The sequence below is a fragment of the Ochrobactrum sp. CGA5 genome, from assembly GCF_006345815.1.
Taxonomy (GTDB): domain Bacteria; phylum Pseudomonadota; class Alphaproteobacteria; order Rhizobiales; family Rhizobiaceae; genus Brucella.
On record NZ_VCIG01000005.1, the window covers coordinates 115,101 to 172,771 of the forward strand.

Sequence of the window (57,671 nt, forward strand, 5' to 3'; positions counted from 1 at the left end):
AAAAGGCGCTCAAGGAAGCTATCGATTCCGGCAAGGTGAAAGTCATTGGTTCGCAATGGGTTAAGGAATGGAGTCCGACTGAAGCGCTCTCCATCATGGAGAATGCTCTGACGGCGGCACAGAACAAGATCGATGCGGTTGTCGCTTCAAACGACGGTACCGCCGGCGGCGCAATTCAGGCACTCGCCGCACAGGGGCTGGCCGGAAAGACTGCCGTTTCCGGACAGGATAGCGATCTCGCAGCCGTCAAGCGCTTGATCGACGGTACGCAGACCGTAACGGTCTACAAGCCGCTGAAACTCATTGCTTCGGAAGCTGCCAAGCTGACTGTCCAGTTGGTCAAGGGTGAAAAGCCTGAGTTCAATTCCAAGCTCGACAATGGCGGCAAGCAAGTGGACACGCTTCTGCTGACGCCGACTGCGGTGACCAAGGCCAATATCGATATCTACGTTCAGGACGGCTTCTACACCAAGGAGCAAATCTACGGGAAGTAAGCCATTTCCGGGTATCAACGGAGTTGATCCCGGTGGTCTGGCCCAGTGCGGATAGTGAGGCCGGAAGTCTGGACGTCAATATCCAGCTTCTGGCCGCACAAACTCTTCGATGCTGTCTTTGACAGTATTGTCCGGAGCGTTTCCACCTGGTGTGGCTTGAAACCGGACGGTTCACTCTGCTGCGTTACTGCAAGGTCATATGCGATGTCCGAATATCTTCTAGAGATGCGCAATATCGGTAAGGACTTCAACGGCGTGAAAGCGCTTGACGGTATTTACCTGAAAGTGCGCGCGGGCGAGTGTGTCGGCCTTTGTGGAGAGAACGGTGCCGGCAAATCTACGCTGATGAAAGTGCTTTCCGGCGTTTATCCCCATGGCACTTGGAGCGGGGAAATTTTTTGGGAAGGCCAAGAACTGAAGGCGGGGGGCATCCGCGACACGGAAGCAGTGGGTATTGTCATCATCCATCAGGAACTCATGATGGTGCCGCACCTGTCGGTTGCCGAAAACATTTTTCTAGGGTCGGAGCCGACAAGCGGCGGGTTCATAGATTATGACCAGATGAATGCGCGCGCGACGGAACTTCTGGCGCAGCTTAATATCCATGACATCAATGTCGCGCTTCCGGTCTATCATTATCCGGGCGGCAAACAACAGTTGATCGAAATTGCAAAAGCAATCAACAAGAATGCGAAGCTGCTCATTCTGGATGAACCGACCTCGGCGCTGACTGCATCGGAAACGCGCGTTCTTCTCGATCTAATCAAGGACTTCAAGGCGCAGGGCATGGCCTGCGTCTACATCTCCCACAAGCTGGATGAAGTGGCAGAAGTTTCCGACACGGTGACAGTCATTCGCGACGGGACACATATTGCTACCAAACCGATGGCGGAACTCGACACGCCCACCATCATAACCATGATGGTGGGGCGCGAGATGAAAAACCTTTTCCCGCGCGAGCCGCACGACATTGGCGAGGTTATTTTCGAGGCGCAGAACATCAATTGCTGGGATGTGACCAATCCGGATCGTAAGGTGGTCGACAATGTCTCATTTGCACTTCGGCGTGGGGAAATTCTCGGTATTGCCGGGTTGGTGGGAGCAGGGCGGACAGAACTGGTTTCCAGTCTGTTCGGTGTCTGGCCCGGAGCACATGATGGGCAGGTCTTTCTGGAAGGTCGTGAGCTAAAGATCCGTACGCCACGCGATGCGGTTCGACAAGGTATCTGCATGGTGCCGGAGGACCGCAAGAAAGATGGCATTCTGCCCATCATGCCGGTGGGCTTTAATATGACGATCTCAATACTGGACCGATTTTCCTTACGCGGGCTGCTAAACAAGGAAGCGGAACTGGCCACGATCCAGCGTGAAATTCTGCGCCTTAAGGTCAAGACTGCAGATCCAATGCTGGAAATCGCGTCCCTGTCCGGTGGTAACCAGCAAAAGGCAGTGCTGTCGAAGATGATGCTGCCAGACCCCAAGGTGCTCATCCTGGATGAACCGACACGGGGCGTTGATGTTGGCGCGAAATACGAAATCTACAAACTGATCTTCGCGCTCGCGAAACAGGGCGTCGCGGTGCTGATGGTCTCCTCCGAAATGCCGGAAGTTCTCGGTATCAGCGACCGTGTTCTTGTGATCGGCGAGGGTAAGCTGCGTGGCGATTTCCCCAATGAAAATCTCACCCAGGAGAAGGTGCTTGCTGCTGCGATCGGCAAACCGATTGTCAACGCGGCCTGATCCTTGAATGACTTTTTTCTCGCATTTCCTTAGCAAAGCCACTTCACATCCTTGCTGGAAATGCTCAATTTGACCGGTGCATGACATGACATTGACGGGCAAAAGCCTTCGGAAGTTTCTGGCGGATTATAAGATTGTTGCGCTGCTGATTGTGGTTGCGCTCATCTGGACATTGTTTGCGATCCTCACCTACGATCCCGAGATGGGACGCTCGCAGTTCCTGACTGCACGCAACTTCTCCAATTTGCTACGCCAGATGGCTATCACGGGAATGCTTGCATCCGCGATGGTTTTCGTCATTGTTGCCGGTGAAATTGACCTTTCGGTTGGCGCACTGTTGGGGCTTTTGGGCGGAATTGCTGCTGTTCTAGACGTCATTTACGGATGGCCGCTATGGGCAACCATCAGCACAGTGCTGGTTCTTGGTGTGGCGCTTGGCGCCTTTAACGGCTGGCTGACTGCCTATCTCGGTATACCGTCGTTTATCGTCACGCTTGGCGGGCAGCTTGTGTTTCGCGGCATTGTGCTTGGCATTATGGGCGGTGTCACGATCGCGCCGATCTCACCAGAATTCAAGTATATCGGGCAGGGTTATCTGCCGGGCTGGCTAGGCAATCTCTGCGCGATGGCTTTGTTCGGCGTGCTTATTTTGATGGCCCTGCGTACACGGGCCAGCAAGCGCAGGCATAATCTCCAGACGCTTTCTTCCGGTTTGGAGATTGCTAGGCTTCTTGGGATCGGTATCCTGATCCTCAGCTTCATTCTGATACTCAACAGCTATCAGGGTGTGCCGGTGCCGGTCCTGATCCTGCTGGTGATCCTCGGCATTTTCACAGTGATCGCTAAACAGACCGTGTTCGGTCGTCACATCTATGCGGTCGGCTCCAACACAGAAGCAACCCGCTTTTCCGGTGTGAATGTCAATTTCGTCAAGATGGCGGTCTTCGCGCTGATGGGTTTGATGGCTGCAGTGGCTGGACTGACCACAACCTCGCGTCTCGCGGCAGGTACACCATCGGCGGGCATGGGCGGTGAGTTGGATGCCATTGCATCGTGCTTCATCGGTGGCACTTCGATGCGCGGCGGTGTTGGCTCGGTGCTTGGTGCACTGGTCGGCGCGCTCATCATGTCGAGCCTCGACAATGGTATGTCTATGCTCGGTGTTGATACATTCTGGCAGCAGATTATCAAGGGTAGCATTCTTGTTCTGGCTGTCTATCTCGACATCGTATCTTCTGGCGGGCGGCGTGGATAAGAGCAGACTTAGAGCCCTGGTCAATCAGAGTCCACTATGCAGACCAATGCTGACCACAGCGGATGCCAGCCGACCTAATCCACTCAACGGAGAGGCCATTGTTCCCGTTGACTTGAAGAAAAAGGAACGATTTTTCCATTTCGACGCTCGGATACGTATTTGCTTTCCTGTTCGAATCCGGCAAGGGCAGGATACTGTCTCACTTCTGTGAGAAGTGTCTTTAGCTTCAACAGGCTCCCGCTGAAGCTTTCCTATCATCGGCCTGATCGACAGAATGACCCAGAGAAATTCTAAGCAACACCAGTCGCGGGCGTTCCGGCTGTTCAAGCCGGTTCTTGCCGGTGCAACTCTGCGAGAACGTTTGATTGGCTGCATTGGTGCCCTTATCGGTATTGCGCTGACCGGTTTTATATCGAGCATTCTGATGGGAAATGGTCCGCATCTACCGTTGATCGTTGCACCGATTGGTGCTTCTGCCGTTCTGCTTTTCGCAGTTCCAACAAGCCCGTTGGCCCAACCGTGGTCGATCATCGGGGGCAATACTATTTCAGCTTTCGTAGGATTGGCCGTTACCCAGTTGGTCGATGACCCGGCTTTGGCAATTGGCCTCGGCGTGGCGCTCGCCATCGCGGCTATGTCGGTTACCCGCAGCCTCCATCCGCCCGGTGGCGCAGCGGCGCTGACTGCGGTACTGGGTGGTCCGGCGGTTGCCAAGTGGGGTTTGCTGTTTCCGCTCGTGCCGGTTGCATTGAATTCCTGCCTTCTCGTCGGCCTTGGTGTCCTGTTTCACAAACTGTCGCGCCGGAAATATCCGCATGTGGCGGCTGCTGCTCCAGTAAACAGACATAGCACTGAAGACTTGCCGCCTTCGGTCCGAATGGGTATCCGCGAGCAAGATATAGATCGCGCGTTGCTTGCACTGGATGAAAGCTTCGATATTGATCGCAACGATCTCGGACGCCTGCTGCGGCAGGTGGAGCTTGAAGTTTCCATTCGTTCCCACGGCGACTTAACTTGCGCCGACATTATGTCTCGCGATGTTGTGAGCATTGATGAAAATGCAACGGCAAGTCAGGCGCGCGAGCTGATCCTTCGACACAACCTCATGACATTGCCGGTTCGCGGTCTTGATGGGAGCCTCAAGGGCGTGGTGGGTTTACGAGAATTGATGCATCCGGGCGACGATTTCAGAAACTATATTGCAGAGGCTCCAACCGCTTCGCAGGCTGATCCGGTGATGAGCCTCTTGTCCAAGCTGACCGATGGATTGGTGCATGCTGTCGTGGTCGTTGATGAAATGAACCGCATCATCGGGTTGGTGTCGCAAAGCGATCTACTGAGCGCGCTCGCGCGTTCACTCCCCCAAGAAAAGTTGGCGCCTCTGAAAGCAGCATAGACAGTCGGGCTAGAGCTTCTCTATTGAATTGAAATGGTTTTCCGGGCAGGGTTTCCTGACCCGGAAATCTGCGGCAGGTGATTATGTCCGTCCAGCGCGTGAGCTTCTATATTCTACTGGCACTGGTCACCATTGCCTTTGCGTGGCTGCTGCTGCCGTATTATTCGGCGGTTCTCTGGGGCGTCATCCTCGTCGTGGTCTTCTCGCCGGTACAGCAACGGCTTGAGCGTCTGCTCGGCGGCAGGAAGAACATTGCCGCTCTGCTTTCGGTGCTCATGTGTATCTGTCTGGTCATCATTCCCATGCTCGCCATTTTCGGCTCGCTGGTACAGGAGGGAAATTCTCTCTATCAACGCCTGAGCAGTCGCGAGTTTGATTTGAACAGTTATATCTCGCGCATTCTCGGCGCTCTGCCTGACTCGCTGGAGGAGTGGCTGACCCGGTTCGAGCTGGGTGATTTCGCAGAATGGCGTGCACGCATATCGTCTGCGATCATGCAGGGCAGTCAGCTTTTTGCCGGAAAACTGGTCAGTTTCGGCCAGAATACGCTGCAATTCTTCATCGGCTTCGGCATCATGCTTTATCTACTGTTCTTCCTTTTCCGTGATGGTGCTGACCTTGGAAGGAAGATCAGGCAGGCCATTCCGCTCGACGATGATTATACGCGCCAGTTTCTGGAAAAATTCATCGCTGTCATCCGGGCAACCGTGAAGGGCAATATCATCATTGCCGTCATTCAGGGCACGATTGGCGGCGTGACGTTCTGGCTTCTTGGTGTCGAAGCGGCATTGCTCTGGGGCGTGTTGATGACGTTTCTCTCCATGCTTCCCGCAGTCGGCGCTGCGCTTGTCTGGGGGCCGGCAGCGGCTTGGTTCTTCGCAAGCGGCGATTGGATAAATGGCGGAATTCTGGTGTTCGTCGGTGTATTCGTGATTGGGCTGATCGATAACCTGCTGCGCCCGCCTCTGGTCGGGAAAGGCACCCGTATGCCTGATTACGTTGTGCTGATTTCCACGGTTGGAGGCATCTCACTGATCGGGATCAACGGATTTGTCGTCGGTCCACTCATTGCCGCGATGTTTATCGCCGCATGGTCACTTCTGGCAGAGGAACAGAAGGGCAATAGTCCCGCTCAACTGCCACAAGATTAAATCTTCAAGCGACTTTCAGTTCGGCGATGGGAAGACCGGTTTCGGTCATCTTGTTGTCGACGCCATTTTCATCGAGAAACTGCTTCATCTCGGCATAGGTCTCGAACCATGCCCGATTATATTTGTCGAACAGCGATTGGTCCCAATAGTCCTCCAGTTGGAAAGGCCTCTCGCTGAAGACGTCATAGCTCGGTATCTTGTAGGTCTCGGCAAATTCGGCCGTACGACTGTCATAGGTAAAATAGATAGACGGTACGCCATTGGCCAGTGCCATCAAATTACCATGCAAGCGATAGCCGAGAACCAGTTGCTGACTACGCACCAGTTCTTCGTAATCGGCAACGACATCCGAATAGAACATACGATGGCGGTAGAGGTTTTCTATTGTTTCATCGAAATACCAGTCGGCGGTCCACCGGTGGTTCTTGAGGGCAGTAACAGCCTCTTCCTTCTGCTCCGCTGTACCCAAAACCATCTTCTTTTCTTCGATCTCGCCCTGCGCCATCAATGTCACATCGAAGCGTTCGGCCATTGATTTTATGAGGTCGCGGTGGCGGGTCAGATATTGTTCGATATCCTGCGCATAGGCCGGCGAAACTTCGCGGCGAACTGTAACGCCGACGTGGTCAACGTTTTCGAGTGGTGGCAATTTGATACGCAAATGCTGGTTGTTGCGGCGAAATGCGGTCGGGCATCCAACAATGCGCACGTTGCGGATGCCGATGTCGTTGAGCACTTGGGCGGTGTAAGCGCCGCGGACACCGATGGAGGTCGTCGAATCTGCAATGATGCGCAAGACCGCCTTGGTCTCTTCAGAAAGCTGTATTTCTCCTCTGACCGGCGCCTGTGCTCCAACCCCGAATGCAATGACCGGTAGTTTCAGCCGTTGCAATACTGGGATTGTGTCACGCCAGTTCATATCCTTGTTGATATAGTTTGAGCCACGCAGGATCACATAATCATATTCTTCACGGAGTTGATCGATCTTCTCAGGCGAGAAATTCGTGATCGGAAGTTCGGAAGCCTTCTCGTAATTCATAAGCTTCAACGATGACTCGAACACGAAAGCGTCGCCAATATTGTGATAGTGATTAATGCTGCCCTGAACGTCGGTGTGACGATACCAGCGGACATTGTCGTGATCGTACACTTCTCCCGCAGGGATCATAACGAGGGCGCGTGCCATACGGTCTTCCTTCTTTTGAATATACAGGTAAGCCAGGCTCAGCTTGCCTGAGAAATGGCAGATTGCGTAACCGCCAGCTTCTGTCTTCGGGGTTTTGACTCGCGCAGCCGCTTATAGAGATCGAGATGCTCCTTCGCGCAGTCGACATAGTGGACTGGGTTGCGGATGGAATGATGCAATCTGTCCCATATGCTCGGTTCGCTGAGCACTTCTGTAAAGCGGTCGGCCAGATCCTCGGCACTGCGAACACGGAAATGCAGACCGTCTTCGCCATCACGTATCTTCTCGGCCATGCCGCCAATATTTGAGCAGATGACCGGACGGCGATGATGCAATGCCTCCTGAATGACGATAGGAGAGTTTTCCCACCAGATCGACGGCATGACGACCCAGTCGACCGACTGCATGAGGCGGGACATTTCAGCATTCTGATACGCGCCATAGAAACGTACGCGCGGGCCGGCTTCTTCAATCAGTTTCTGCATGCGCTCCTGAAAGGAGGGCGGTTGCTTTTCGAGGTTGCCGCCGAAGATCATCAGGCGGGAATCTTCTCCCCAGACCTGCTCCGGTACGCGGGACACCGCATCGAGCAGAACATCGATGCCCTTGAACGGGTTGATCTGGCCGAAAAAGGCAAAGCGGTTACGACGCGAGTTCGGGCCGGTCAACTCACGTGGAGGTGTAACATCGCGAATGGCGATGCCGTTCTCTATAACTGCCATCTTTTCTGCATTGAGGCCCCATTCGAGATAGCGGCTGGCAAGGAACTCGCTCGGCGACACGAATGCGTCGGCCAGTTCCAGCATGCCGCGCACAAAGCGCTCGCGCTTGAGAAAACGCGCTGGTGGTATTTGCGGAAAACAGGCATGGCAATCAATGGGGGACGCCTCGTTGCAGAGCTTCGACGTGCCGGCTTTGACCATCTGCCCATCATTGTTGCAGATGGACAGGAATTCATGAAACGTCACCAGGATGATGCGGTCTGGCAGTGCCTCGCGAAGGGCATAGAGCGTTTCAAGCCCGAGGCCGAGAACATGATGGAAGTGCACGATGTCCGGGTCGAAGTCGCGGACAAAGCGCAGCAGATCACGGCGGATTTCGTCGGTGTTTTTATTTGACAGATAGAAATGATCGTATTCGTCGGCATGGAACAGGATTTCGTCGCTGGCGCGCCGCATGCTCATGAGCGCCGTTGTGCCATGCCGGGGGATCGGGTGGGCGGCTCGCGCCAGATAGACTGACTGTACATCGGGAATGCTGTTCAAACCCTTATGCAGATTGTAGGAAGCGATTTCACCGCCGCCCAACGAAATCGAAGGGTGAGCGTGCGAGATGACGAGAACACGGAGCTTGTCGCTCATGCGGGTTCCTCCACCTGTACCTTGCGTCTGCCAGCGAGAATCGAGGACCAGCGTGCGTCGAAGACTTGCCGATCGATGCGCTCGATGAGCGCGATAGTCGAGGCCCTGTCGGTTGCAGATGTATCGTCCGCTCCCAACATTTGTGCTGAAGGCAACCAATAGGAGCGCAAACCCGACTGTTTCAGCTTCAACCCGAGATCTAGTCCCTTCTCGTGGGTGCCGAGATAACCGCGCGTGAAACCACCGACCGAAAACAGGGCTTCGCGTGGAAGGATACAGCACTCGAACGTAGCCGTTGCCACTTCCGTCAAGGACATTCCTGAAATGGTGTCGATGGGATAACCTGCATAGCGACTGATAAGGGCGCGACCTGCCGACATGCCGGACTGTGGGCCGGCAACCCAGGTTCCCGCCCAGCGAATAGAGTCATCCTCATAGGTAAGTGTAGGAGAAAGAACACAGTCTTTATGCGCATCATAGGCGCTGAGGAGCTTGTTCAGCCATCCAGAACGGCGCGGCAGCAGCGATCCAGCCAGAAATATGACCTGCTCGGTCGAGACCGTACGGGCACCGACTTCCAGCGCATCGTAGAGGTCTTCCGACCCCGTTGCGGAAACGAGCCGGATGCGCAGGCGGTAGAAATCTGCAAGACGCCGGATCTGGACGCCGACACGGTCAATGATCTCGGTCGCAGCAGCAATCACGATCGGCGCGATGCGGGTTTCGGGATCAAGCGCAAGAAGTGCCAGTAAAGGTTCGATTTCTTCGACGCGCTCGTCGATACCGATGATAATCGCGGGTCCTGCCGCATCTTCGAAAGGCCCAAGATCGACCACACCGAAGACTTCCGGCGCAGGACGATTGACGCCGCGCAGCAGCGGCACGAGTTGTTGATCGATAATATGGCGCAAAGCCCATGCATTCGGATCAGTCGCACGGATTTGCCGGACAATAGCATCACGCGATGTCACGCGGGTCGGCGTCAACGGGAAGAAGGCACGGCGTCCATCGCTGATTGCAAGTTCGAGGTAGAAGGGCGAGGTGCTGTCACCGTTAAGTTCGTGCGCGAAGACCACGAAACCATGGGCGTGACGGTTGGGGTCAAGACCGGCATTGAATGGCGGCTGACTGTCGAATTCGCGCGTGACGTCGGGTCGGTCGATACGGGTCCAGCTCGTATCGAGCTGGATCTCACCGCGATGACGGCGCAGCTTCACACTTTCCACGTGGTTGTCGGGGTCGAGCAGCCAACCTGAAATCAGCATACCGCTGCCTTCAACCCTGAAGATGTTGTCTATCCCCATCCGAACCGGAAAGGGAAGGCTGGATACGGTGTCGGCACCGTCGAAGCGATTTGCGGCAGAGCGCATGCGTAGCAGTATGTCAGTCGAGCTGCGTACCCGTGGGAGGATAGCTCGGATATGACCCGGGGTTTCACGCGAACCGGACAACAGTCTGCGATCATAGACTTCGGTAAAACGCCAGCCCCTTCGCCCACGAAACAAAAGTCGCTCTACATCAGTTGGTTCTACTGGCTCACTGGCAAGCAAAAGGCCTGCAAATCCCGAGGCTTCATCGTTAAGGTCGGGCCGAGCGAAAACGCTGATTGCGCATTCCGCGAGCGAAGGATTTTTGCCGCTGATCAATAACCGGGTAACGGCAGGTGTCAAATCCTGTGCCCAGCCCTGAACGAAAATTTCGCCTTCGTCACTGCCCCCGATGAGTTCGATGCAGCCATCGGAACGGGCTCCTGACTGCAGCAGAACGGTGATGGCCGAAAGTTTCTTCCGGCTGATAGGGCCTGAAATGAGACCTTCTACCAGCTCATCAATAACGCTTGGCAAACTCGGTCCAGCCAGATCACTGACCATGGCGACAAAATCGGCAATAGAAGCGGAGCGCGAAGCAAAATTGTAGCGGGCTACTTTTGTGCGGTGCTGGAACATGATTGTCTTGAGGATGCCACGGCGCAAAGCAGCAGTTGGCACGATAGCTACGAAACCATGCGTTCCGGTGGGTGAAGGCTCCTTGAGCGGCCATGTTATCAGACTTGTTTTCACGCTTACGGCTGGATCGCCATTGAGAAAGGCGGTTATCTGATCACCTGCAGCGCTGCCGATACCAAGTACCAGCACCAGCGTTTCTTCGATCACGCTGCCGACGACCATTTCGCCTTCCCTCATCATGGGAGGGCGATCTGGTGTGCGTAGCTGTCTCACGACTGGCTTTTCCGTGTTGGGGCGTTCGTCTTGCACCATCCCGTTCGTCCTCAGGGCATGACCGCAAGCGTTAGAAGCGCGCCCGCAACGAACCCCGTCAAGACGGCGGCAAGCAAGAACAGGAACTTGAGGTCACCTCCGCTGCGCTTGTGAACGTCGTCCATGCGCTGTTCCAGCCCTGCGACCACACCGTCCATGCGCATGATGTGCACATCGAGTTCGGTCATGCGCTGATGGAGATCGGTACGCAGCCCGTCGACCGAACTGACAATATCCAGCATTTCTGCCGGAGCGGCATTGCCGGAGCCATCAAGGGTAGGCGCAACACGCTGCAACGAACGCTGGTTCACTTGAAGCTGGCGCTGCGCCGCCATCAGCATGTCAAGCTTGTCCAGAATGCGCGTCATCGGAGCAGCGATAAGCGCTTCGGCAGCCTGTTCGTCGGGCTTCGGCACGCGCAACTTATGTTCGGTGCCAGCGGCATTGGCCGCCACGACGACGAGTTCGCCAGCTCGCGCGGCGGCGAATTGGGGCAGCATCACTTCAAAAGCATGCTTGCCATCGCCGATGCCGTTGCGCTTGAGGTCGGGGCGATCCTTGTCAGCGGGGGCTTCGGCGATAGGCTTGTCGTCCAGAAGGACGCGGATCAAAAGCCGTTCTGTTGGAACGGAGGGATCATAGGCCCAACCATAAAGGCGTCCTTCCTCAATGGCGTCAACGCGTCCTTTCATGGCTTCGGTCCTTTGAGGCTCGGCGGCGGCATTGGGTGTCGCTGCCTGCTTGGTTTCCCCCTCGGATGGAACTTTGGTCGCGATGTTCATGATTTACCTCTTATGCTGCCTCGACACGTGTGACACGCAATGTCCCGATCAGATCGAGATAGCGTGCGGCGGTCGTGTCGATGGTGTCCGGATGGCGTGCGTTCTCGCTGAGTGACTGGCGCAAATCCGGGCTTTCCGCCATTCGGCGCATCGCCTGGGCGAGCGCGAGCGGATCATTCGGAGGAACGGTGAGGCCATTGACCTCGTTTTCAATCATTTCGGCCATTCCACCGATGTTGCTGCAAATAACGGGACGGTTCTGTCCCTGTGCTTCTTGAATCACCAGCGGAGCATTTTCCCACCAGATCGACGGCATGATTGCACAGTCGACGGTTTGGATAAGTTGGGCAATGTCCTCCCGGTGATAAGCACCCCGACGTTGGACAAAAGGATATGTCTCTGCAAAGAGCCGCTCAATCTCGCTGACAAAGCTCTCGCTTTGAAACAGTGCTGCACCATGCACGCGCAGCTCGAAATCAAAACCTTCGGAGATAAGCTGCTGTGCTGCTTCGAGCAGGACGGTTGCACCCTTCCACGGATTGAGGTTACCGAAATATCCGAAGACCGGTTTGCTGCGTTCGACCTGCCGCATTTGTACTGAGGTGCGTTCCGGTTGACCATTGGGAATGACGCTGATCAGCTCTTCCGCAAGTCCCCATTCCATGTAACGTTGTTTGAGAAACTCGCTTGGCGAAACAAAAGCATCGACAGCGCTCAGAAGCGATTTGATATGCCTTTCACGCAGCACGAATTTATCAAGCGCAATATCCTTGAAGCAGGCATGGCAGCGGTCCGGGTTAGCCCCGTAACAGAGTTCTTTACCAGCGGTACGTACCATCAATCCGTCATGGTGGCAGATGGGATAATAGTCGTGTAAAGTCAGCACGATACGGCAATCCGGCAGTGTACGGCGCACGATATGGGGAAACTCGGCACCGAGCAAAAGCAAGTGATGCAGATGCACGACATCCGGTCTAAAGTCCTGCAATAGCTCAACAATGTCGGGAACGATCCCGTAAAGGTCGATCTGGCTCATATAGAAGCGGTCGAAATGGCCGGACCAGAGCAGAATCTCATCGCCGCCATTGCCAATGCTCTGGAAGCTCGTACCTGGGCGAGCCTCGCGATGCACTTTGTTGGTGGCACCCATGAACATGGCTTCGCAACCTGTGCGCTGATAGGCCCTAAACAGGTCATGCGCGAAGATTTCCGTCCCGCCAGGATGCAGCGACGGATGGTTGTGGGCCGCTATAAGGACACGCGGGGCCATCAGACAGAATCCCGCGTGGCGATGAAAATGTCCTGATAATGATCCGCCTCAATGCCGCGCCAGTGACCGAGGGACTTGCTTTCGAGCGTCAGTTTTGCCCCGGCAAGCGCGCGATCCAGAAAACCGTTTTCAAATCCTACTGCTGCAAGCGGTGGTAGTTCCGGTACAAACCAGCACGGTCCACTGCCATGACGTTCAAACGCAAGTCGCTTGTCGCGTTTGCCATGACGGTCGCGCGCGGCCACATCATCCACCACAAATGCAGTCATGAACAGTTTACCGCTGCGTGCAAGGACGCGGAAGACTTGATCGAGATAGGTTTTGACTTCATCCGACGGCAGATGCGTGACCACCGATGTCATGATGACGAAATCGAAACTGTTATCGGCAAATGGCAGGGCGAGCGTGAGCCCATTCACCGTACCTTTGGGGTTATAGAGATCGTGGGCGATATCAATGTGTCGGAACTCGAAATTCGGATAGCGCGATGTGATATTCTGGCGGCACCAGTTTACACCGCTTACCACCGGATCGATTCCGCAATAGCGGGCTTTTGCCGGATCGAGATATTGCGTCAATGGCACCGCCATGCGACCGATGCCTGAACCGATATCAAGCACGCGGGCGTCGGGCCGAAGACCGCCCTTACGGACGAAATGACTGAGAAACTCCGCACCAACCGCGCGATAATCACCATCTCCGACGAACACGCTGTTTGGATCGGGTGAAGGCATAAAACGGTTCTTCAAAACAGACTGCATCAGCCAGTCGATCTGCGCATCCGGTATTGCTGGTTTGGCTTCAGGGTCTGGCTGTTTCAGCGCTACCACGTCCGTCAAGCGGCGCTCCTTTCAGATTTGGTCATGATCACATTCGACAGGTCGGCTGTGCGCTCCTGTTCGTGTGGCAGAGCCATCAATTCGGCAATGTCCACATCCCAGCGCTGTGTATGAAGCCAGGAATTGTACTGGCTGGCGAGGCCTCGCATATAATCCGCGCTGCGGCGGATTGAGCGGCGCTCGAAATGGTAAAGCTTTACGGAGGGTTCATAGAATATCTGGAAGCCGAGCTGTCTGATCTTCAGGCATAGATCGCTATCCTCGTAGTCGCCGATGACATAGTCTTCCGTATAGCCGCCGACGAGGTCAAAGATATCCTTGCGCGTTATCAGGCAGGCGCCCGTAACGCCCGGCACTTCGCGTGGCCTGAGTGCTGGCGGATAATTGCCTGGCATGCCCTTGTAATAGTGGTGATTGAGCCAGACGCCCTGACGGTTGCGAGCGAAATAAAGCCCGGCATGCTGGAGCGAGCCATCCTCAAACAGAAGGCGAGGGCCGATTACACCGAGTTTCGGCTGATCGAACAAGGGCTGGATCAGCCGCTGCAACCAGCCATGTTCTGCAGGCACGACGTCGGAGTTCAACATCACGATAGTCGTTCCAGTGGCAATACTGGCGCCCGCATTGCAGGCACGCGCATATCCACCATTGCGGTTCATGATCACAAGTTTGAAAGGCAGATCGTGCAGAATATGCAATCCGCCCAACATGTGCTCTGTGTCGTCTTGAATTTCTGGAGAATCCAGAACGAAGATGAACTCTGCATGTTTCACCAGCCACGGGTCTGTGGACATGGATGAAAATTGAAAACGCAGAAAATCGAGATTGCGATAAAGCGGAATAACGATGGATGCGAGCGGGGATGATGGAGCTGTACCGTAATCTTTCACCTCGGCAATCCGCACTGTTGCAGCGAGCTTTTTCTCAACTTCGGTTAGAGCCGGCCCCAGAATGTGGGAAAAAACGTGAGGCTTTGCCTGCTGTGGCGGTACAGATCGCAAAATGCGATTGCGCTGTGTCGATGGCTCGAAGGGCTGCGGTGCCGGTACCAGAGCAGCGGTAGCGCCAGATGCAAGGCGCAACTGTAACCGCGGTTGCAGGAGAGGTCCAAGATTCTGCAACGAAGGAAGCCACGCGACAAAACCCGTCACATCCTGCTGCGGCGCATCTTCCTGCTTGGCAACTCTGCCCGGGAATTTGTGCAAATTGGGCTTCAGAGACAAAGCGCTTCCGCCCTCCGCAAGATATTCGATGTCTGCGAGCATGGCGGCCGGGTCATGCATCCATCCGCCCACAATCAACCCGCCGTCGAGCGCCAATGCGAGATCGATTTCCGCTGCCGGGTGGGTGGCAGACTGTGCGATCTGCCGAACGGGCAGTGGAGTGCGCGTTTGCAGGTCGATCGCCACTGCGGCACCGGTAGGGCTTAGTTTGCCGATTTCGCGAACAAGAAACTCCCGCAGTGCGCCGTTACCCTGCCATTTGGTCCACCATTTAGCGAAATCCGTTTGTTCGCCGGTCTTTGTCGCAAGTTTGCGGACGGCAACGCCATTCTGACCGGTGATAACCAACAGCAGGGATGACGGCAGCTCTTGCGCTGCTTCCAGCAGAAAATGGCATGCCTGCCAGGCATCGCGAGTTTGCCGCCCCACAACAAACCTAGGTGGAATGATCATGACGCTGCCGGACGTGATGCCATAAATGGCCGAAATCTCGCCCAGCATCGGGTCGACCGCTGTTTCGAGAAGATGATGTCCTTGAACTGGTTCGCCGCAGTGTTGAGCCTCGCGCGGTTCCGGTGTCAGCGCGAAAGTCAGGTCACGCACGAGGGATGCGAAAGTCTGGTTTCGCGAGAGCCGGAACGTGCTGCGCCACGTGGTCAGAATAGTGGTGAGAAGCTTGATATGTCCGGGCAAAGTGAGTTCGCTGACGACGTACTCGACGTCAAAGGGGGCAAGTTCATTCGCAGGGTAAATGATGGCTTTTGCCGTCGGGCCAAGAGATCCTGCGGAAAGCGAAAGCTCAGTGGGGTCATTATTGGTGCGCATGGCCCAGAACATGCGCATGCCACCATTTTCGAGCGGAATGCCAACGCTCAGCAGCGGAACCGGTGGGGTAGGCATTTCAAATGTGCATTTGGTGGTTGCGCGAGCCGAACCCGGAATATCCCAGATAACCACAGCGACATCAGCGCAAAGACGGCAAATGGAGAGGTTCTCGGTTTTGCTTTCAATGTCCGCCGAATGGTCGAGGTTCAATGTGTGGCCCTTTCATTCCTGCAGAAGGTCCAGACATCCAAAGTCGAGACTTTGAGTGTCCGGTGAAGACGAAACGTGCCCGGCGGGAGGACTGCCGGGCACGCTTTCAATTGTTCAATCAGTGAACAGTGAAGTACTGGTCGGGATGAGCCTGCACGTCGTCTGCATTGGTGTTCACGAGAGTAACGGTGTCGCCATTGCCGAGATCGACAACGACATTACCGCCAACCTGAGTGACACGGTCGGCAAGATCGTCAGCGGAAGAGATATCAAGACCATTGATGCCCTTCTGAATCTGCAGAATGTCTTCACCGGGATTGAAGTCGAGAATGACGTCGTTTCCGCCGCCACCGTTGAACAGGAATGTATCGCTGCCATTTCCACCGATGAGAACATCGTTGCCGGCACCGCCATCAAGGATGTCGTTGCCGTTCCCACCGTAGAGGATGTCATTATGTGCGCCGCCATAGAGCAGGTCAGAGCCGTTGCCGCCCTGGAGAATGTCATCTCCATTGCCGCCAAACAGCACGTCGCTGCCGTTGCCGCCGCTCAGGACGTCGTTTCCTTCATTGCCGAAGAGAATGTCGTTCCCGTTATCACCGAACAGGGTGTCATTACCCGTGCCGCCGAAAAGGATGTCGCTCCCGTTGCCGCCGAAGACGGTGTCGTTGCCATCGCCTCCGAATACGAGATCATCACCGCCGTGAGCGCGGATGAAATCGTCAAAGCGGGAGCCGAACAACACGTCGTCGTAGGCGCCGCCTTCTAAAGTGGCCATCTGCTTCTCCTTGTGTTCCTGTATGGGGTTTCCACAAGCCGGAATGCTCCGACCATTATGCTCTTAGTATTCTGCTCTGCATTAACTGGAATTGCAACATTGGCATTTGGTATAATTTTGACGCCAATAAGTAACAAATTATTACGAGTAGTTTATATTACAGTTATGTAAACAGAAATATGTGTTATTTTTATATAGACGATAATTTTTGTTTAATTTATATTTGTTTGAAGATTGCTTCAAATTTTGAAATTCTTGATAAAAGGGCAAAAAAGTATCACCAATATGATGATGCCGCCAATGAGTGTTCATGTGCGACGTTTTTGTTCGGTGGCTTTTCAATCTGTGGTGGAGTTTTACTTGGGAACTCTCCGACCGCTAATCTTCGCGGAATGCACGGTTCAGGCTATCTGTGATAGGGGAAACCAAGTAATCAATGGCGCGACGTTCCTTGTGCACGATAATTATTTCGGCAGGCATGCCCGGATAAAGTCGCGCAGTCGGATTCGCCGCAAGTGACTCTGGAGTAATTTCGGCCCGAGCGACGAAGAATGCGGTATCGGTCTTTTCGTCGAGCGATTGATCGGCGGCTATATAGGTCAGTTTGCCGTCGAGCGGGGCCATCGAACGTTGATTATATGCCGTCAACCGGATCTGCGCACCCGAACCGACCGAAATGCTGTCGATATCACGCGGGCTGATCTTCATTTCGACAACCAGGGGCTCGTTCTCGGGAACGATATCCATGATCGCTTCACCAGGGGCGATAACTCCGCCCGGCGTGCGCAGTCTGATATTTGCGACAATACCGTCTTGGGGTGAGCGAACTTCTACACGGCGCATCACATCCTTGGCGGCAACGATACGTTCTTGCACGTCCGAAAGTTCGACCTGGCTCGATGTGATTTCGCCGGCAATTTCGGACTGGAGGTCGCTTTCGATTCCCGTCAAAGCGAACTCCGCACCAGCCTTTGCCTGTTCTGCTTTTGCCTTGTCTCCCGCATATTCGCCGCGGTCGCCAGCAAGCTGGCTGAGACGAGTATCGATTTCCGTGAGCTTCGATTTCTGGGCAAAGCCTTTTTCAACGAGGCTGGCAATTGCCTTGCGCTGATCGCTGATAAGTTCGATCTGCCGGTCGGTGGCTGCAATCTGCGATGCCGAGGCCTTGGCTTGCTCCGTATACTGCTCAATGGTCTTTTGCTGTATGTCAATCTTGCTCAGTTTCTGCGCAAGTCGCTTCTGGAAAAAGATATTTTCGGCGCGGATGGCGTTCTGTGCATTCTCACCGCCATTGGCGAAACCTTCCGGGAAGCTGATTTCTTTTTGGCCCGATTGCTCGGCACGCAGACGGGCCAGTTTTGCGATTAACCCGATGCGTCTGCTTTCCAGGGACTGGAGATCGGAACGGGCTTTGGTGTCGTCAAGCCGGAGAAGCGGCTGGCCGACCTTGACGAGATCGCCTTCCTGTACGAGTAAACGGTCCAGAATGCCGCCTTCAAGGTGGCTGATCGTCTTGCGCTTGGAATCGACGATGACCGTACCCATCGCGACGGCGGCGCTTCCCAGATTGGCAGAATAAGCCCAGGCGAAGAATCCACCGAAGGCGACGCCAATAGTGGTGAGGCCGGCGATGATGAGGCCGCGCAAAGGCGATCGCGAATCTTCCCGCTCAAGATCATGCGCCCATTCAGGTTTGACGCTGCCGAAACGGGTGAGCGTTTTGTGATCCGAAGATTCTGCACGCGGAGCGAGCAGGCTTGAGACACGGCGAGGAATGACTGATTTACCCATCATGCGTTGGCTGCTCCCATTTGCGGGCCGTTATTGGCAGGCGTCAATGAGGCGACGACATCGGTGCGCGGACCGAACTGCGAAATACGACCGCTTTCGAGCACCAGCAGCTTGTCGGCAACCTGCATGATAGACGGTCGATGTGCGATCATGATGACAATGGCGCCATCGTCACGGGCATGCTCTACGGCACGGATTAAGGCGCGTTCGCCAACAGCGTCGAGATTCGAATTGGGCTCATCAAGAACGATCAGGCGTGGGCGATTGTAGAGGCAGCGGGCGAGACCTATCCTCTGGCGCTGGCCACCGGACAAGGTGAGGCGCCCATCGCCAATCGGCGTGTCATAGCCAAGCGGCATGCGCCCTATCATCTCATGCACGTCAGCAAGACGTGCAGCTTCCAGCACGCGATGCGGGTCGCTGTCACCCATACGGGCGATATTGTCCTTGATGGTTCCGTCTAGCAGCGAGACGGATTGCGGCAGGTAGCCGGCAATCTCGCCGAACGAACCGCGCTCCCAAAGGTAGACGTTGTTGCCGTCGAGGAAAACGCCTCCCGATGTCGGCTTGACGATGCCGATCAACAGACGGGCAAGCGTCGACTTGCCGGCTGCCGAAGGGCCGACCACCCCCAGCACTTCACCCGGCGACACCGAGAAAGAAATGCCCTTGATGATGGGAACGTCAACGCCCGGAGCGGCATAGATCAGCTTGTCGATTACAAGATCGCCGTTGGGGCGCGGAGTCGGCATGGTTTGCCGAACAGCCAGATTTTCAGAAAGCAGCGATTGGACACGTTTCCAGCTCGCGATAGCACTGACCCACTGACGCCAGTTTTCAACGATTCGATCGAATGGCATCAACAAACGGCCGATGATGATGCTCGTTGCAATCATGGCGCCCGGCGTGATTTCCTGTTGCATGGCGAGCAGCGTGCCGATGCCGAGCGAACCGATCTGGATGATGAAGCGGGCCGTGCGGGCAATTGAGGATAGGGCGCGGGCACGTGTTCCGCCAAGGTCGAGCACTTCCAGCGCCTGAAGTTGCATCGTGCGCCAGCGACGCGCGAGCGCGGGAAGCATGCCCATGGCTTCAATAACTTCGGCGTGTCGCAAGCTACTGCCAATTTTCGACACTGCTTCGATATTGGCTTGATTCGCCTCCTGAATGAGGTTTCGGGTCAGCAGATCGGTTAGCAGGCCACACGCGATCAGGATGATTACGGCGACAAGGCCGATCACGCCAAGCATCGGGTGAAGCAGGAACAGAACGCCGAGAAAGATCGGCGACCATGCCGCATCAAGCGGAGCATTGATGGCAGGGGATGTGAGAAAACTGCGCAATTCATTGAGGTCGCGAAGGGTTTGCGTTGCTTTCGGCATGCCTTGATTCACCGAAGCTTGTACCGCTGCCGTCAGAACCGCGAGGTTAAGGCGGCGAACAAGCGCACTGCCCATGGCCTGAAAGGAAAGCGAGCGGATAAATTCCAGCACGCCGAACACCAGCATGGCCCCGATGGCGAGCACCGTAAGCATGGTAAGCGTATCCATGCTTCGGCTGTTGAGCACCCTATCATGAACCTGCAACATGTAGAGGGGTACAGTGAGTTGTAGCAAATTGATACAGGCACTCAACAGCACCGCATAAAGCAGTCCCGACAGAAAAACGCGGCGGGCCTTGAAAATCAGGCCTTTGGGCGTAATTACCGAATCGTCTTGCCCCTTTTTGTGCGTGAGGCTCTTGCCAATCGAGTTGATTTCGCGAGTATCATTCATACGCTATCTGCCTTGGAATGGTCACAGGTGGCGGATATTCCTAAAAACTGTGATCCAGTTCTCAAGATCAGTAAAGTAATACTGCAGAGAATGTGACAGAAAAAAGGTTCTTGCGGCGGGGAAATGCGAAAGGAGCAAAGAAAATATAACCGAAAATTTCTTCAAAATTTGAAGTAAAATTGAAAATGGAGAGCAGAAGATGCAAAAACTTCTACACGAGGGAGTGGAAGTCGAAACATCAGTCGATGGCTTTACTGCCGTTGATTTTCCTGAGGTTACCGCCGAAAAACAGGAGCGCAGACATCCGGTTCATACAGTCGTTATCACACATTTCGAACTGGCCCGGATGATAGAACGAGTGAACCGCCGCTTTGTAAGTTTGTTGAAAACCGAACTGACGAAGCTAGGTGTGGAAGATATTGGCCCGGCCCAGACATTGGTTCTGATGGCTATTGGCGATGTCGAGCTCACTGTGGGTGAACTATTGGATCGGGGACACTACGTCGGTTCCAACATATCCTATTATCTTAAACAGCTTACCGATGGCGGCTATGTCGATCGTGTCGCCTCGCAGAGGGACAAACGGTCTGCCCGTATTCGACTGACCGATAAGGGGGAGCGGTTGTGCGCAAGCTTGCGGAATGCAAGCAGGGCCTACAACCATATTCTCACCCGCGATGATGACGATCTCAGAAATCTCGAGATTGCCTATCAGACTCTGCACAGACTGGAACTCGTGTGGGGTAACGCTGCACGATTTGGTATTTGATGTGTTGCGAAGATTTTCGGCCAATAGCCGAGCACGTTTCGTAATATGCGTATAGCATTTGTGCACAGGCGTGGTTTCGGTCAGTTCGCCGCACTGGCCGAGAATCTGGCTACCAGCGGACATGATGTAAGCTTGATCTGCGAGACAGTGGACCGTCGCCTCCCAACGGTCCGTGTCATCCGCCACAGAGTAGAATCTGGACCTCGCACCGGCGGTGCGATGGCCAGATATCTTGAAGTACCCGATCATCACACGAGGATCGGGTACCGTGTGGCCGAGACCTTGGAATCTATGATCCGTCAGGGCCAGGAACCTGACATTATCGTCGGACATATTGGTTGGGGCAGTATGATGTTCGTCAAGGACGTGCTGCCCAAGGTGCCAGCGCTTGGCTACTGCGAGTTCTTCTACCGCGCCAATGGTGCGGATGTTGGCTTTGCGCCTGGCGACCAGCCAGACATTGAAACCCGGAAGCGACTACGTCTGCGCAACATGGCGCAGCTTGTAACGCTTGAGGGAATCGACGGCGGGCTCAGTCCAACACATTGGCAGAAAAGTCTCTACCCGCGTTCCGTGCAGAATCGTATCGCAGTGGTTCATGAAGGGGTGGATACAAAGCTGTTCTATCCAGACCGCCATGCCACGATTCAGTTGCCTGACGGCCGGACGCTTAAAGCAGGAGAATCGCGCGTGATTACGTTTGTTGCGCGCGATCTCGAACCTTATCGCGGTTTTCCTCAAGCGCTTGAAGCTGCTGCCAAAGTTATCAGGCAGAACGATGATGCGATTTTCGTTTTTGTTGGCGGCGATGGCGTCAGCTATGGAACGCCGCCGCCAGGTGGTGGATCGTGGCGCGAGCATCTAGCTAAGAATTTTGATCTTCCGCCGGATCGTATCGTATTTCCTGGCACAATTCCGCATGCCCAGTTGCGGAAGCTCTATCAGATATCGACCGCACATATCTATCTAACCTACCCGTTTGTCTTGTCCTGGTCGGTCGTTGAAGCTATGGCCTGCGGCGCGCTTATCATCGGTTCGGATACACCGCCTGTTCGGGAGGTGATCCGGTCTGGTCAGAACGGTCTGCTCGTGCCCTTTTTTGAATCGGATGTTCTGGCGGAAGTGATCATGAACGTCCTTCGCGATCCCGATGCATGCCTGCAGATGCGGGCCGCAGCACGCCGGACCGTCGAAAACCGGTTCAGGTTGTCGAATTGTTTACAGCAGCAAAAAACCTTGATCGATGCAATATTGAACGGGAAGTAGTCAGTATGTGGCGACAATTAGGCGAATAATAATAAATCTTCAATATATATTGCCGTAATTCTAGGCATTTACGCTGTTATTTTGATTTACGTGAACATTATTTCAAAATTTGAATTAAAAATGTTCCAAATGTTCGTAATATTATTATGTATTTGATGTTATAAGTCTGTTGACAATACATAATCTGTATTTTCTGATTGTGGGCGGAGGCCGAGACTCCCAAGTCGGCCATCAGACAATGGATGATTATGTTGAGCACACCACTTCCTGCGATTTCGGCGCGGAAACCTCGCCGATATGCCATTGCTTCGATGCGTGATCGTGAAGCGCTGGAAGCGACGTCTCTGGGCGAGCTGACGACCTTTGTCGAAGGAGATGGAAAACGTCTTCGACTGGCAAATACCTTTCCACTTATAGCGGTTGCGGCTTCGCAAGAGGGCGAGAATGAGCTGAAGACGATTCTGCAGCACATCTCTCGTCTGAGTACCATACCGGAACTGCCTGTTGTGCGGATCGACGGTGACAGGGCTGAAACCGTTCCTATGCTGATTACGCAACTGATCGAGAGCAGTTTAGATCGCCTCGTTGGTCACGTGAGCAGGGTTCACGCGGAGCTCGCAATGCTGCGTCGAGAGCGCGAGACCATGTTTGAGAATTACCGGGCTATTGAAGATGCGTTTCACGCGCGCAACTGGGATTCATCGACGGAGATATTCAGCCACTCCCCTCTGGTCGATCCGAAGGACGAAGGCTTTGCGCGATTATTGCGGGAATCGGAGATCGAACAGCTTTTCCCGACTTCGAGCTATGCTGTTTCCGGCTTTGCGCTCCATTTTCGTGACTTGCCCGCCAATCGTAACGGACAACTGATTGTCACGCTAGACTATCTTGAAAACGGCGAAGGGATCGCCGAATGGCTGGTACCTTATGGCACGCTGCATCCGGAGTGGAATTTCTTCGCGCTTCCGAAGGCATGTGACGGCAGCCATCGGACATTGCGTTTGCGCATTTCTGCGTCGGGCGGGGTTCCACCTGAACTGTCGCTGGGTAACGTTATCGCCAACGAACGTTATGCGGCGCGGGCACGGATTCCACATGCCGACCTCGATATGCGCCCGCTGGCATTACGAATTTTTACTGGTTTGCCTGGCGTCCGTCCAGCGTCGCTGCCAAATGCTATCGTCCCCACTGCGCTGATCAATGGTCGCAAAGTTGACGATTACCGCCTGCCGGTAGAATTGCTGCGAAACGTGGCCAATGTATCCGTTACGCCTATCACGCCGGACTTTCCCACCGTGCGTTTTCTGGAACATGAGGATGCTATCGGCTGTCACCCGCTTGAGGAGGGTATAACTGCGGCTGCAATCCGCCGCGTGGTTGCACCGGGCACTGTGCGGGTTTCTGCGCGCGCCGTCATTGACCATCCAGAAGGCCAGCCCTGCGCGGTCGGCTTGCTGCTGGTCAATCTGGCTTCGGATGTGAAGGATGAAATCGATGCGATTTCCAACCTCGACCGCCGCCGCCAGCAGGTATTGTTCAGTGGCTGGTCGGAAGTGGCGCCCAATCGGCCGATCGACATCAACTTCATGCTGGAAGAGGCGATCGATCGCACGATGGATCTCGTTGTTCTGAGCAAGGCGGCGGCGGACTCGGTGGACTTCTCTTGGCTCAAGGTTTTCAACTTCCGTCTGGTCAAGCACGTCGAGGCGCGCCCCAGTCAGGAATTAGTCAAAGAGGCCGCGAATGTACGATAGGTCCAAGGATTTGATCGTCGTTGCCATGCCGCTTTATGGGCATGCGGCGCTGGCGCTCGAAGCGCTGGAGACAGTGCTGGCATCAGAAACGGTTTTCCGTACACAAATCGTGGTGTCTGTCGATGGCGATCCGCGCCGCGAAGTGTTCGACAGTCTGACGCTCTATGCGGCGGCCCACGCCAATATTCACATCATCTTCGGGGAAAACGCAGGCCCCGGCGGCGCGCGCAATCGCGCTGTTGACTATATCCTCGAAGAAATGCCCGATGTGAAGGCGGTCTATTTCGTAGATGCCGATAATCGCGTACAGCCGCATACCCTCGATACGCTGTATCGAAAGTTACTGGCGTCGAATGCAGGCTGGGTTTACACGAATATCGACACCTTTTCCGTCAATTGGCGGGCGCATTATGGCGACAGTTATTCGCGCCTGATCCACTGTATCACTGACAACATCTGTGATACCGGATCGATGATTTCTGCGGATGTTTTCCGCAGTGGTGTCCGTTTCGATGATGACCGGCAGAACGGCTTTGAGGATTGGGAGTTCTGGCTCTCTGCGATTGAAGCGGGTTTTGTCGGCACGCCTTGTCACGACACAGGATTCGAATATCGCCTGCGTGCGGAGAGCCGTTTCAAGGAAGCGAACCGCGACCGCTCTGGCTCGATCAGCTTCCTGCGTAAGCGACACAAGGCGTTGTTCAGACGCCCGACGCTGGTTGGCTTTGAGCACGAGGAATGTCCGCGCTATGGCGTAATCCGCGCAGGCGAGGGGACGGTCAGTCTTTTCGCCGACCTTAGTCTTGGCACCACAGACCTTAAATTTGATGATGCTATCCGTGCATTTTGGGGCAGTGTCTCTGAACCGGATAATTTTCACTTTCCACCGTTTCTCGCTTCTTCCAACACAGAAACACTGAAGCTGCTGGCGCGCTCACGGCTGTTACCAAATATCCTGTCACGGCTGGAAAAGCTGGCGGAACAGGCGAACATCGTCTTTGTGGAACTTACAAATGTCGAAGACGAACGGCGCATTGATACCGAGATCATGCCCTCAGGCACGCGCCAGCCTCATGCCGATCTGATTTTCGTTTCGACGAAACTGATCCAGGAAATCATTGAGAACGATGCGCTGGATTGGTTCGCGTCTTTGGGCACGCAGCAGTTGTGGCCTACATCGGCGCGGATGAAGGTACGCTTCCCGTTTCCGCGGGTGCGCCAGCGCCGGGCCTTGTCACGGCCTGAGCAGTCGATGCTTAACTTGGTAACATCGATTGCGACGAGCCCGCTGAAGCAAAGTGCGGCCATGCGTTGGACGTGGCGTCCGCGCCGACTGCCTGCACTATCCGAAATGTATCTGGTGCTGCGCAACGAACTTGGCGGCGGTCCCGTTTTGCCGCTTGCACACAATGCAGCGAGAAAAAAGACGGCTGCCGTTCTGGTGCCGAACGCTTCGTTCGGTGGGGCCGAAAAGGTCGCCTATGCTGCTGGGCGGGAATTGAAGAACCAAGGGTTTGAAACTCATCTTTTTGTGCTGGGAAACGAGCGTATGGACGTGCTCGACGAGTTCGACCAGTCCTTCGATTATCTGCACTTCTGGAAGGATGGTATCCCGGCCTGGGGTGATACGAATCGTTTTCTAGGGCAGGATTTCATCACCGAGGATCACCCGCTCGACTGGAGCATCCTGCGTGGCCAACTTTCAGGCTTCGATCTTGTCGTGAACAACCACGTCATGGCCGCTCATCCTTTGATGGGGAAACTCCGTTCGGAGGGCACGCGCACCGCGTGTTATCTGCATGTCGTGGATGAAACGGTCTTCCGAAGACAGGCCGGTCAGCCCTATGCGGCAATCGCCTTCGAGCACGCCTATGACGCTTTTCTCACCTGTTCGGATCAACTGAAAATTTATCTGCACAGCTTTGGTGTGCCGTATGAAAAAGTGTTCTCGGTGCCAAACGGAGCCAGTTTTTCAATCGATCCAAAACTGCGTATGCAGGTCGCTGCTGTGCGGCAGCAGGGCCGTAAGGGCGAGCCGATACGCATCCTCTATATGGGGCGACTGGACCGTCAGAAGGGTATCGATCGGTTGCACGATGCAATCGTCAAGCTGAAAGAACAGGGTATTCCGTTCGAGGCGCAGGCCATCGGGGGAGAAATCCTTTCCGACGATCCAAGCGCCTCGTGGATGACGCGCCTGAAGGAGGCGGGCGTCAAGGTCTCGCCGCCAGTCTTTGACGGTAAGGACATTGCGAACCATCTCGCATGGGCTGATGTGCTCCTGATGCCGTCACGCTGGGAAGGTGCGCCATTGATGATTGCCGAAGCGCAGCAGCTTGGCTGCGTGCCGGTTGCTACAGCCGTTGGCGCTGTTGACGAGCTCATCAACCACGGTCGCGATGGAATCCTGATCCGCAACGGCAATGATGCGCAGATTGTGTCCGACATGACGCGGATACTGACCATTCTCGCACAGGATCGCGAAGCTTTGATGCGAACCGCTGAAGGCGCACTTGCCTCCGCTGCTCATCGCACATGGAGCTCGGCTTTCTCCGAATTTACCGATTGGGCGAACGAAATACGGCCCACTTATCCCAAATCCCGGTCTTCCCAGCCGGACGTTGCAGACGCTGCCAGCGCGATTGCCGCTCTACCCAGCAGTGCAGTTGCCTGATTATACCAGAAAGGTCGACCTATGAGCCGCCCAACCAACCCAAGAATCCTCGTTACAGGCATTCCGAGTCATCTGACGCGCCTTATCCAGCGTGCGGACAAAGCACAGATCCATTACTCAGAAAAACAGCGCGATTCAGAGTCCAGGGATAATTTCATCCAGGAGCTGAAGAACATCAGCAATACTGGCAATTACCTGATCGGGGAAGGTGCGATGACGGCGCTTCTGCCGACAGCCAAGCACATTCCGTTCTGGCATCTATACAATTGCGTGAATAATGGAACAGGTCTCGAAGAGATCAACAGGGAATTCGATATCTGCGTCTTCACTTGCGCAAACCTTCTGCGCAAAGGCTTGTCGGCAGATGCCGAAGCGCTTGTTCTATCCAAACTTGATATGCCGGTTGTAATGCTCGGCATTGGCATACAAAACCGTCCCGACATTGAAGGCGAAGACGGTCTGCCAGCAGGCACAAAGAGGCTTCTGGACGTCCTGAAAGGCCGTGAACATTATTTCCTCACGCGCGGTGAAAACGCAGCCGGATATCTACGCGATCAGGGCTTTTCCTATGTCCGCCCGGTTGGTTGTCCGTCGCTCTATTTCCGCCCGGACAATATGCGCAAAGCGATCAGCCGCTTGCGGAATGTTAAAGTAGGCGAGGGACGTACTGTCTTTACCGGCTATATGGGTGCGGAACTTGAAACCATCGGCGATATGAACGCGCTCGGTTCCGATGATGGCCGTTCGGCCTATGTTGTTCAGGATGAACTTCTGCATTTCGATATGCAGCTCGAACCCGATGCCAACGGCCGGGCTTACGATTCCACGACAGGAGAACTTGTCGGTCCACTGACCTATAAGGGGTCGGGCGATCTCAAGAAGAAGATCAGCGTTCACGCATTCCTCGATACCAATCAATGGCGCGCCTGGTGCTCGACCATGGATTTCTCATTCGGTCGTCGCTTCCACGGCAACATCATTTCCATGCAGGCTGGTGTGCCGAGCCTGATGGTCGCCGTCGATGATCGTATGCGCGAGATGTTGAATTTCTCTGGCTTGCCGAAAATTGATGCCCTTGATCTCAATGCCGCCAATGACCGGCTGGCCTTTGTAAGCGACCACATCGCGGGGATGAATATTCCCGAGGTCATTGAAAACTACTCGGCGCGAGAACGCAACTTTCGAAGCGTGCTTTCAGAAATCGGCATTGGTTAATCTGGAGCCCTTCCACCCCTTTCTTAATTCCAGCGAAGATGGATCACCATGCGCATAATGATCACCGGCATTCCGTCATACTTGATGCGGACCGTCGAAAGTGTTTCGGGGGCGAGTGTTAAGCATCGCCCCTATTTCGAGCCCATCCGTACGAAGAAGGATGTGATCGATCAGGTCAAAAAGATTGCCAATACCGGCAATTATCTCATTGGCGAGGGCGCTGCCAACGCCGTTCGTGGCCATGACGTGACCTATGTTCCGTTCTGGCATCTGGCCAACAGTCTAAACTCGCCTGAAACCTACGCTCAACTCAACGAAAGCTTCGATCTCTGTCTGTTCGCTTCGGCCAATCTGCTGCGTCCAGGCTATGCTGCGACAACGGAATCCTTCGTCTTTGAAAAGCTGAACATGCCGATTGTGGTTATGGGCATTGGCATTCAGAAGAAGGAAAATCTGAAAGCGGAGCTGCCGGAGGGGACGCGTAGGTTCCTCGAAATTTTGCGGCGCAAAGAGAGTTTTTTCCTGACGCGCGGGCATTTTACGGAGGAGTTTCTTAAAGACGCCGGCATGAAATACGTGCGTTCGACAGGGTGTCCATCGCTCTACTACGCACCTGAGCAGATGAAGCGCTCTTTGACCCGGCTTGCCGATCCCACGCTTGCCGATGCGCAGAAGATTTCCTTCGGCGGTTATCTCGGTAGCGTTGCTGACACTATAGTCGATGCACATGCGCTGCTCGAAAAGGACAGCGTTGCGAGCTACGTCATTCAGGACGAAGTCATCGTCTACAACATGAATATGGCGGGGGAAGACCATTCCGAAGCCTATGATCAAGCCGCAAGCCGCATCACAGCACCTGTCGATTACAAGCATAAGGAAAAATGGCAGCGTAAGAACGAATTGCTGGTATTCTTCGACACGCACAAATGGCGTAGCTGGATTTCGAGCCAGGATTTCGGCCTGAGTCGACGCTTCCATGGCACAATTATTGGCATGCAGTCAGGTGTTCCGGGCCTGATGATTGCAGTCGATGATCGCATGCGCGAGATGCTCGGCTTTATAGGCTTCCCGCATATCGAGGCGAGCGTCTGGAATCGTGAACCTCAGAAAAAAGCTTATCTGCGTGACTTTCTATCCAGGATTGATGTGCCTGCGGCCATCAATCGCTATTCGGAATGCGAAGCCAATTTCAACGGCGCGCTGAAGGATATCGGTATCCGATAATGAAGAACTGCAAAAGCATGGGGGCGAGGACACAGGCAATTGCGGCTTTGGTCGGCACCGCCTTGCTGGCCATCACGCCAGTTGGCGCCCTGGCGGATCCGCGCTTCGGTGTCAATCGGGTCAATATGGCCTGGTTGCCTGCGGCTGAGCGCGAGCAGATTTTGGACCAGATGGTTCAGAACGGTGTGGTGGCCGTGCGGCTGTCGCTCACACGCCCGCTTGATCAAAGTATCGATGCCGTGCGTCTTGCTCATAAGAAGGGCCTGGCCATCCTGCTCGAAGTGTCGCTTAACAACGCAGACTTCTATCCAGAAGGGACAAAGCCTCGGTCCGGGCGCGGGCGAATTTGGGATATGTATCGGCTTTCGGACATATCTCCAGAGCACTTTCAACAGGCGGTTGCAGATGCATTGCAGAAAATCGATATACTGGGGGTGCCTTTGGTGGCGGTTGAACCGGGAAACGAGATCAACTGGGGCGCCTATAATGGTGATCTCGCCGTTTTGCCCAGAGAGAAGATGAAGACCGCACGTTCTTTAACTGAGATGGAGGGGCTTCCTCTGATCGAAAAAGGCGCGGAGAAATACGTAGAACTTTTGCGCATTGTCCGGGCAGAGTTGGCGAAAACCAGGCATAGCGTCAAGGCAAAGGTGGTATCGGCTGGACTGTCCGATATTCCTTTCATCGATGCTGACCGGCGTGGGATAGACACTGTCGATCCCGCAGTTTTTACTGATCTTCTCAAGAAATATGGTCTAAACGACGTTGCTGACGGCTACGGCATTCATATTTATCCAGGCAGTAACGGTACACGTGCCGCGCGGGCAAAGCACGTAAGCAAGGCGCTTTCTTTCTGCGGTGGCCCAGACGGTAAGCCTTGCTGGGTAACGGAATGGGGCTTTGCCAATACATCAAAAGCCTGTCCGACAAATGACGATAATCGCGAACAACTGGTCCAGAAAGCGCGAGACCGCTTCCGTCAGATGATGGCCAGTGGCCAGATTGCAGCCGCTTATTATTTTGATTGGGATGCAAGCACTTACGGTGTGTGGCGATGCGGATCGCTTACGTCCGCCGGCAAGGCTGCAACGGTGACGCAATGAAACTGAAGACCGTAATTATTGGCGGCTCGAACACCGTCATGCTGCCTGGTTATTTGCCTACACTTTTATCGACGATGGCAAAACGTGGGGTGGAACTCGAGGTCGTTGCTGATCTTGCTGTGGGCGGCACGACAAGCGCGCTTGGCCTTTATCAACTTAAACAGTTTGAACAACTCGAGGATTGCGAGCTGCTACTGATCGAATATGCGATCAACGATGCTTTCGTTTATGGCGATGAACGGCGTCCCTTTCGCCACTGGGCACGGTTTTACGAAGGGATCATTCGTTACGCACTCGAACGCAATCCAAACTTGCGGATTGCGACGCTCGTATTCGGAGCACGCAATGGTTCATTTCTGAATTCGGTTCCTTCGATCGATGCAGGTATCAATTATATCTCGCAATGGTATGGAACGATCTCCGTCGATGTCTCGCGAATGCTGATGCAGCAGTATGGCCGTGATGTCGTGAGTGATCCGGCTTTCTATCTCGACCAGGGCCATTATGCGCGACCTGTTTCAACAACCATCGTTGCGAATTTGATTGCAGAGATTCTCGAGCCAGCCTTGTCTGTTCAGCATCGTCCAAAGGGGCTGCCATTCGCCATCGATCCCGATCATTTTGCTAGTGCGCGCGCCTTAAGCGGCGAGCAACTTTGCAAACGACTGGGCCGCGTTCCGGTCCAATACAGCAATCGCCGATTCTCGATTTCCGCGCTCGATCTTGGTTCAGACCGAATGCGCTTTGAGGTTGGTAATGGGCAGCTGCTGGCGCTTGGCTATGTCTGCGATCCGCGCATTCCGCCACTTGATGTGACAATGGGTGGAGAGGTGCATCGCGCCGCAATGATGAAGGGTGGCGTGCGCGACGGAACCTACAAGTTCCTCGTTTCGATGCTGAGTTTCGAGTTTCTTTACGGGACCAAATTGCTGGAGGCCCGCGGAAATGTAGCACTTACTCTATCCGGTGGTGAGGAGGGCGTGGAACACAGGCTGCATGTTCCCAAAGACAGTGCCCATCACGAAGAACTGCCTGCCGAACCAGTACTTCCGATCACCGGCATTTTGTTCTCCGGCAATTTGAAAGTCATGTCGCTGGAGAAGAAAGCTGCGGTAGACGCCGTATTATCGGAAGCTGCTCAATAGGCTGTTATTCAACAAAAATCTTGACGCTCGCGGCTCGCCCGGCAGCATCAACCACAGTCAATGTTGAATAGCCGGTTCCATCCGGTTGCCAGCTTGTTGTCCGCCGCCGCTCAATTTCAGCAATCGGTTTGCCATTGGCAAGCCAGCGAAACGGTGCGCGCCCACCTTGCAATTTCAACACCAGCGGCGATGCATTGTCGGTCAAGGCTTTGAGTTCGACATGTGCGCCGTCGGGCGGAAACACGATACGTGGCGCAGGCTCAATCGAGGCCTTGAGGACAGGTAGAGGATCGCTTGCAGACGAAAAGCGTATCTGCGTCACCGGAAGATCGACGCGTGCCGTGCGAAACGCGCCGCTCGGCGCACGAGGCAATGGGACCGAAGCAACGCCTGAACGCACAAAGGCTTCAAACAAAATGGGTGCCGTTGAGACATAGCCCGCAAGCCCCGGTACTGAACCGCCATCGGCGCGACCGACCCAGACACCCAGCACATAGCGACCATCATAGCCAATCGACCATGCATCGCGATAGCCGTAAGACGTACCGGTCTTGTAAGCGAGGCCGAGGCGTTTCGCGCCTTGCGGCGGCACGACACCCGCCAGAATATCGCCGACCTGCCAAGAAGCCTGCTCACTGAGAATAGGGCCAGAGGGTTGTACAGGCTCGAAGCTTTCGGTGCCGTCGCGAAGTGCTGCACCGCGACCGCCATTGGCAAGCCCGGTATAAAGCTGCACCAGATCGCGCAAGCTGATGCCTGCACCGCCAAGTCCGATGGCAAGCCCCGGCACTTCACCTTTCGGCAGTTGCAGACTAACCGCCGCCTGACGAATGCGCGTTGTCAGCCGCGCCGGACCAACCGCATCAAGCAGGTTGATGGTCGGCACATTGAGCGACATTTGCAGCGCCTGGCGAATACTGACATCCCCCTGATAGCTCATATCGAAATTACGCGGACGATAGCCTGCAAAATCCTGCGGGCGATCCTCAATGATGGTTTCCTGCGCAATTAGTCCTTGCTCGAAGGCTAGCCCATAGATGAATGGTTTGAGCGTTGAGCCGGGCGAACGCACGGCGCGGGTCATATCGATCCAACCCTGCCGCTTGCCATCGAAGTAATCAGCGGAGCCGACTTCGCCTAAGATATTCCCGTTGCGGCTGTCGGCTAACACCATTGCAACAGAGACTTTTGGGCCCAGCTTGGTGGCAGCTTCGCGCGCCACAACTTCAAGCCCAGCCTGCACCGACTTTTTAAGCGTCAGATGATGCCGGGCCTCGGTCGGTGCTCGTTTCAATGCGAGATCGGCAAAGTGAGCGGCCAATGAAGGCAAGGGATGGCGCGTAGCGGATATGCGCTCACGCGATGCACGTTCGGCTTCTTCAGTTGTGAGCACATCAGACGCTACCATGCGTTTTAACACCCGATCACGCGCCGCGACCGCATTGCTCTGCTCACGATCAGGGCGGCGACGTTCTGGCAATTGCGGCAAAGCCACAAGCAATGCCGCTTCCGATGTCGTAAGACGCAGCGGCTCCTTGTCAAAATAGGCAAGCGAGGCTGCACGCACGCCCTCCAGATTGCCACCATAGGGCGCAAGTGTCAGATAGCGTTCGAGAATTTCAGACTTGCTCAGCCGCCGTTCGATTTGGATCGCCCGCGCCAACTGCCGGAACTTGGAGCCGAAGCTGCGACTTTCGCGGGGTTCGGTAAGACGAGCAAGTTGCATGGAAAGCGTCGAGCCGCCTGAGACAATGCGTCCATTGCCAGCGAGCTGTCTTGCAGCACGCAGCAGCGCCCAGAAATCAATGCCGCCATGATCGTAAAAACGCTTATCCTCATAAGCGATCAGCATTTTTACGAATTTCGGATCAACATCCTCAATCCGCGTATTTAAACGCCAATACCCGCCCGGCGTTGCATAGGCACGCAGCAATGCGCCGTCACGATCCATTACCTCGGTGGAAACGGTCAGCCGTTCCGGCAAAGGCGGGGGATAGGCACGGTCGAGCCAGTTAAGCCCGACCACGCATAAAGCTGCGATGCTGAGAGAAGCAGCACCGCCAATCGCTAGTTTCCAGCGCCTTTTCATCTTTTTGGCCGCGCTATGGCGCGACCACCTCCATCATGCCTGTTGCCGTGCGCGCTGCAAATTGCGGACGATACATATCCTCAACCGTCGCTGCTGGATGCGTATAAAGACCTGGCGTTACCGCACGCACCACATAAGCCAGCGTGATCGGCTTCTTCTCGCCTGCAGAGCGGTCGAAAGCGGCCACAAAACGATCATTGCGGAATTCGAGATGCGCTGCCTGTGTGCTTTCCAGCCATGGGAAATTGCCAAGATCGGCACTGGAAACAAGGCCCGGATTGTCGATCTCGAAACCAGCTGGCAGCAGATCGCTCACAAGCAGACGCGACTGCCATTCCTGCAGATCGTCGATTTTCAGAACAACCACATAGCGCTCATTCTGATTGACCCCGGTCACATTGGCCGGCTCGCCATCGAGCGTATAATAAGTGCGCTCGATGTGGAAACCTTCGCCACCGGCAGGAAGTGATTGGGAAGGTGGTGCGACCGCCGTCACAGCAGCGTCAACTGAGCCGTTACCAGTGTTGGTAACGACCAGAGGCTGTGCTTCAAGGGCTGCGCCATTGAGACGCTCGGAGAATGCGCCCTGACGCGCGGTGCCATTGATGTCGAGGCTGATGGCACCATTATCGTCCTGAAGCCCACGTGCTGCAAGCAGCATCCAGGCCTGATCCTGCGTGCTGAGATAACGAGCCTTTTCACGCTGGAACTCAACCAGCGTAATGAGGGCAGGAAGCACTTTCGGCGCAGGCTTGGTTTCCGCAGCCAGAGCCAGCATTGCCGCGCCATCACGCAGCGGCGAACCATAATCGGAGCGATTATAGTCGTAGCTGGACTGGCTGGTTGCGAGCTGGAGCGACGAATTGAACACGCGTTCAGAACGCGGCTGATCACCATAAAGCGCTAGTGCCGCGCCAAGCTGGGCAATGGCCATCGGGCTTGAGAAGTTTTCAAGCTGGGTATCGGCGAAATAGCGCAGATCGCCAACAGAGGCCTTCTTGTTGCGCGCCAGAACATAGAGCGCATAGGCAATGTCGTTGCCGCGTTCCTTGACGTCGGTGGTATAACCGAGCGCATTCTGCAAATTGCCAAGAGCGGACAACATCGCCTGCTGCGGCACGTCATAGCCCTTTTCGCGGGCACGCGTGAGGAAGTCGGTCACATAGGCGTCCATCCAGAGATCACCCGATCCCGGCGACCAGAGGCCAAACGAACCGCTTGAAGACTGGTTGTTGAGCACGCGGAAGATGGAATCCTGTACGCGCTTCTTAAGTTCTTCCTGACTTTCCAGACCCGCTGCCGCTTCCGTACCTGCAGCCATTTCGCTCAAATAAAGCAGCGGCAGTGCACGGCTGGTGGTCTGCTCGGTGCAGCCATAAGGATAGCGGTCAAGCGCCATCAACAAAGCCGGCACATCAAATGCAGCACTTCGCGTGACGCCAACGCTGACAAAAGCACCATCCAGCAGGCTTTCCGACAGAAGGCCGCCATCAATTTTCAAGCTTCCGCCATTGGCAGCGAGATTGACGACATGACGGCTCGTCACCGGCAGATCGACCGGACGCACCGGCACTGCCAAAGCCTGTTCAACATTGAGGCCCGCATCATTAGAAAGCCGGATCGTCACACCACCGGCACCCGTGGCCACCGCATTGAGCGGAACGGTGATCGACTGCCGCTTGCCACCGGCAAGGACAATGCTTTCAGGATAAGAGCCAACCTCGACGCCGAGATTATCGGTGGTCTCAAGGCTTACACGATAATTGCCGTCCGGTGCATCCGTATTGGCAATATCGAAGCGGATATTGGCCTGATCGCCAGGGGCCATGAAGCGTGGCAGACCAGCGGTGATGACCACAGGATCGCGGATGATGACATCGGTCACCGCATGGCCAACAGCCTTCTTGGTCCATGCTACCGCCATGACGCGCGCGGTACCGTTGAACTGCGGTATGTCGAAAGTGATTGTTGCCTTGCCGTCGCTATCAAGTTCAACCGGACCGGAGAACAGCGCAAGAAGCTTCTCGGTGGGCGGGCTACCTTCAGCCGCCATATTGCCACCGTCGCCACCTGTACGCAGCTTGCCGGTTACGCCGAGCGAACCATCGATCAGGCGACCATACATATCACGCATTTCAAGGCCCAGCTGACGCTGGCCGAAGAACCAGTTTTCAGGATTCGGCGGCTGATAGCGTGTCAGATTGAGAATGCCTACATCAACCGCCGCGACCATGACATAAGCCTGTTCGTCGCCCGCATTTTCAACCGAAACAGGGATGGAAAGCGTGGAACGCGGCGCGATCTTTTCAGGCGGTGTCAGCTTGACTGCAAGCTGCTTGTCGGCAGGATCGACCTTCAGCCATTTAAGGCCGATCGCACGTGCAGGCATACGGCTTTCAATAGCATTACCCGGACGGAACAGCGTTGCCGTGACATAGGCACCCGCACCCCAATCCTCGCCGACCGGAATGTCAATAATGGTGCCGCCTTCCGGCACGCTTGCCGTGATGGTCTTGAGCAGCTTTTCGGCACCAATGGTAATAAGCAATTCACCGGCAAAACGTGGCGACACTTTAAGTTCAGCCATATCGCCAGCCGCATAATGTTCCTTGTCGAGCGCGATTTCGAGCCCGTCCGGTGTTTCGGTTGAAGTGGAGCTCACATACCAGCCTGCATCGAACTCATAGCTAGTGGCCGGACCCGAGGCATCACTTGTTTCGATTTCCAAACGGTAACGACCCCAATCAACCGGCAAGCTGATTTCAGCCTCCGCATCAGCTTTCAGATCGATCCTTCCGTTGGCAATCGCCTTTGTGAACGTCACTGGCTCGTAGTTCCAGCTATTTCCACTGCGATACCACTGATAATTACGCTCGATCTTGACCAGCGACCATTGTGCGCCATCAAGCGCCTTGCGGCCGCCCTTACTGTCAGAGGCGATCAGGCTGAACTTTGCGGTGCCGCCCTGCGGGACTTCATCGCCGGAGAAATCAGGTCGAATGCCGATGAGATCGGTTTCCGGCTGAATGGCAACATCGATCTTACGCTCAACCGCACGACCACCGGTTTCGCGCATACGAACGGTGACAGCTGCGTTGACGAGACGCGTCGTTGACGGCATTTCATCCACGGCAACCGGGAAAGTCGCCTTGCCATTGTCATCGACTTTTGACAGGCCATCGAGCGGCAGGCGCGTGGCTTCGCCCTGATCTTCATCGGCGAGGCCGAAGTAATACCCCTTGAATCGGTCCCACTGACGCTTGGTCGAAAGCGTGACTTCGCCTTCAAGCGCAAGACCGGCGGCAGGCGCACCATAGAGAAAACGACCGTCCACGGTGATATTGGCCGTTTCACCCACCGCAATTTCATTTCTGTCGGACACCAGATCGAACTCGATCCGGTCAGGCACGAAATCTTCAACCAGAAACATCTGCGTTGCGATGGCTGGCTGCTTGGGATCGGTATAGATTGAAACATTCCATGTGCCACGCATGGCATTTGGCGGCAATGTCAGGTCGATAGCATGGCCACCCGCCAGTTTGCTGTCGGAAACAAGACGACGATCTTCCACTCCATCGGGACGCGTGAAGATGAAGGTGAGTGGCAGATCATCAACTGCTTCAGCACGGTCATCACGCGCAAGTGCACCCACATGCACAACTTCGCCGGCACGATAGATGCCGCGTTCGGTCCACGCATAAAGATCGAGCGCTTTCGGCACTGCACGGCCCGTCACACCACGATCGGACAAATCAAAACCAGCACGCGCCATATCAAGAAATGTGAAATCATCATCTCGATCGGCCATCAGCACTGCTGGCACCATGCCACCCGAACCGCGCGTCAGGCCCGGCGTGAACGTCGCCCGCCCATCGCTGTCGGTGGTCGCTTCGCCCAGCACTTCATTGTTGCGTGCAAGCAATGTCAGCTTCACATGCTCAAGCGGCTTTGCACTTTCCAGCGAACGGGCAAAAACATTGATGCCGTCCTGTCCGGTATAGGTCGAAAGGCCGATGTCAGAGACGACAAACCACTGCGTTGCCTTGGTGCCATATTCCTCTTCGGACTTCTGGACCAGGGGCTCGGCGGTCAGCACATAGACGCCGGGCTTGCGTTCGGGCAGCGCTTCATCGACAGGAAAACTTGTTGTCGTTTCCTTGTTGAGCTCATGGCCTGCAACCTCGATCTCGCCTTCCCACATGGGCGCACCCATCTGATCGGAAATCGTGCTGATATCGTAATTGTCAAGCTGACGCAGGAACTGATAGCCGGAAAGAAGCTGCGCGAGAGAACGGTCGCCAACGCGGTAAAGCTTGACCTTGGCCGCATCCAGATTGACGCTGACCAGCGGAATGCCACGGCGCGCCTTGGCAGGCAGCACGAAGCTGTCGCCGGTAAAGCGCACGGATGGCGTGCGATCCTGCACATAAATCGAAAGATTGACCGGAGCAGGCAGTGCTTCGCCAACAGCCGATGGTAAACCCTGTCGGAACGTAAGCGTATAATTGCGGCCGTGCTCCAGACCTTCAACGCAGATCTGGCGATCCTTGGCTTCAAGCGCCTGCGGTAAACCATTGTCGAGCTGGACGAAGCTCGAATAATCGACACCGCTTTTGACCAGTTCTTCCGAAAACTGCGCGCAGATGCGCGGCGCGGCATTGTCGTTATCAACGGTGTTGTTGACAATGCGGAAGCCTTTGCGGGCTTTCAGATCTTCATAGGCTGCACGCACAGATGCGGAACTGACGAGATCAAGGCTTGCTTCATAGGCCTGCAAAGCCGGGCGGGACAGCTCGCGCTTTTCCAGTGCCTGCGCCATCACAGCAAGCGCTTCTGCACGTTGTTCCTTGGTGCGTGATGTCTGGTAGGCAAACCACGCGGCCGAGCTTGCATCACGCTGAAACTTCGCCCGCTCCTGACCGTTGGACGGCTCGGTTGCAAGCGCTGACAGCGCATATCCAGCCCAGATTTCGCTTTCATCTGGCGACATGCTGACAGCTAAGCGGAACTTTTCCATCACCGTACGCGGGTCGCCATTCAGTCCCGCAGCACCTGCTTCATTTCGCAATGTGCGCAGGCTGTCGGAGCTTTCAAGACCATTCAGTTCGCGCTTCAGACGGCGGGCTTCGTCAATCAGGTTGGCTGCGAAGAACGAGATTGCGGGCGGAGCACCAATATCCTCGCCCGCGGCTGCGCTGGCTTCGGCCACAACCTTGCCCGCGATGGAGCCAACGGACTGATTGAGCTTGTTGAAATCAGATTTCAAGAAGCACCACTTGACCTTAGGATTATAGGTGAAGGCAAGGCATGCATTGTCGCCCAGACAAATGTTTTTGCACTGATCAAGCGAGACATTCTTTTCGGTACGTAAGTCGAAGCCGAAATAATCGCTATCATCGGTGATCTCAATCCGCCGGGTTTCGGCGGCTTGCGTAGTGTGTGGCGCTGCCGACAGGCAGGCTACGACTGCCAATGCCCAGAAAAGCCGGTTGAAACCAATACGCATTTGCATCCCCTCGATACGATCGTTGCCATTTCCTTTTGTATTAGAAAAGGCGAAAAGAATTCGGATCATGTGAAGCCTCACCGCGACAAACTGTCAAGGCGAATAGGGGATATTTACAACTATTAGGATAAATCTGGAGGTGGAGTTTGCAACAGACATGTATCGCAGAGCTTATGGGATGCCCCTATCATATGAGAATATATAGCGCTGACGGAGAATCGGAACCTGTACTTGCCGCTTATCTTCCGAGCCTGTCCCTCACCAGAATGGCTGGGAGGGTTAACCTCCGTTAAGAATTTGGAACCAAACGGTCATTTGCGTGTTAAAATAAGGAATGCAGGATGCACATCGCTACGCACCACTGGAGGGAGGGCAGAGATGAGCAATATTCTATTCTGGACCGCTTTGGTAATCGCGCCGGTGCTTTTGGGTACCGCTTATGCCTATCTGCAATCGATCCGGCATAGGGACGATTTTTAGAAGCTGAAAGTACTTTTGGCGTTTTTTGTCCGACTTGATTGCAACCAGGTCGGACGCTTTTGTGCGCAGGGTGCTGGATTTAAATAGTGATCCTTCACCCATTTGCAGACTTATTCAAGTCACTTCTGTCTGCCGCTTCGAGCGTGGAATGAGGGGCTGTATTGTGTGTATCTTTCCCCATAAAGTTGATGTCTATCATCAGGACGATGTCTTCAATCGCACTCAATTAATAGATGTTTAATTAAGGTACCTCAACTTAAGGGTGCCGTTTTCAGCCTATACTTATTCCCCTATTCAAGGGGGGTTTGGAGAATTCTATAATAAAATTAATGAGTTATGATTATAAGTATATGCGTAGGCGCTTTACTCAATCCTTATATGCGTCATATTTGGGGATTTGAGGTGGTTGTTTTGTTCACTTGATCGACATGTTTCTCTGGAAGTATTTTCATTTACGATCTGATATTAGGCGTTGCCTATTCAAAGAAAATGCCCTTCTATTGTTACAAATAATGCATTGCTGGTAATTGAGGGGGTTGAATGCATCGTTGCAACATCGGCTTTAGGCCACATCATTTTTTATCCAGCAAAACGCTGACTCGTGGCGCGTACAAGTATTTTATGCGTGGGGGCGGCATATCGGCGGATGATGCTCAAAACTGGTCTCTCAAATCCACTTTGATGCATGGGAGCAAACCGCCTGCCTCTTCGGTGGAAATGCATCGTCCTCCGGTTCATTTTGCTTTGCCGGTACGTCATCTGACGCTTACGCTCGATAACGGTATGCCAGTGCGGGCGCAGTTTTGGGGTGGGCAATCGACATGAAATGGCAAAGAGACGTTACGTCAGGCATTCATGGGAACATCCTTGGTTGAGAGTGCAGCCGGATTTAGCATGTAATTTGGGATTGAACGTGAAGTGCTAACAATAATGGCGGTTGAAACCAATCGCCAGATTTCAGAGGAGGGAACAACGGCAATGGGTAGACGTGCATACGAAAAGCTCGCGAGAATCTGTGCATCCCTAAACACATCCGAGCAAGAGCTGGCGCACTCTCTCGGCATCTCGCGAGTAGCGCTGAAAGCGATAGATCGCACTGACGCGCCTCTCTATCTGCGGTTGGCATTGGCCGCTTTGGTATCGGAAATGAATCCGGATGAAGTGCTGAACTCAACGCGCGGAGGGTTAGAAAGGGAAGCACCTCTACGGCTCTTGTCGGCGAGGTGATTATCAAATGTTATGGGTTTCAAAGGTATTGTGGTGGCAAAATCTTTCGCTTTCCTTTTTTTGATTGGACTGTTTTGTTATCCGCAGTTGGCTATCGCGTCTTGTACGCGGTCAGCCGGTGCTGCGGATGCGATGACGCAGCGCCAGCTTTCGGCACTGCGCGCACTGGAACGCAGTCGCAGTTGCAAGAAGGGCGACGAGCGAGGTGGTTTTTTCAATCCTTGCCGCGATCTTGCACAACGAATAGCCGCAATACAGCGCCAGCTTGCTTCCAGCTCGCTGTCCTCTCGATCATGCGTTGAACAACCGACTGCCAGTCAGCCCGCAAAAGTGAAGCTTGAGCGGCCGAAGACGTCTCCAGTTGCGGCGAACAGCAAACCTTGGGGGGCGAGCGGTCTCAAAGGTGCACTCACTTACTGCGTTCGCTTGTCGGATGGATATCTGTTTCCTGCCCCACATTCGCAATTTCAAAAATCCGACAATGTGACGGAAACGATGGCGCGATGCCGTTTCATCTGTCAGGGGCAGAATGTGGATCTCTATGTTCTCAACGATCCGAACGGCGAGACGGCTGACATGGTGTCCGTCACGAATGGTAAGCCCTATGTCGAGCTGCCAACAGCCTATAACTACCATGATAGCAGAGAGTTCCAGAAATGTGATTGGGCTGGCTATGTCAGCAAGATCAGCGAGTTGCGCGCCAATAACAAAGGCGCTCGCGCATTTAAGAATGTGGTTGTTCCCATGCCGGATATGCGTCCTGTCCGTAACGATACCGATAGTGTTTCAACTGCATCCTTCGCGCCCATAACAGACCGCAATGTGCGCATAGTCGGTCCTGCTTTCATTTTTGATGAAGGCACGGGGAACGCGAAGCCCTCGGTGTTCTGACGGTCTAGTCTCCGTCCTCCCAAGTTCAATTTGAATGAGACGTGTCGCGATTGAGACTGAACAGCTTGCTGTCAGTCTATAACCTCCGTGAAACGGGCGCTTTCAGTTTGTGCCCGGAAACTATCGATCATTGCATTGTTTGAAATCTGTCAGCGTTGTTCGACCTGGAGGAGATAGACATGAGCAAGAACCGTGGTGTCGTTTACTTGCGACCCGGGACAGTCGAAGTACGTGATATCGAAGATCCAATATTGGCGGCACCCGACGGGAGGAAGCTGGAACATGCCGTCATACTGAAAGTGATCTCGACCAATATTTGTGGTTCCGATCAGCATATGGTTCGAGGACGCACAACCGCGATGCCGGGCCTTGTGCTTGGTCATGAAATCACAGGTGAAATCATCGAAAAGGGTAGCGATGTCGAGATGCTCGACGTAGGCGATATCGTTTCGGTGCCATTCAACGTTGCTTGCGGACGCTGCCGTTGCTGCAAATCTCAGGATACAGGTGTCTGTCTTACGGTCAATCCGTCACGCGCCGGTGGCGCCTATGGATATGTTGACATGGGCGGGTGGATCGGTGGACAGGCACGCTACGTCATGGTTCCCTATGCCGATTTTAATCTGCTCAAGTTCCCTGATCGTGAACAGGCGATGGATAAAATCCGAGATTTGACCATGCTTTCCGACATACTGCCGACGGGTTTCCATGGCGCGGTCAAGGCCGGTGTCGGCGTTGGTTCCGTTGTTTATGTTGCAGGTGCAGGACCGGTCGGTCTTGCCGCTGCTGCCTCCGCACGTATTCTGGGCGCCGCAGTTGTCATGATTGGCGATTTCAACAAGGATCGTCTCAATCATGCCAGGAAAGTTGGCTTTGAACCCATTGATCTGTCGGCAAGTGATCGTCTTGGCGACATGATTGCGGAGGTGACAGGCAGCAATGAGGTTGACAGCGCCATCGATGCTGTCGGTTTTGAAGCGCGCGGTCACAGCGGCGGTGAGCAACCTGCAATTGTGCTGAACCAAATGATGGAGATAACTCGTCCTGCCGGAGCGATTGGCATCCCGGGGCTTTACGTCACCGAAGATCCTGGTGCGGTCGATAACGCCGCGAAACAAGGTAGTTTGTCGTTGCGGTTCGGGCTCGGTTGGGCCAAAGCGCAGTCATTCCATACCGGACAGACACCGGTTCTGAAATATAATCGTCAGTTGATGCAGGCTATCCTGCATGGACGCCTGAACATCGCTGAAATCGTGAACGCTCAGGTTATTTCACTGGAGGATGCGGCGAAAGGTTATGAAAGCTTCGATCAGGGTGCGGCGAAGAAATTCGTTCTCGATCCACATGGCCTTTTGAACAAGGCTGCCTGATCCAACCTGATTTCGCAACGCGAAAAGGGCGTCCTTATGGACGCTTTTTTTGCGCATTGGCAAGCCATGTGTTTAGGTGAACGGCAGAATTCACTTTATCTATCAATAGCTTGTTTGATAGGTGTGCTATCTTCAATAAGGCGATGCCAGCTTCTTCCAAACCACAGATAGGACTAAATATTTTGCGCGTTTCGAACGCCCGTTAAGGCGTATTTCCACCGTCGGAATGATTGCTTTCTGGTTGCTGTTTTGACTAGATTGTCATGAAACAAATTCTGTATAACAAAACAATTATGGACATGTCATGATGGAGCCGGTGAACACATGTGGAAACCCGTGTTGGAAATGCGCAAAGGTGTCACGAAGCACCGGCTTTTGACGGATAAAATCGTCGACGATATCGAAAAAGGCGTTCTTCTACCTACTACACGTATGCCGACGCATCGAGATCTGGCTCACAAGCTCGGCCTTTCGGTGCAAACGGTCAGTATCAGTTACAAAGAGGCTGAACGGCGTGGTTACCTGCGCGGCGAGGTCGGTCGCGGAACCTATGTGTGCAATAGGGTGACGGAGCGAGCGGACCGGTTTATGCTAGATCGGGACCCAAGCGGCACAGCGGATTTATCAATCATTCGGGCAGTTTATACTGAAGCGCATGAGAATGCTTCGCGCCGTGTGCTAGAAGAAATGAGCCAGTCGGATAATGCAAGTTTTATGCGGCCTTGTCGTCCGATTGCGGGGTTGGATAGACATCGTACTGTCGCACAGGATTGGCTGCGCGGCTTATCGGTAGACGTTGATCCGGGCCGGATCATCGTTACAAACGGTGCCGCACACGGGCTGTTCCTTGCCGTCGCAGCTGTTGTGCAGCCGGGAGAGGTCGTGCTGACGGAAAGCCTGACAGACCATGGCATCATCGGCCTCGCCAATGTGCTTGGATTTACTCTGCGTGGCCTCCCGCTCGACGAACAGGGCATTCTACCTGATGCGTTCGCAATCGCCTGCGAGGCAGGTGATGTTCGTGCACTTGTAATGATCCCGACACTCGGCAATCCGACCAGCCATCTGATGGGAGCCGAGCGCCGTATAGCAATTGCAGAAATCGCACAGCGATACGGCGTCTGCGTTATCGAGGACGAGGTCTATAAGCCTATCCTTGAAGACAGATTGCCATCGATGCCTGAGCTACTGCCAGACCTCGGCTTTTTTGTCACAAGCTTTACCAAGACGGTCATGACCGGTTTGCGCACAGGTTATCTCGTGGTTCCGACACAATATTCCATTCGAGTTACGTCCATTCTGCGCGTCACAAGTTGGAGCGGCGTCAATCTCATGGGTGAAATGGCCAGCCGCTGGATCGAAGATGGCACAGCAGCGAAACTCATCGACATTCAACGCAGTGAGTTGCGATCACGCCAGGCGCTAGTGACCGATATCCTGGGTACACTCGTGGCAGGCAGCAATCCACTCTCTTTATGTGCCTGGTTGAAAATTCCTCGCAACTGGTCTGAAGATGGGCTGGTGCGCGCGCTGGCCAATAAAGGCGTTGCAGTTACGCCTTCTGATCCCTTTGTAGCGGGTGCGGATCGAGGAAATGGAGGCGTCCGGATATGTCTCGGCGGGCGGCTTTCCCGCTCCGCTTTGCAGGCGGCACTTGAGACGATCCGTGAGACCTTTACACAGTTGCCGCCCGTTTATGACGTTGGTTCGATCACCTGAACGATCAATGTTAAAACGCCTTTCAATCTGATTGAATCAGATAGGCCCTCCAACTGTTTGGTTTGACGCGCATCTCGTCCGAAAGCCGATCCACACTTTTCGGGATGCGCTCTAAAGCACTGACTGCAGGAATTCCTTGGTGCGATCTTCCGTAGGTGCCTGAAATATCTGTTCCGGCGTGCCCTGTTCGCAGATACGTCCCTTGTCAAAGAAACAAACCCGGTCGGACACTTCCCGGGCAAATCGCATTTCATGCGTGACAAGAAGCATGGTCAGGTCATGTTCCTGGGCCAGACTGCGAATGACGGATAGCACTTCACCCACCAGTTGTGGATCGAGAGCGGATGTCGGTTCATCGAACAAGAGGACGCGCGGGCGCATGGCAAGCGAGCGGGCTATAGCAACGCGCTGTTGCTGACCACCGGAAAGCTGCGATGGATAATGATCTTTCTTGTCGCTCAACCCCACAAGCGAGAGCAGGTCGAGAGCACGTGCTTCTGCTTCGCCGCGTTTCATGCCTAAGACATGGACCGGTGCTTCAATAATATTGCGTAGGACAGACATGTGCGGAAACAGATTGAAGCTCTGGAACACCATGCCGACATACGACCTGATCTTGCGCAAATGGCTTTCGCTCGCCTGAAACTGCCCTTTACCGTTTGGCTCATGATAGGACATGTCTGCAAGCTCAAGCTTACCCTCCTGAAATGGCTCCAGTGTCATGAGAATGCGAAGAACTGTCGATTTTCCCGATCCTGAGGGTCCGATCAACGTGACTTTCTCACCTGTCTTGACCGAAAAATTGAAGCGATCCAGTACAGTCAGCGCTCCGAAGCGCTTAGTAACGTCCTGAAAGCGGATAATTTCCTGGGTCATTTGAGTGCGATCCCGTTTTTCGGAAGTGTGCGTTCAAGCAGGCGTATGAGCGCCGAGCAGATGAGGGTCAGCACGAGGAAGATCAGGCCGACCATCGACAGCGGCACCAGATATTCGAACGTGCGGTCGCCGATCAAATTAGCGAGGTTGAGCATGTCGACAATGCTCACGACAGACAGAACCGGTGTCTCTTTAAGCATGGACACGAGGTAATTACCCATAGTCGGGATGATCCGCGGAACGGCTTGTGGAATGACAATATCCCGATAGGTGCGCCATGGCGTGAGATTCAGTGCCAGCGCCGCTTCCCACTGTCCGCGTGGAATGGCTTCGATGCCTCCACGATATACCTCCGACGTATACGCGGAGTATTGAAGCCCGAGTGCCAAAGCACCGGTCAGGAAAGCAGGCAGAACAATCCCGTAAACGGGCAGCACGTAGTACAGGAAAAACAGTTGTACCAGCAGCGGCGTATCACGAAGAAACTCAACCACGACCGCCGTTGGCCAGGATATAGCCTTATATGGGCTGCGTCGCAGAAGTGCGAAGACAAGACCGAGGACTAGCGCGATTGCAAAGCCGGTTGCGGCTGCTTTCAGGGTTACCGTTAGCCCAATCGCCAGAATTGGCAGAATGGAAATCGCGAAGGACAGTGTGGACGAGGTGTCCCAAGCATAGCCGTAGATCATGCGAAACCTCCAGCCATGGTCTGGCGTTTCAGACGCCGTTCCAGCCAACGAATCGCTGCCGCCAGCACGAGCGCCATTGCAAAGTAGCCAAACAGGGTCAGTGTATAGATCGTCACGCTGTCGAGCGTCAGATTGCGTAGGCGTTGGGCCTGGAAGGTCAAGTCGCTGATCGCGATCAGCGAGGCAAGCGCAGTGTCCTTGAGATTGTGGATTGCGAGATTACCGAAGGCTGGCATCATTTCGACCACCGCTTGTGGCAGAATGATGTGAAACAAGCTATGTCCCTTGCTGAAATTTAGCGCCCGGGCAGCTTCATGTTGCGCTTCCGGCACAGCCTGTAAAGCACCACGAACCACTTCCGCGCCATAGGCGCCAATATTAAGCCCAAGCCCCATGATGCCGGTGGTGATCGGATCAAAGGAAATGCCGATCAGCGGCAAGGCATAATAGAGCCAGAACAATTGCACGAGTAGAGATGTACCGCGGAATATCTCAATATAGATCACCGCAACCGTGGATAGGACCGGCCCGCCGGCAAAACGGGCAATCCCGGCAGAAAAGGCCAGTATGGTGCCGATGGTCATCGAACTTAGGGCAAGAATGGCGGTGATTTGCGCGCCCTCGAGAAGGGCGGGAAGATATTCCGTCCAATGCATATGATCGTCTCCCGGTTGAGATGAGACAATACCCGCCGAACCCGTCAATGGTGCGGCGGGCTGAAGTCGACTTACTTAGCGTTGCATAGGCTCGCCGTATCGACGGTTCGCGCGGCTTCTACGCTTTCTTCGCTAAGGCCATATGTCATCAGGATTTTCTTATAATCGTCAGTCTTCTTGAACTCGATAAGCTCCTTGTTGAAGGCTTCGTACAATTCCTTATCTTCCGGACGGAAGCTGAAGGCGCCGAAGCTTCTGGCAGACTTGCCGTCGACAACCGGATCAGTGAAAGGATGCGCCTGTTCCAGTTCTGGCGAGTTGTCGACCAGTTTGGCGACTGTCAATTCCGTTGCGGCGTATGCATCTGCCCGCCCGGTCTGGACCGTCGACGGAGCATCGGCATTGCCCTGGATCATAATAATCTGAGATTCATCGATGCCCATTCCGTGCAGGAAGTCGATCTGATCCGCACCTGAAACGATTGCGACCTTCAACGATGGGTCTTTCTTGATGTCTTCATAGGAATGGATGTTCTTGGGGTTACCCTTTGGAACCAGAAGTCCTTCACCGTAACTCGAGTTTGCAACGGTGAACTTTACTTGCTTGCAACGATCTGGCAGGACATTCTGCTCTGCCCCGACGAACTCAAACCGTTTGGCCTTCAGGCCGGGAATGAGCGAACCGAACGGGGTTACCGTCCAGTCGATTTCCTCAATGCCGAGCTTCTTGAAGATTGCATCCGCGACGTCAGGGCCAATGCCCTTCGCTGCGCCGCTTTCGTTCATATAACCATAAGGCACTTCATTGGCTGTTGCTCCGCGAACGAAGCCCGCACTCTTGAGATCATCGACCGTTACGGCTTGTGACGGAAGCGTGAGAGCCAGAACCGCAGTTGCCGAGAACAGAGCGGAAATAGTAATCAGTTTCATGCGCATTGTGTTCACTCCTCTTTTTGAATGCCGGTTGTTTTCCGGCTTGTCAGTCGGCTGGTATTGATCGGTTTACTTCGAGGCAGGCTCCTCGCTGATCGTGGCAATGACCGACAAGCAGTCACCCATCTTGATGAGACCTGGAAAGTGACGGGCTGCGAGAATTCCGTCGAGGGCGGCGCGGTACTCCTGCGGAGCTACGCCTGTACGGTTTACGGTATGGACGCGCGCAATGAGGTCGCCTTCGCGTACTTCCGCACCGAGATCAACCAAAGGCTCGAGCAAACCTTCGGTCTCAGCAAAACCGAAGCATTCCTGCGACGGCATATCGAGCCATGTCGTGGGTGTAATCTCCACCTGTCCTTGCAGGATACCTGCATGACATAAAAGGTTACGAATGCCACGTTTGGCGATGGAAGCCGTGCGGGCTGAAATCGTGCCGCCGCCGGAAAGCTCAGTGGTAACGAACACTTTGCCCGCCTCTTCAGCTATCGTATCGTACATGCCGACTCCATCGATCTCGATCATCCGCATCGAAAAAGGTGCCGAAAAGGCTTTGACAGCAGCAAAGCAGCGAGCCTCCTGTGCCGTATCGGGCAATGCGTGCGCTGCAGCGTAAGGCAGGAAGTCTAGTGTCCGTCCTCCCGAATGAAAATCCATGACTATATCGGCTGTCGGCAGAAGGTAGCGGGTAAAATAGTCCGCTATCTTTTCTGTGACAGTGCCATCCGGGCGACCGGGGAAACTGCGGTTGAGATTGCCCTTGTCGATAGGTGATGTTCGCGTCCCCGCAAGAAATGCCGGAAAGTTCATTGCAGGAACAATGATGACGCGGCCGGCAATCTCTTCCGGTTTCAGATTAATGGCGAGATCGTAGAGTGCCACGGGACCTTCATATTCATCGCCATGATTGGCACCAGTCAGGAGGGCGGTGGGGCCATCGCCATTGCGGATTACGCAGATGGGTAGCATCAGAGATCCCCATGCGGAATCGTCTCTGGACCACGGTAATCGCAAATGCCCGTGCTGCAAGCCATCGCGATTGAGATCGACGGTCGGCGCGATCGGGGAGGGGCGTGAGGGGGGGAGAGTATGCATCATTGCGGTGTCCTAATCCTTGACCACGAGCTTACGTGGAACATTCGACAGGCATTCAACACCCGTTTCGGTAATAACGATGCTCTCAGTGATCTCCAGCCCCATGGTTTCCAACCAGAGGCCTGTCATGAAATGAAAGGTCATACCGGGTTGCAACTCGGTGCGGTCGCCGGGGCGCAGGCTCATCGTGCGCTCGCCCCAGTCCGGTGGATAGGACAAGCCGATGGAATAGCCGGTGCGGTTGTCCTTGATGATCCCGTATTTTTTCAACACATCGAAAAAGCCGTTGGCGATATCTTCGCATGTGTTGCCGGGACGTGCTGCGGCAAGTCCTGCCTCCATCCCTTCGAGTGTTGCTTTCTCGGCGTCAAGAAAGGCCTGTGTCGGCTTGCCAAGAAATACGGTGCGCGAAAGCGGGCAATGATAGCGCTTATAGCAGCCAGCGATCTCGAAAAAGGTGCCTTCGCCGGTATTCATCGGCAGATCGTTCCAAGTCAGATGTGGTGCGGATGCGTCAGGTCCCGAAGGAAGCAACGGCACAATAGCCGGATAATCACCACCGAAATCGTCAACGCCGCGCGTACCTGCATCGTAAATTTCTGCGACCAGATCGCATTTGCGCATGCCTGGCTCGATTTTGTCGACGATGCGCCGATGCATAGCTTCAACGATGCGACCCGCCTTGCGCATATAGTCGATTTCAGTCGGGCTCTTGACAGCGCGCTGCCAGTTGACCAGCCCCTGCGCATCCTTGAAGCGCGCATTTGGCAGATGCTTCTGTAAAGCATGATGCGCGGCAGCCGTGTACCAGTAATTGTCGAACTCGACAGCTATGGTTTTGTTACCCCAACCTTTTGCTTTCAGCATCGAGGCCAGGAGATCCATGGGATGGCGCTCCAGCGATTGCACATAATGATCGGGATAGCCGATAATATTGTCGTGGCTGAGCCACGCAGTGCGCTTCGCGCCGTTGCCATCCTGACCTCGACCGTACCAGATCGGTTCACCTTCCGTGGAAAGCACAACGCACTGATGGACATAGAAGGACCAGCCGTCATAGCCGGTAAGCCAGTGCATGTTGGATGGATCGGTTACGATGATTACATCGAAGCCTGCCTTCTCTATAGCGCGCCGGGTTTGGGCTATCCGCTGATCGTATTCCGCGCGGGTGAAGTTAAGTTCCACACTCATCGACTGGCTCCTGCAGCTTTAGTTGGATCTATTTTCGTGCCTGCATTGCGCAGCTTGGCACGCTCCGTCGCGAGACGAGCAATCGCGGTGTCTTGAACCCCCGTTCCCGTGAGGTCGCAGAAGGTTATGTCATCTGCTTTCCGCTGGAATGTGCGGGCATTGAGAGCGATTTGTCCCAGTTCTGGAAAGGCAGTATCCGTCGCAACGATCCCCGTCGAAATCGCATGATGCAATTCGCCAAGCCTGCGTGTCTGGGTGAGGCTATCCGCAATATAGGTGATCGGTCGCCGGAACAGGGCAGGATCAATCTCGTTTTTGTGTTCGGCGTCCGAGCCCATCGCGGTGAGATGCTGGCCGGCAACCAGCCATTCAGCCTTTATGAGCGGCGTTTCCGATGGTGTTGTCGTAACAATTATATCAGCGCCGTCGCAAGCTTTCTGTGCATCTGCAACTGCCGTCACCGATATTCCGAGCTCCTCGGTGAATTTTTGCGCAGCTTTTTGCGCGCTGTCGAAATTACGTGCCCAAATCCTGGCTTCGGTGATGGGACGCACGAGTGTCAGCGCTTCAAGCTGCATTCCCGCTTGCATGCCGGCGCCAAAGATGGTTGCCGCGCGGGCGTCTTCCCGTGCCAGATATTTTGAGGCGACAGCACCCGCAGCCGCGGTGCGCACATCGGTCAGATAGCCATTGTCAAGCAATAGCGCTTCAATAAGGCCGGTCTTTGCCGAGAATTGGATCATCAGCCCGTTGGTAGACGGCAAGCCAATGGACGGATTGTTGAAGAAACCGGGACTTATCTTGATAACAAAGCTGTCAAGTTCGGAAATGTAAGCCGTTTTTACGTCAACTTCGCCACGCTCGGCTGGGATATCCAACCGAAGAATTGGCGGCATGCTGACGCCGCCGCTGGCCAGTGAGCAGAACGCATTCTCCACGCACGTCACGCTGTCGATGTCGAGGGCTATAATCTGTCTCAGATCCGCCTCAGTCAGAATTCTCATCTCGGCCATCAGCCTGCTCTCCGATAGCGGTCTTCCACAATCGCGCGATGTTGTTCGGGATCTATGTTGCCACCTGAGATAACGATGGCAGTCGGCCCCTCTAGCTTGATCTTGCCGCTCAACAAGGCACCAATGCCAACCGCAGCGGCGCCTTCGATGATTTCACCTTCCTGCATTGCAGCGTGTCTGATCCCCGCCGCAATCTCTTCTTCATCGAGCAGGATCACGTCGTCCAGCAATGAGCGGCACATTGCAAAGGTCCAGTGATTGTTAAGACCAATGCCCCCACCCAATGAATCTGCAAGGGTCTGCAATTCCTCGACATTGACCGGCCTACCGGCTGTGAGGCTGGCATCCATGGCTGCACCGCGAGTCATGGAAACGCCTACTATGCGGCTATAAGGGCGCAGAGCCTTGACGGTTGCGGCGATGCCTGCAGCAAGTCCTCCACCTGAAAGCGGAATGAGAACAGTTCCGGTGTCCGGCTGATCATCGATGATTTCCAGACCGACTGTGCCTTGTCCGGCAATAATGCGCGGATCGTCGAATGGTGGAATGACATTCATTCCTTCCTCGTTTGCCAGTCTCGCCACTTCATCCATGGCGTCATCCTGCGAATTTCCAACGATACGCACATCCGCACCAAGATCGCGTATCGCACTGACTTTGTTGCTTGGTACTAGCGATGAGAGGCAAACAGTAGCGATCAACCCTTGCTCAAAAGCTGCATGCGCAAGTGCACGTCCGTGATTGCCGGTTGATGCAGTCACGAGCCCACGTTTGCGATCGTCCGCTGATAGGCTAAGGACAGCATTGGTCGCACCACGCAGCTTGAAGCTGCCGGTCGTCTGTCGATTTTCCAGTTTCAGATAGACGGGAGTTCCTGCAAGTTTGCTCAAATGACTGGAGCACGTCAGCGGCGTTCTCACTACAAGATCTTTCAGCCTGTCGCGCGCCGCCTCGACATCCTCAAGGCCAATCATTTCATTAGGTTTTCCTGTCACGGCGCTGCCCCTCATAGCGTCATGGTGATGGGAAAAGCAGCGTTGAGGTTTATCGAAGGCTGCAGCAGATGTACGGACGGAAGGCGCAATAATGCACCACGTGCGAAACCGTAAGGTCGCATTCTCGTTCCCCATATGTTTGGTTTTTATTCTTGGCTCTATGTGTGAAAGAGCATTGTTATCATGTCAATAATTATATTGAATCATTACAATTCTGAACTGTAACGACTTTTCGATGTCGGAGCCTTGCCACCAGCGCAGGGGCGTGCGAATGAGGGAGGGAATGTTTGAAGACTTGGATCAATATAATGAAGGCCGCCTTGAAGCTCGATTCCGTCGATCTGCGTATTCTCGAAGCTGTTCAGGAGAATGCGCGGATTACCAAGCTTGCCTTGGCGGAGAAGGTTGGGCTTTCTGCGACACCCTGCTGGCTGCGACTGCGCAAGCTGGAAGAAGCAGGCGTTGTCACCGGTTATCATGCGCGCATTGCATATCGAAAAATAGCCCCGATTGCGCACGTCATTGTGCAGATCACTCTGGGTAACCATCGTCAAAGTGACTTTGAACGGTTCGAGAGAGCCATTGCAGCCGTGCCCGAGATCGTTTCCTGTTGGTCGGTTGGTGGCGGCGTGGACTATTTTCTGATGATTGTGGCACGCGACATTGACGGATACCAGCGTCTGATCGACCGTCTTCTCGACCAAAATATCGGCATAGAACGCTACTTCACCTATATCGTGACCAAGCTGGTCAAGGACGAGAAGACGAGCGCACCTTTGTCGCTGCTCAAGGAAATCGCAGGCTAGTCCAAACAGAGTGTCTGGCGTTTCAGTTTAGTCCAATTAACACATCTCTCGGGTATCTTTGGTCCGAATATCGAATGACCCTGTGACAAACTTCTTCCTGAATTGGGAGAAGAATAATGAATGCCGTTCTGGATCATCCGATACAACATGACGGGCTGGGCAGGCTTCGCGATAAGCACCTTTTTCGTGAACTGAGCTATGTCGATGGACGGTGGGTAGCTGGAGAAAAGGCCGACACCTGCGCTGTTATCGATCCTGCCACCGGTCGGCGGCTTGCTCGCGTGGCAAGTCTTGGCGAAGCAGAGACGACATTAGCGATCGATGCCGCAGTAAATGCGTTCTCGGTCTGGCGTGATAAGCTGCCTCAAGAACGATCCTCGGTCTTGCGGCGATGGTTCGAGCTGGTCACGGTAAATCGTGAAGATCTCGCATTGCTGATGACGCTGGAGCAGGGCAAACCGCTGGCGGAATCGATTGGTGAAATCGACTATGGTGCATCTTTCATCGAGTGGTTTGCCGAAGAAGCGAAGCGGCTAAACGGTGAAACCGTAGCGAGTCATCTCCCTAATGCCGAGATGATCGTGCGCCGTGAGGCGCTGGGGGTGGTCGGGCTTGTTACGCCATGGAACTTTCCGCACGCAATGATCACGCGCAAGGCGGCCGCGGCGATTGCCGCCGGATGCCCGGTCGTCGTGCATCCCTCTTCAGAAACACCGCTTTCCGCGCTTGCCTTGGCCGAACTGGCCGAGCGTGCCGGAATGCCATCTGGCATATTCAATGTGGTGACAGGCAAGGCCGCACCTATCGTTGATGCCTTGTGCAATGATGAGCGTGTGCGAGGGCTGAGCTTCACCGGTTCAACGGAAATCGGCAAGCTTATCGCCACCAAAAGCGCGAACACGATGAAACGGCTCGTCATGGAGCTTGGTGGACATGCACCGTTGATCATCTTCGATGATGCCGATGTTGGACGGGCTGTCGATGTCGCTATGGCTGCCAAGTTTGCGACGTCTGGTCAGGATTGTCTTGCGGCAAACCGCATCTTTGTCCAACGTGGGATTTTGAAAACCTTCACCGAGGCGTTTGCTGCGCGCATCGCGGCGCTGAAAATCGGTAACGGGCTCGATCCGTCATCGGATATCGGCCCTCTGATGCACAGCCGTGCGGTCGACAAGGTTGAAGAGCACGTGCGCGACGCTCAGCAAAGGGGCAGCAGCATCGTTGTGGGCGGCAACCGGCTCGGAGACGCCGGGCTTTTCTTCGAGCCAACTTTGCTTGTCGATGTGCCAGACGATGCTGCGATCATGCAAGAAGAGACGTTCGGACCAGTTGCTGCCGTTGCTGCTTTTGAAAATGAAGATGAAGTCATCGCACGTGCAAATGCGACACAGTATGGCTTGGTTGCCTATGTCGTAACGGCAAACGGTGCCCGACAACTGCGTATGGGCCGTGCACTCGAATACGGAATGGTGGCAATCAACCGAGCGAAGATCACCGGCGCGCCGATCCCATTTGGTGGCTGGAAGCAGTCGGGACTTGGCCGCGAAGGTTCACATCAGGGCATAGAGGCTTTCACGGAACTCAAATATCTCTGCATTGATACCGCCGCGTGAAAGCGTGACGATAGGAAAGGAATATAACGATGTTGAACAATAGCAATGAACTCACTGCCTGGGATCGGGATCATTTCTTTCACCCGTCTACCCATATGGGCATGCATGCGCGGGGTGAAACACCAACGCGGGTGCTGGAAGGCGGCGAAGGCGTTTATATTGCCGATGTCAACGGTCGCAAGAGTCTTGATGCCTTCGCAGGTCTTTACTGCGTCAATGTTGGCTATGGCCGCACTGAAATCGCGGATGCGATTGCGGAACAGGCGCGCAAGCTTGCTTATTATCATGCCTATGTCGGTCATGGCACTGAAGTGTCGATTACGCTCGCCAAGATGATTATTGATCGCGCTCCAGAGCATATGAGCCGTGTATACTTTGGCCTTTCGGGTTCGGATGCTAACGAAACGAATATCAAGCTCATCTGGTACTACAACAATATCCTGGGTCGCCCGGAAAAGAAGAAGATCATTTCGCGTTGGCGCGGATATCACGGCTCGGGCGTTATGACAGGCAGCATGACCGGGCTTGCGACTTTCCACAACGCATTTGATTTGCCGCGTGCGCCAATTCTGCATACGGAAGCGCCCTATTACTTCCGTCGTGCAGACCGCTCGATGAGCGAAGAGCAGTTCTCGCAACACTGTGCCGACAAGCTTGAAGAAATGATCCTTGCAGAAGGCCCGGAGACAATTGCAGCCTTTATTGGCGAGCCTGTTTTGGGTACCGGTGGTATTGTGCCGCCGCCTGCTGGCTACTGGCAGAAGGTTCAAGCTGTTCTTGATCGTTATGATATTCTGCTTGTTGCCGATGAGGTTGTTACCGGCTTCGGTCGTCTTGGCAGCATGTTCGGTTCCGACCACTATGGAATGAAGCCAGATTTGATCACCATCGCCAAGGGACTGACCTCGGCTTACGCACCGCTTTCCGGTTCTATTGTATCCGACCGCATGTGGCAGGTGCTGGTTCAAGGATCGGACAAGATGGGGCCAATTGGCCATGGCTGGACCTATTCCGCTCATCCGATCTGTGCAGCAGCGGGCGTGGCCAATCTCAAGCTCATTGACGAACTGAAGCTGGTTGAAAATGCCGGTTCCACAGGCGCCTACTTCCGCAAGGCATTAAAGGATGCTCTTGGCGACCATAAATATGTCGGCGAAATCCGGGGCGAAGGCCTTATGGCGGCGATCGAGTTCGTGGAAGATCGTGATGATCGCAAGTTTTTCGATCCATCTCTGAAGATCGGCGCTCAGGTTTCAACGGCTCTTCTGGCCAATGGTGTTATTGGGCGTGCCATGCCAGAAGGCGATATTCTGGGATTTGCGCCGCCACTTTGCCTGTCGCTTGAGGAGGCGGACAAGGTAGTCACGGCTACGAAAAAGGCAGTCGATGCTGTTTTTGCTTAAGTCCTTGTCCCCGGAGGCACGTCTTCCGGGGACGATACCACAAGGGGTTAAATGCCTATACTGGCAGCTTTATATGATGTCTGCGGTACCTTCGCGGTCCAATTTTTGAATCTGGTACGCCACAGTCATTTTCGTCGTCCGGTGATTGAGTGGACTTGCCGAAAACTTTTCTCCACCATATCTCTCGGAGAATATAGCGAGGAGCCAATCCGATGACTACGATTGACTTAAAGCGTATTTATGAAGCTCTTTCGACCGATGACGGCTATCGAATTCTCGTGGATCGTGTCTGGCCACGTGGCATAACAAAAGAAAAGGCTGATATAGATTTATGGGCCAAGGATATCGCCCCATCGACGGATCTTCGCAAATGGTTTGGTCACGATCCTGCGCGATGGAATGAATTTCAGCAAAAATATCGCGAGGAACTCGTAGGTAAGAAGTCCGCCGTCAAGGAATTGATTGCGAAGGCACGGGGCAGGAGGCTGACGCTGTTATACGGTGCACGGGATCAGGAGCACAATCAAGCTGTGGTCCTGCATGAGTTCATGCAAACCCTGTAGGGGAATCCGAAAGCAGTGTTTTCTTAGTCTCTGCCTTCCTCAGGAGCACCCAAAGGAAAAAGATGACGAAACGAACGTGCTTCGTCCAACGCACGGGCATAACTTGGCCGTGCAAGCAGACGTTTGCGGTAAGCCCACACATTGGCAAATTTTTCGGGAATGGCATAAGTCCAGTCTGCATAGAGCAGGGAAGGTGCCGCAGCACAGTCGGCGAGGCTGAAATCATCGCCGGAGACCCATTCACGACCACCCATATGCTGATCCAGAAATGCGTAGGCTGTATCGAACGTCGCCCGCCAGCGGTCTCCACCGTCGTCGTGTTCACGACCAAGTGCAATGTAAACAAGGCGTTGTTGTGGATAGTTTATGTAATTATCAAAGAAGCGATCCCACATTCTCACGTCCGCGCTGACCAACGGGTCTAATGGGATCAGCCGTTTGGAGTGAGGATAGGCGGCTTCGAGATATTCGATGATACCCGTCGCTTCAAAAACCAGTTTTCCATTGTCTGTTAGTACAGGAAACTTACCGAAGGGCCAAAGTGCGGCGAACTCGCTCGCTACCGGTTCCGTCCCGTCCAGCATTCTTGCTTCGAAGGCTATGTCCTTTTCATAAAAGGCGGTTATCGCCTTCTGACAGTATGACGAAAAGGGATGGAGGTAGAGTTTCAAAGTCATCGTAGTCCTCCCAGGCTGATAGCAGATGAACTTCAATCACCATTACGCAATAATCCGCAAGATTGATGCATAATACGGTAACTGGTAGAAGGCTTTCGAGGAATATCGAGAGCCTCAATCGTTCTCTAAGTATTGCCATTATGCGCGGCGAGCGCTCTGTTGTCGGCCTTGTTGTTCTGACCGGTTAATCGTACGTTGGCTGGAACCGACCGAACAGCGGATCAACGGACAAAAACGAAGCGGCCTGCTTTCAATCGGCCGTTTGTATTCAGCGATCAACCGGCTTTCCCTGTGTTATCAGCCGGGCACTATGCTGGCCGGAAATATATGTCCATAGCCAACTCCAGGCGACGGCAGCACGACTTCTTGTTCCAATGAGGAAGAAGATGTGTGCGA

Annotated in this window: 42 protein-coding genes (2 of these 42 cut by a window edge); 20 read left to right on the top strand and 22 right to left on the bottom strand. The window is 54.4% G+C overall.

Annotated features, from left to right (window positions below; genetic code table 11):
- The 5 genes from xylF to FJQ48_RS05335 form a co-directional block, all read left to right on the top strand.
- A protein-coding gene (gene xylF / locus FJQ48_RS05315) for a D-xylose ABC transporter substrate-binding protein (protein ID WP_139974165.1) crosses the window boundary here: on the top strand, window positions 1–494 show its end. 526 nt of this gene lie to the left of the window's left edge; 494 of the gene's 1,020 nt are visible here — the last part of the coding sequence; its start codon lies off the left edge, out of view; its stop codon occupies window positions 492–494.
- Between the two features lie 204 nt (window positions 495–698).
- Complete coding sequence (locus FJQ48_RS05320) at window positions 699–2,234, top strand: xylose ABC transporter ATP-binding protein (RefSeq protein WP_139974166.1); 1,536 nt, start codon at window positions 699–701, stop codon at window positions 2,232–2,234.
- An 85-nt stretch (window positions 2,235–2,319) separates the two neighbouring features.
- A complete protein-coding gene (locus FJQ48_RS05325; RefSeq protein WP_139974167.1) occupies window positions 2,320–3,489 on the top strand; it encodes a sugar ABC transporter permease in 1,170 nt (389 codons plus the stop codon).
- 274 nt (window positions 3,490–3,763) lie between these two features.
- Entirely contained in the window at window positions 3,764–4,885 is a 1,122-nt protein-coding gene (locus FJQ48_RS05330) for an HPP family protein (protein WP_139974168.1), read from the top strand.
- A gap of 83 nt (window positions 4,886–4,968) precedes the next feature.
- Window positions 4,969–6,036 (top strand): AI-2E family transporter, encoded by a 1,068-nt coding sequence (locus FJQ48_RS05335; protein ID WP_139974169.1) that lies wholly within the window; start codon window positions 4,969–4,971, stop codon window positions 6,034–6,036.
- A 4-nt stretch (window positions 6,037–6,040) separates the two neighbouring features.
- Here the strand turns inward: FJQ48_RS05335 and FJQ48_RS05340 are convergent, their stop codons facing one another.
- The 10 genes from FJQ48_RS05340 to FJQ48_RS05385 form a co-directional block, all read right to left on the bottom strand.
- Complete coding sequence (locus FJQ48_RS05340; protein ID WP_139974170.1) at window positions 6,041–7,222, bottom strand: polysaccharide pyruvyl transferase family protein; 1,182 nt, start codon at window positions 7,220–7,222, stop codon at window positions 6,041–6,043.
- Window positions 7,223–7,260: 38 nt separating this feature from the next.
- Window positions 7,261–8,583: a glycosyltransferase family 4 protein gene (locus FJQ48_RS05345; RefSeq protein WP_139974171.1), complete on the bottom strand. Its 1,323-nt coding sequence runs from the start codon at window positions 8,581–8,583 to the stop codon at window positions 7,261–7,263.
- On the bottom strand, window positions 8,580–10,841 hold the full coding sequence (locus FJQ48_RS05350) for a hypothetical protein (RefSeq protein ID WP_139974172.1): 2,262 nt from the start codon (window positions 10,839–10,841) through the stop codon (window positions 8,580–8,582). The genes FJQ48_RS05345 and FJQ48_RS05350 overlap by 4 nt, the downstream gene beginning before the upstream one ends.
- 11 nt (window positions 10,842–10,852) lie before the next feature.
- Window positions 10,853–11,623: a hypothetical protein gene (locus tag FJQ48_RS05355; protein ID WP_139974173.1), complete on the bottom strand. Its 771-nt coding sequence runs from the start codon at window positions 11,621–11,623 to the stop codon at window positions 10,853–10,855.
- A 10-nt stretch (window positions 11,624–11,633) separates the two neighbouring features.
- Window positions 11,634–12,893, bottom strand: coding sequence for a glycosyltransferase family 4 protein (locus FJQ48_RS05360; protein WP_139974174.1), 1,260 nt, complete (start codon window positions 12,891–12,893; stop codon window positions 11,634–11,636).
- Window positions 12,893–13,732 carry a class I SAM-dependent methyltransferase gene (locus tag FJQ48_RS05365; protein ID WP_139974175.1) on the bottom strand — a complete coding sequence of 280 codons (840 nt, stop codon included), beginning with the start codon at window positions 13,730–13,732 and terminating at the stop codon, window positions 12,893–12,895. Before FJQ48_RS05365 ends, FJQ48_RS05360 begins: the two co-directional genes overlap by 1 nt.
- Window positions 13,729–15,990: a glycosyltransferase family 2 protein gene (locus FJQ48_RS05370; RefSeq protein WP_139974176.1), complete on the bottom strand. Its 2,262-nt coding sequence runs from the start codon at window positions 15,988–15,990 to the stop codon at window positions 13,729–13,731. The genes FJQ48_RS05365 and FJQ48_RS05370 overlap by 4 nt, the downstream gene beginning before the upstream one ends.
- 118 nt (window positions 15,991–16,108) lie before the next feature.
- Window positions 16,109–16,768, bottom strand: coding sequence for a calcium-binding protein (locus tag FJQ48_RS05375; protein ID WP_139974177.1), 660 nt, complete (start codon window positions 16,766–16,768; stop codon window positions 16,109–16,111).
- 378 nt (window positions 16,769–17,146) lie between these two features.
- Complete coding sequence (locus tag FJQ48_RS05380) at window positions 17,147–18,562, bottom strand: HlyD family type I secretion periplasmic adaptor subunit (protein ID WP_139974178.1); 1,416 nt, start codon at window positions 18,560–18,562, stop codon at window positions 17,147–17,149.
- Complete coding sequence (locus FJQ48_RS05385; protein ID WP_139974179.1) at window positions 18,559–20,334, bottom strand: type I secretion system permease/ATPase; 1,776 nt, start codon at window positions 20,332–20,334, stop codon at window positions 18,559–18,561. Before FJQ48_RS05385 ends, FJQ48_RS05380 begins: the two co-directional genes overlap by 4 nt.
- A gap of 199 nt (window positions 20,335–20,533) precedes the next feature.
- Here FJQ48_RS05385 and FJQ48_RS05390 point away from each other — a divergent pair, with 199 nt between their 5' ends.
- The 8 genes from FJQ48_RS05390 (at window position 20,534) to FJQ48_RS05425 (ending at window position 31,484) form a co-directional block, all read left to right on the top strand.
- Window positions 20,534–21,103 carry a MarR family transcriptional regulator gene (locus FJQ48_RS05390; RefSeq protein WP_010658636.1) on the top strand — a complete coding sequence of 190 codons (570 nt, stop codon included), beginning with the start codon at window positions 20,534–20,536 and terminating at the stop codon, window positions 21,101–21,103.
- Window positions 21,104–21,148: 45 nt separating this feature from the next.
- Window positions 21,149–22,369: a glycosyltransferase family 4 protein gene (locus FJQ48_RS05395; RefSeq protein ID WP_139974180.1), complete on the top strand. Its 1,221-nt coding sequence runs from the start codon at window positions 21,149–21,151 to the stop codon at window positions 22,367–22,369.
- 248 nt (window positions 22,370–22,617) lie between these two features.
- Complete coding sequence (locus tag FJQ48_RS05400; RefSeq protein WP_139974603.1) at window positions 22,618–24,123, top strand: DUF6212 domain-containing protein; 1,506 nt, start codon at window positions 22,618–22,620, stop codon at window positions 24,121–24,123.
- The gene (locus tag FJQ48_RS05405; protein WP_139974181.1) at window positions 24,113–26,797 is read left to right on the top strand and encodes a glycosyltransferase; all 2,685 of its coding nucleotides are present in this window, start codon (window positions 24,113–24,115) and stop codon (window positions 26,795–26,797) included. Before FJQ48_RS05400 ends, FJQ48_RS05405 begins: the two co-directional genes overlap by 11 nt.
- A 21-nt stretch (window positions 26,798–26,818) precedes the next feature.
- Window positions 26,819–28,012, top strand: coding sequence for a polysaccharide pyruvyl transferase family protein (locus FJQ48_RS05410; RefSeq protein ID WP_139974182.1), 1,194 nt, complete (start codon window positions 26,819–26,821; stop codon window positions 28,010–28,012).
- A 48-nt stretch (window positions 28,013–28,060) separates the two neighbouring features.
- Window positions 28,061–29,236: a polysaccharide pyruvyl transferase family protein gene (locus FJQ48_RS05415; RefSeq protein ID WP_139974183.1), complete on the top strand. Its 1,176-nt coding sequence runs from the start codon at window positions 28,061–28,063 to the stop codon at window positions 29,234–29,236.
- Window positions 29,236–30,339, top strand: coding sequence for a glycoside hydrolase (locus tag FJQ48_RS05420; protein ID WP_247870298.1), 1,104 nt, complete (start codon window positions 29,236–29,238; stop codon window positions 30,337–30,339). Before FJQ48_RS05415 ends, FJQ48_RS05420 begins: the two co-directional genes overlap by 1 nt.
- A complete protein-coding gene (locus FJQ48_RS05425) occupies window positions 30,336–31,484 on the top strand; it encodes an SGNH/GDSL hydrolase family protein (RefSeq protein WP_139974184.1) in 1,149 nt (382 codons plus the stop codon). The genes FJQ48_RS05420 and FJQ48_RS05425 overlap by 4 nt, the downstream gene beginning before the upstream one ends.
- 4 nt (window positions 31,485–31,488) lie before the next feature.
- Here FJQ48_RS05425 and pbpC read toward each other — a convergent pair whose 3' ends face one another.
- Together pbpC and FJQ48_RS05435 are read right to left on the bottom strand one after the other, a co-directional pair.
- Window positions 31,489–33,573 carry a penicillin-binding protein 1C gene (gene pbpC, locus FJQ48_RS05430; RefSeq protein WP_139974185.1) on the bottom strand — a complete coding sequence of 695 codons (2,085 nt, stop codon included), beginning with the start codon at window positions 33,571–33,573 and terminating at the stop codon, window positions 31,489–31,491.
- 13 nt (window positions 33,574–33,586) lie between these two features.
- The gene (locus FJQ48_RS05435; protein WP_139974605.1) at window positions 33,587–39,085 is read right to left on the bottom strand and encodes an alpha-2-macroglobulin family protein; all 5,499 of its coding nucleotides are present in this window, start codon (window positions 39,083–39,085) and stop codon (window positions 33,587–33,589) included.
- A gap of 1,833 nt (window positions 39,086–40,918) precedes the next feature.
- Here FJQ48_RS05435 and FJQ48_RS05445 point away from each other — a divergent pair.
- The 3 genes from FJQ48_RS05445 (at window position 40,919) to FJQ48_RS05455 (ending at window position 44,766) form a co-directional block, all read left to right on the top strand.
- A complete protein-coding gene (locus FJQ48_RS05445) occupies window positions 40,919–41,677 on the top strand; it encodes a DUF2865 domain-containing protein (protein ID WP_247870299.1) in 759 nt (252 codons plus the stop codon).
- Window positions 41,678–41,856: 179 nt separating this feature from the next.
- Window positions 41,857–43,047 carry a formaldehyde dehydrogenase, glutathione-independent gene (gene fdhA / locus FJQ48_RS05450; protein ID WP_139974188.1) on the top strand — a complete coding sequence of 397 codons (1,191 nt, stop codon included), beginning with the start codon at window positions 41,857–41,859 and terminating at the stop codon, window positions 43,045–43,047.
- A 324-nt stretch (window positions 43,048–43,371) separates the two neighbouring features.
- Entirely contained in the window at window positions 43,372–44,766 is a 1,395-nt protein-coding gene (locus FJQ48_RS05455; protein ID WP_139974189.1) for a PLP-dependent aminotransferase family protein, read from the top strand.
- A gap of 111 nt (window positions 44,767–44,877) precedes the next feature.
- Here the strand turns inward: FJQ48_RS05455 and ehuA are convergent, their stop codons facing one another.
- The 8 genes from ehuA to eutB form a co-directional block, all read right to left on the bottom strand.
- A complete protein-coding gene (gene ehuA, locus FJQ48_RS05460) occupies window positions 44,878–45,642 on the bottom strand; it encodes an ectoine/hydroxyectoine ABC transporter ATP-binding protein EhuA (protein WP_139974190.1) in 765 nt (254 codons plus the stop codon).
- Window positions 45,639–46,331 carry an ectoine/hydroxyectoine ABC transporter permease subunit EhuD gene (ehuD, locus tag FJQ48_RS05465; RefSeq protein ID WP_139974191.1) on the bottom strand — a complete coding sequence of 231 codons (693 nt, stop codon included), beginning with the start codon at window positions 46,329–46,331 and terminating at the stop codon, window positions 45,639–45,641. Before ehuD ends, ehuA begins: the two co-directional genes overlap by 4 nt.
- Window positions 46,328–46,987 carry an ectoine/hydroxyectoine ABC transporter permease subunit EhuC gene (gene ehuC / locus FJQ48_RS05470; RefSeq protein ID WP_139974192.1) on the bottom strand — a complete coding sequence of 220 codons (660 nt, stop codon included), beginning with the start codon at window positions 46,985–46,987 and terminating at the stop codon, window positions 46,328–46,330. The genes ehuD and ehuC overlap by 4 nt, the downstream gene beginning before the upstream one ends.
- 71 nt (window positions 46,988–47,058) lie before the next feature.
- Entirely contained in the window at window positions 47,059–47,922 is an 864-nt protein-coding gene (gene ehuB / locus FJQ48_RS05475; protein ID WP_139974193.1) for an ectoine/hydroxyectoine ABC transporter substrate-binding protein EhuB, read from the bottom strand.
- 66 nt (window positions 47,923–47,988) lie between these two features.
- Complete coding sequence (doeB, locus tag FJQ48_RS05480) at window positions 47,989–49,014, bottom strand: N(2)-acetyl-L-2,4-diaminobutanoate deacetylase DoeB (RefSeq protein ID WP_180350149.1); 1,026 nt, start codon at window positions 49,012–49,014, stop codon at window positions 47,989–47,991.
- Between the two features lie 12 nt (window positions 49,015–49,026).
- Window positions 49,027–50,205: an ectoine hydrolase DoeA gene (gene doeA, locus FJQ48_RS05485; RefSeq protein WP_139974195.1), complete on the bottom strand. Its 1,179-nt coding sequence runs from the start codon at window positions 50,203–50,205 to the stop codon at window positions 49,027–49,029.
- Window positions 50,202–51,218, bottom strand: a complete 1,017-nt coding sequence (locus FJQ48_RS05490; protein ID WP_139974196.1) for a cyclodeaminase — start codon at window positions 51,216–51,218, stop codon at window positions 50,202–50,204. Before FJQ48_RS05490 ends, doeA begins: the two co-directional genes overlap by 4 nt.
- Window positions 51,218–52,192, bottom strand: a complete 975-nt coding sequence (gene eutB, locus FJQ48_RS05495) for a hydroxyectoine utilization dehydratase EutB (RefSeq protein ID WP_139974606.1) — start codon at window positions 52,190–52,192, stop codon at window positions 51,218–51,220. The genes FJQ48_RS05490 and eutB overlap by 1 nt, the downstream gene beginning before the upstream one ends.
- Window positions 52,193–52,521: 329 nt before the next feature.
- Here eutB and FJQ48_RS05500 point away from each other — a divergent pair, with 329 nt between their 5' ends.
- The 4 genes from FJQ48_RS05500 to FJQ48_RS05515 all read left to right on the top strand — a co-directional run bounded on the left by FJQ48_RS05500 (window position 52,522) and on the right by FJQ48_RS05515 (window position 56,598).
- Window positions 52,522–53,019 carry an Lrp/AsnC family transcriptional regulator gene (locus FJQ48_RS05500; RefSeq protein WP_139974197.1) on the top strand — a complete coding sequence of 166 codons (498 nt, stop codon included), beginning with the start codon at window positions 52,522–52,524 and terminating at the stop codon, window positions 53,017–53,019.
- A gap of 116 nt (window positions 53,020–53,135) precedes the next feature.
- Window positions 53,136–54,632: an NAD-dependent succinate-semialdehyde dehydrogenase gene (locus FJQ48_RS05505; protein WP_139974198.1), complete on the top strand. Its 1,497-nt coding sequence runs from the start codon at window positions 53,136–53,138 to the stop codon at window positions 54,630–54,632.
- Between the two features lie 29 nt (window positions 54,633–54,661).
- The gene (locus tag FJQ48_RS05510; protein WP_139974199.1) at window positions 54,662–56,035 is read left to right on the top strand and encodes an aspartate aminotransferase family protein; all 1,374 of its coding nucleotides are present in this window, start codon (window positions 54,662–54,664) and stop codon (window positions 56,033–56,035) included.
- A 212-nt stretch (window positions 56,036–56,247) separates the two neighbouring features.
- The gene (locus tag FJQ48_RS05515) at window positions 56,248–56,598 is read left to right on the top strand and encodes a DUF488 domain-containing protein (protein WP_139974200.1); all 351 of its coding nucleotides are present in this window, start codon (window positions 56,248–56,250) and stop codon (window positions 56,596–56,598) included.
- A gap of 23 nt (window positions 56,599–56,621) precedes the next feature.
- Here FJQ48_RS05515 and FJQ48_RS05520 read toward each other — a convergent pair whose 3' ends face one another.
- Together FJQ48_RS05520 and FJQ48_RS05525 are read right to left on the bottom strand one after the other, a co-directional pair.
- Window positions 56,622–57,275 carry a glutathione S-transferase family protein gene (locus FJQ48_RS05520; RefSeq protein WP_139974201.1) on the bottom strand — a complete coding sequence of 218 codons (654 nt, stop codon included), beginning with the start codon at window positions 57,273–57,275 and terminating at the stop codon, window positions 56,622–56,624.
- Window positions 57,276–57,543: 268 nt separating this feature from the next.
- On the bottom strand, window positions 57,544–57,671 hold the 3' portion of the coding sequence (locus FJQ48_RS05525; RefSeq protein WP_139974202.1) for an NAD(P)/FAD-dependent oxidoreductase. 1,141 nt of this gene lie beyond the right edge of the window; 128 of the gene's 1,269 nt are visible here — the last part of the coding sequence; its start codon lies off the right edge, out of view — the gene reads right to left on this strand; its stop codon occupies window positions 57,544–57,546.

Bases quoted from the DNA above. Each gene is read 5' to 3' on its own strand.
- FJQ48_RS05320 (WP_139974166.1), top strand. From the start codon at position 699: ATGTCCGAATATCTTCTAGAGATGCGCAATATCGGTAAGGACTTCAAC.
- FJQ48_RS05325 (WP_139974167.1), top strand. From the start codon at position 2,320: ATGACATTGACGGGCAAAAGCCTTCGGAAGTTTCTGGCGGATTATAAG.
- FJQ48_RS05330 (WP_139974168.1), top strand. From the start codon at position 3,764: ATGACCCAGAGAAATTCTAAGCAACACCAGTCGCGGGCGTTCCGGCTG.
- FJQ48_RS05335 (WP_139974169.1), top strand. From the start codon at position 4,969: ATGTCCGTCCAGCGCGTGAGCTTCTATATTCTACTGGCACTGGTCACC.
- FJQ48_RS05340 (WP_139974170.1), bottom strand. From the start codon at position 7,222: ATGGCACGCGCCCTCGTTATGATCCCTGCGGGAGAAGTGTACGATCAC.
- FJQ48_RS05345 (WP_139974171.1), bottom strand. From the start codon at position 8,583: ATGAGCGACAAGCTCCGTGTTCTCGTCATCTCGCACGCTCACCCTTCG.
- FJQ48_RS05350 (WP_139974172.1), bottom strand. From the start codon at position 10,841: ATGGTGCAAGACGAACGCCCCAACACGGAAAAGCCAGTCGTGAGACAG.
- FJQ48_RS05355 (WP_139974173.1), bottom strand. From the start codon at position 11,623: ATGAACATCGCGACCAAAGTTCCATCCGAGGGGGAAACCAAGCAGGCA.
- FJQ48_RS05360 (WP_139974174.1), bottom strand. From the start codon at position 12,893: ATGGCCCCGCGTGTCCTTATAGCGGCCCACAACCATCCGTCGCTGCAT.
- FJQ48_RS05375 (WP_139974177.1), bottom strand. From the start codon at position 16,768: ATGGCCACTTTAGAAGGCGGCGCCTACGACGACGTGTTGTTCGGCTCC.
- FJQ48_RS05380 (WP_139974178.1), bottom strand. From the start codon at position 18,562: ATGATGGGTAAATCAGTCATTCCTCGCCGTGTCTCAAGCCTGCTCGCT.
- FJQ48_RS05385 (WP_139974179.1), bottom strand. From the start codon at position 20,334: ATGAATGATACTCGCGAAATCAACTCGATTGGCAAGAGCCTCACGCAC.
- FJQ48_RS05390 (WP_010658636.1), top strand. From the start codon at position 20,534: ATGCAAAAACTTCTACACGAGGGAGTGGAAGTCGAAACATCAGTCGAT.
- FJQ48_RS05395 (WP_139974180.1), top strand. From the start codon at position 21,149: ATGCGTATAGCATTTGTGCACAGGCGTGGTTTCGGTCAGTTCGCCGCA.
- FJQ48_RS05400 (WP_139974603.1), top strand. From the start codon at position 22,618: ATGTTGAGCACACCACTTCCTGCGATTTCGGCGCGGAAACCTCGCCGA.
- FJQ48_RS05405 (WP_139974181.1), top strand. From the start codon at position 24,113: ATGTACGATAGGTCCAAGGATTTGATCGTCGTTGCCATGCCGCTTTAT.
- FJQ48_RS05410 (WP_139974182.1), top strand. From the start codon at position 26,819: ATGAGCCGCCCAACCAACCCAAGAATCCTCGTTACAGGCATTCCGAGT.
- FJQ48_RS05415 (WP_139974183.1), top strand. From the start codon at position 28,061: ATGCGCATAATGATCACCGGCATTCCGTCATACTTGATGCGGACCGTC.
- FJQ48_RS05420 (WP_247870298.1), top strand. From the start codon at position 29,236: ATGAAGAACTGCAAAAGCATGGGGGCGAGGACACAGGCAATTGCGGCT.
- FJQ48_RS05425 (WP_139974184.1), top strand. From the start codon at position 30,336: ATGAAACTGAAGACCGTAATTATTGGCGGCTCGAACACCGTCATGCTG.
- pbpC (WP_139974185.1), bottom strand. From the start codon at position 33,573: ATGAAAAGGCGCTGGAAACTAGCGATTGGCGGTGCTGCTTCTCTCAGC.
- FJQ48_RS05435 (WP_139974605.1), bottom strand. From the start codon at position 39,085: ATGCAAATGCGTATTGGTTTCAACCGGCTTTTCTGGGCATTGGCAGTC.
- FJQ48_RS05445 (WP_247870299.1), top strand. From the start codon at position 40,919: ATGACGCAGCGCCAGCTTTCGGCACTGCGCGCACTGGAACGCAGTCGC.
- fdhA (WP_139974188.1), top strand. From the start codon at position 41,857: ATGAGCAAGAACCGTGGTGTCGTTTACTTGCGACCCGGGACAGTCGAA.
- FJQ48_RS05455 (WP_139974189.1), top strand. From the start codon at position 43,372: ATGTGGAAACCCGTGTTGGAAATGCGCAAAGGTGTCACGAAGCACCGG.
- ehuA (WP_139974190.1), bottom strand. From the start codon at position 45,642: ATGACCCAGGAAATTATCCGCTTTCAGGACGTTACTAAGCGCTTCGGA.
- ehuD (WP_139974191.1), bottom strand. From the start codon at position 46,331: ATGATCTACGGCTATGCTTGGGACACCTCGTCCACACTGTCCTTCGCG.
- ehuC (WP_139974192.1), bottom strand. From the start codon at position 46,987: ATGCATTGGACGGAATATCTTCCCGCCCTTCTCGAGGGCGCGCAAATC.
- ehuB (WP_139974193.1), bottom strand. From the start codon at position 47,922: ATGCGCATGAAACTGATTACTATTTCCGCTCTGTTCTCGGCAACTGCG.
- doeB (WP_180350149.1), bottom strand. From the start codon at position 49,014: ATGCATACTCTCCCCCCCTCACGCCCCTCCCCGATCGCGCCGACCGTC.
- doeA (WP_139974195.1), bottom strand. From the start codon at position 50,205: ATGAGTGTGGAACTTAACTTCACCCGCGCGGAATACGATCAGCGGATA.
- FJQ48_RS05490 (WP_139974196.1), bottom strand. From the start codon at position 51,218: ATGGCCGAGATGAGAATTCTGACTGAGGCGGATCTGAGACAGATTATA.
- eutB (WP_139974606.1), bottom strand. From the start codon at position 52,192: ATGATTGGCCTTGAGGATGTCGAGGCGGCGCGCGACAGGCTGAAAGAT.
- FJQ48_RS05500 (WP_139974197.1), top strand. From the start codon at position 52,522: ATGAAGGCCGCCTTGAAGCTCGATTCCGTCGATCTGCGTATTCTCGAA.
- FJQ48_RS05505 (WP_139974198.1), top strand. From the start codon at position 53,136: ATGAATGCCGTTCTGGATCATCCGATACAACATGACGGGCTGGGCAGG.
- FJQ48_RS05510 (WP_139974199.1), top strand. From the start codon at position 54,662: ATGTTGAACAATAGCAATGAACTCACTGCCTGGGATCGGGATCATTTC.
- FJQ48_RS05515 (WP_139974200.1), top strand. From the start codon at position 56,248: ATGACTACGATTGACTTAAAGCGTATTTATGAAGCTCTTTCGACCGAT.
- FJQ48_RS05520 (WP_139974201.1), bottom strand. From the start codon at position 57,275: ATGACTTTGAAACTCTACCTCCATCCCTTTTCGTCATACTGTCAGAAG.